At 64.0% G+C, this 44443-nt stretch carries 40 protein-coding genes; 14 read left to right on the top strand and 26 right to left on the bottom strand.

The window, feature by feature from the left end:
* Positions 1 to 13: 13 nt before the first annotated feature.
* From QOH60_RS27800 to QOH60_RS27760, 9 genes are all read right to left on the bottom strand, one after another.
* The gene (locus tag QOH60_RS27800; protein WP_526425105.1) at positions 14 to 1510 is read right to left on the bottom strand and encodes an adenylate/guanylate cyclase domain-containing protein; all 1497 of its coding nucleotides are present in this window, start codon (positions 1508 to 1510) and stop codon (positions 14 to 16) included.
* A 17-nt stretch (positions 1511 to 1527) separates the two neighbouring features.
* Positions 1528 to 2790: a cytochrome P450 gene (locus QOH60_RS27795; RefSeq protein WP_526425104.1), complete on the bottom strand. Its 1263-nt coding sequence runs from the start codon at positions 2788 to 2790 to the stop codon at positions 1528 to 1530.
* A 49-nt stretch (positions 2791 to 2839) separates the two neighbouring features.
* The gene (locus QOH60_RS27790) at positions 2840 to 4057 is read right to left on the bottom strand and encodes a cytochrome P450 (protein ID WP_526425103.1); all 1218 of its coding nucleotides are present in this window, start codon (positions 4055 to 4057) and stop codon (positions 2840 to 2842) included.
* A gap of 17 nt (positions 4058 to 4074) precedes the next feature.
* On the bottom strand, positions 4075 to 5523 hold the full coding sequence (locus QOH60_RS27785) for an aldehyde dehydrogenase family protein (RefSeq protein ID WP_526425110.1): 1449 nt from the start codon (positions 5521 to 5523) through the stop codon (positions 4075 to 4077).
* 28 nt (positions 5524 to 5551) lie between these two features.
* Positions 5552 to 6442: an SDR family oxidoreductase gene (locus QOH60_RS27780; RefSeq protein WP_526425102.1), complete on the bottom strand. Its 891-nt coding sequence runs from the start codon at positions 6440 to 6442 to the stop codon at positions 5552 to 5554.
* Between the two features lie 29 nt (positions 6443 to 6471).
* A complete protein-coding gene (locus QOH60_RS27775; protein WP_526425101.1) occupies positions 6472 to 7593 on the bottom strand; it encodes a spirocyclase AveC family protein in 1122 nt (373 codons plus the stop codon).
* A gap of 5 nt (positions 7594 to 7598) precedes the next feature.
* The gene (locus QOH60_RS27770; protein WP_526425100.1) at positions 7599 to 8711 is read right to left on the bottom strand and encodes an ABC transporter substrate-binding protein; all 1113 of its coding nucleotides are present in this window, start codon (positions 8709 to 8711) and stop codon (positions 7599 to 7601) included.
* A gap of 107 nt (positions 8712 to 8818) precedes the next feature.
* Entirely contained in the window at positions 8819 to 9631 is an 813-nt protein-coding gene (locus QOH60_RS27765; protein WP_526425099.1) for an AAA family ATPase, read from the bottom strand.
* On the bottom strand, positions 9631 to 11358 hold the full coding sequence (locus QOH60_RS27760) for a nitric oxide reductase activation protein NorD (protein ID WP_526425098.1): 1728 nt from the start codon (positions 11356 to 11358) through the stop codon (positions 9631 to 9633). Before QOH60_RS27760 ends, QOH60_RS27765 begins: the two co-directional genes overlap by 1 nt.
* 93 nt (positions 11359 to 11451) lie before the next feature.
* Here QOH60_RS27760 and QOH60_RS27755 point away from each other — a divergent pair, with 93 nt between their 5' ends.
* Positions 11452 to 12384: an SDR family NAD(P)-dependent oxidoreductase gene (locus QOH60_RS27755; RefSeq protein WP_526425097.1), complete on the top strand. Its 933-nt coding sequence runs from the start codon at positions 11452 to 11454 to the stop codon at positions 12382 to 12384.
* 131 nt (positions 12385 to 12515) lie between these two features.
* Positions 12516 to 13787: a TetR/AcrR family transcriptional regulator gene (locus QOH60_RS27750; RefSeq protein ID WP_526425096.1), complete on the top strand. Its 1272-nt coding sequence runs from the start codon at positions 12516 to 12518 to the stop codon at positions 13785 to 13787.
* Here the strand turns inward: QOH60_RS27750 and QOH60_RS27745 are convergent.
* Positions 13784 to 14989 (bottom strand): cytochrome P450, encoded by a 1206-nt coding sequence (locus QOH60_RS27745; RefSeq protein WP_526425095.1) that lies wholly within the window; start codon positions 14987 to 14989, stop codon positions 13784 to 13786. The two genes, QOH60_RS27750 and QOH60_RS27745, sit on opposite strands and share 4 nt — an antisense overlap.
* 98 nt (positions 14990 to 15087) lie before the next feature.
* Between QOH60_RS27745 and QOH60_RS27740 the strand changes: the two genes are divergently transcribed.
* A complete protein-coding gene (locus QOH60_RS27740; protein ID WP_526425094.1) occupies positions 15088 to 15939 on the top strand; it encodes an SDR family oxidoreductase in 852 nt (283 codons plus the stop codon).
* Positions 15940 to 16018: 79 nt separating this feature from the next.
* Here QOH60_RS27740 and QOH60_RS27735 read toward each other — a convergent pair whose 3' ends face one another.
* Positions 16019 to 17131, bottom strand: coding sequence for an ABC transporter substrate-binding protein (locus QOH60_RS27735; RefSeq protein WP_526425093.1), 1113 nt, complete (start codon positions 17129 to 17131; stop codon positions 16019 to 16021).
* Between the two features lie 43 nt (positions 17132 to 17174).
* Positions 17175 to 18413: a cytochrome P450 gene (locus tag QOH60_RS27730; RefSeq protein WP_526425092.1), complete on the bottom strand. Its 1239-nt coding sequence runs from the start codon at positions 18411 to 18413 to the stop codon at positions 17175 to 17177.
* Between the two features lie 244 nt (positions 18414 to 18657).
* Here QOH60_RS27730 and QOH60_RS27725 point away from each other — a divergent pair, with 244 nt between their 5' ends.
* Positions 18658 to 19908 (top strand): TetR/AcrR family transcriptional regulator, encoded by a 1251-nt coding sequence (locus QOH60_RS27725; RefSeq protein WP_526425091.1) that lies wholly within the window; start codon positions 18658 to 18660, stop codon positions 19906 to 19908.
* Between the two features lie 2 nt (positions 19909 to 19910).
* Here QOH60_RS27725 and QOH60_RS27720 read toward each other — a convergent pair whose 3' ends face one another.
* On the bottom strand, positions 19911 to 20984 hold the full coding sequence (locus tag QOH60_RS27720; RefSeq protein WP_526425109.1) for an NAD(P)H-dependent amine dehydrogenase family protein: 1074 nt from the start codon (positions 20982 to 20984) through the stop codon (positions 19911 to 19913).
* Between the two features lie 20 nt (positions 20985 to 21004).
* Positions 21005 to 21985: an LLM class flavin-dependent oxidoreductase gene (locus QOH60_RS27715; RefSeq protein ID WP_526425108.1), complete on the bottom strand. Its 981-nt coding sequence runs from the start codon at positions 21983 to 21985 to the stop codon at positions 21005 to 21007.
* A 220-nt stretch (positions 21986 to 22205) separates the two neighbouring features.
* Here QOH60_RS27715 and QOH60_RS27710 point away from each other — a divergent pair, with 220 nt between their 5' ends.
* Both QOH60_RS27710 and QOH60_RS27705 read left to right on the top strand, forming a co-directional pair.
* Entirely contained in the window at positions 22206 to 22640 is a 435-nt protein-coding gene (locus tag QOH60_RS27710) for a hypothetical protein (RefSeq protein ID WP_526425090.1), read from the top strand.
* Complete coding sequence (locus tag QOH60_RS27705) at positions 22633 to 23736, top strand: NAD(P)H-dependent amine dehydrogenase family protein (protein WP_526425089.1); 1104 nt, start codon at positions 22633 to 22635, stop codon at positions 23734 to 23736. Before QOH60_RS27710 ends, QOH60_RS27705 begins: the two co-directional genes overlap by 8 nt.
* Positions 23737 to 23809: 73 nt before the next feature.
* On the opposite strand, the gene QOH60_RS27700 is transcribed toward QOH60_RS27705, so the two are convergent.
* Both QOH60_RS27700 and QOH60_RS27695 read right to left on the bottom strand, forming a co-directional pair.
* On the bottom strand, positions 23810 to 24331 hold the full coding sequence (locus QOH60_RS27700; RefSeq protein ID WP_526425088.1) for a hypothetical protein: 522 nt from the start codon (positions 24329 to 24331) through the stop codon (positions 23810 to 23812).
* Positions 24325 to 24558 (bottom strand): hypothetical protein, encoded by a 234-nt coding sequence (locus QOH60_RS27695; RefSeq protein ID WP_526425087.1) that lies wholly within the window; start codon positions 24556 to 24558, stop codon positions 24325 to 24327. Before QOH60_RS27695 ends, QOH60_RS27700 begins: the two co-directional genes overlap by 7 nt.
* A gap of 88 nt (positions 24559 to 24646) precedes the next feature.
* Here QOH60_RS27695 and QOH60_RS27690 point away from each other — a divergent pair, with 88 nt between their 5' ends.
* Entirely contained in the window at positions 24647 to 25042 is a 396-nt protein-coding gene (locus tag QOH60_RS27690; protein ID WP_526425086.1) for a nuclear transport factor 2 family protein, read from the top strand.
* 9 nt (positions 25043 to 25051) lie between these two features.
* Here QOH60_RS27690 and QOH60_RS27685 read toward each other — a convergent pair whose 3' ends face one another.
* Positions 25052 to 25819, bottom strand: a complete 768-nt coding sequence (locus QOH60_RS27685) for a class II aldolase/adducin family protein (protein WP_526425085.1) — start codon at positions 25817 to 25819, stop codon at positions 25052 to 25054.
* A complete protein-coding gene (locus tag QOH60_RS27680; protein ID WP_526425084.1) occupies positions 25816 to 26916 on the bottom strand; it encodes an amidohydrolase family protein in 1101 nt (366 codons plus the stop codon). Before QOH60_RS27680 ends, QOH60_RS27685 begins: the two co-directional genes overlap by 4 nt.
* Positions 26917 to 26957: 41 nt before the next feature.
* Here QOH60_RS27680 and QOH60_RS27675 point away from each other — a divergent pair, with 41 nt between their 5' ends.
* Entirely contained in the window at positions 26958 to 27521 is a 564-nt protein-coding gene (locus QOH60_RS27675) for a TetR/AcrR family transcriptional regulator (RefSeq protein WP_526425107.1), read from the top strand.
* On the opposite strand, the gene QOH60_RS27670 is transcribed toward QOH60_RS27675, so the two are convergent.
* The 3 genes from QOH60_RS27670 to QOH60_RS27660 form a co-directional block, all read right to left on the bottom strand.
* Complete coding sequence (locus QOH60_RS27670) at positions 27509 to 28135, bottom strand: DUF4232 domain-containing protein (RefSeq protein ID WP_526425083.1); 627 nt, start codon at positions 28133 to 28135, stop codon at positions 27509 to 27511. The two genes, QOH60_RS27675 and QOH60_RS27670, sit on opposite strands and share 13 nt — an antisense overlap.
* A gap of 46 nt (positions 28136 to 28181) precedes the next feature.
* Complete coding sequence (locus tag QOH60_RS27665; protein WP_526425082.1) at positions 28182 to 28955, bottom strand: ion channel; 774 nt, start codon at positions 28953 to 28955, stop codon at positions 28182 to 28184.
* A 61-nt stretch (positions 28956 to 29016) separates the two neighbouring features.
* On the bottom strand, positions 29017 to 29307 hold the full coding sequence (locus tag QOH60_RS27660) for a hypothetical protein (RefSeq protein WP_526425081.1): 291 nt from the start codon (positions 29305 to 29307) through the stop codon (positions 29017 to 29019).
* A gap of 223 nt (positions 29308 to 29530) precedes the next feature.
* Here QOH60_RS27660 and QOH60_RS27655 point away from each other — a divergent pair, with 223 nt between their 5' ends.
* Positions 29531 to 31108: a DUF3060 domain-containing protein gene (locus QOH60_RS27655; protein ID WP_526425080.1), complete on the top strand. Its 1578-nt coding sequence runs from the start codon at positions 29531 to 29533 to the stop codon at positions 31106 to 31108.
* A 13-nt stretch (positions 31109 to 31121) separates the two neighbouring features.
* Here QOH60_RS27655 and QOH60_RS27650 read toward each other — a convergent pair whose 3' ends face one another.
* Entirely contained in the window at positions 31122 to 31382 is a 261-nt protein-coding gene (locus QOH60_RS27650) for a hypothetical protein (RefSeq protein ID WP_526425079.1), read from the bottom strand.
* Positions 31383 to 31702: 320 nt separating this feature from the next.
* Positions 31703 to 32188 (bottom strand): pyridoxamine 5'-phosphate oxidase family protein, encoded by a 486-nt coding sequence (locus QOH60_RS27645; protein WP_526425106.1) that lies wholly within the window; start codon positions 32186 to 32188, stop codon positions 31703 to 31705.
* Between the two features lie 96 nt (positions 32189 to 32284).
* On the opposite strand from QOH60_RS27645, the gene QOH60_RS27640 reads away from it, so the two are divergent.
* Positions 32285 to 35467 carry an ATP-binding protein gene (locus QOH60_RS27640; protein WP_526425078.1) on the top strand — a complete coding sequence of 1061 codons (3183 nt, stop codon included), beginning with the start codon at positions 32285 to 32287 and terminating at the stop codon, positions 35465 to 35467.
* Between the two features lie 292 nt (positions 35468 to 35759).
* A complete protein-coding gene (locus tag QOH60_RS27635) occupies positions 35760 to 37361 on the top strand; it encodes a long-chain-fatty-acid--CoA ligase (protein WP_526425077.1) in 1602 nt (533 codons plus the stop codon).
* A 29-nt stretch (positions 37362 to 37390) separates the two neighbouring features.
* Here QOH60_RS27635 and QOH60_RS27630 read toward each other — a convergent pair whose 3' ends face one another.
* Together QOH60_RS27630 and QOH60_RS27625 are read right to left on the bottom strand one after the other, a co-directional pair.
* Positions 37391 to 40012 (bottom strand): LuxR C-terminal-related transcriptional regulator, encoded by a 2622-nt coding sequence (locus tag QOH60_RS27630; RefSeq protein ID WP_526425076.1) that lies wholly within the window; start codon positions 40010 to 40012, stop codon positions 37391 to 37393.
* Positions 40013 to 40094: 82 nt separating this feature from the next.
* Positions 40095 to 40475: a hypothetical protein gene (locus tag QOH60_RS27625; RefSeq protein WP_526425075.1), complete on the bottom strand. Its 381-nt coding sequence runs from the start codon at positions 40473 to 40475 to the stop codon at positions 40095 to 40097.
* 626 nt (positions 40476 to 41101) lie between these two features.
* Here QOH60_RS27625 and QOH60_RS27620 point away from each other — a divergent pair.
* The 3 genes from QOH60_RS27620 (at position 41102) to QOH60_RS27610 (ending at position 43190) form a co-directional block, all read left to right on the top strand.
* The gene (locus QOH60_RS27620) at positions 41102 to 41491 is read left to right on the top strand and encodes a hypothetical protein (protein WP_526425074.1); all 390 of its coding nucleotides are present in this window, start codon (positions 41102 to 41104) and stop codon (positions 41489 to 41491) included.
* Positions 41492 to 41552: 61 nt separating this feature from the next.
* The gene (locus QOH60_RS27615) at positions 41553 to 41978 is read left to right on the top strand and encodes an alpha/beta fold hydrolase (RefSeq protein WP_526425073.1); all 426 of its coding nucleotides are present in this window, start codon (positions 41553 to 41555) and stop codon (positions 41976 to 41978) included.
* Positions 41979 to 42359: 381 nt separating this feature from the next.
* On the top strand, positions 42360 to 43190 hold the full coding sequence (locus QOH60_RS27610) for a multicopper oxidase family protein (RefSeq protein WP_526425072.1): 831 nt from the start codon (positions 42360 to 42362) through the stop codon (positions 43188 to 43190).
* A 94-nt stretch (positions 43191 to 43284) separates the two neighbouring features.
* Here QOH60_RS27610 and QOH60_RS27605 read toward each other — a convergent pair whose 3' ends face one another.
* Entirely contained in the window at positions 43285 to 44175 is an 891-nt protein-coding gene (locus QOH60_RS27605) for a phytanoyl-CoA dioxygenase family protein (protein ID WP_526425071.1), read from the bottom strand.
* Positions 44176 to 44443 lie beyond the last annotated feature (268 nt).

Below are 44443 nucleotides of genomic sequence, written 5' to 3'. Positions count from 1 at the left end.
ACGGTAGTCCCCTCTAATTCGGTGATTCGTTGCCCGCGGGCGCGGACATGTGGGTGACGTCAGAACGGCCCCGCAGAACCTCGCTGCCGTGCGAAACCCACTTGTCACGCTCGGCGGCGTCGGCCCGCTTAATAGCGGCCGCTGACGCGAGGATGCGTTTGGCAGAGCGTTTGGCGACGTCGGCAAGTCGCGCGGCCTCGTTGACGGGGTCGCCGATCACGGTGTACTCGTAGCGCTTCTCGGCGCCGATGTTGCCCGCGAAGACCTGGCCTGCGGACACGCCGATACCGAAGTCGACGTCGGGCAGTTGCCGCAAGTCCTCGCCCAGATCACGCGCGGTGGCCAGTGCCGCCGACGCGGCGTCGTCGACCCGCAGCGGGGCACCGAAGATCGCAAGCGCGGCGTCGCCCTCGAATTTGTTTATCAGGCCGTCCCTTTCGTCGACGGCCTTGACCACAATCCTGAAAAACTCGTTGAGCACATCGGCGACCTGCTCTGGTGGACGGTTCGCGGCGAATTGGGTGGATCCTACGAGATCGATGTACAGGATCGCCGCGTCGCGAACGTCACCTGACATCGAACCGCCCTCTTCGAGCGCGCGGCGGGCCACGTCCTCTCCCACATAGCGACCAAACAGTTCGTGGAGGCGTTCACGCTCTGCCAGACCGTCGACCATTCGGTTGAATCCACTTTGCAGTCTTCCGATTTCGGAACGCTCGTAGACGCCGACGGCGCTCTCGAATCGACCGCCCTCGACTTCGCGCATGGCGTCCACGACTTCTTTCACCGGACCCGAGATCGACTGTGAGGTCAGGATCATCAGCGGCAGACCCACCAGCACGGTCGCGGTGGCCACTATCACGATCGGAAGGTCGATCGACGCGGTCTTGTCGATGATCCACCCGTTGGCACGGATCAGGATAATCACCCCGATGACGCCACACGGAAGCGCGCTGAGCAAGATCCACATGCTGACCAGGCGGGCCAGCACGCTTGGCGCCGTCACCCACCCCTCCGAACCTTTCGTCGTGGCGACGAGGACGGGAGCCAGCGCGTCACGGGTGAGGAGCAGCCCGATGCATACCGCTGTCGCTGCGCCAAGCGTGACACCAAGCAGTGTCGGTACCGCGACAGCCGCGCCGCTGTCGAGGTTCAACAGGATGAAAACAGCACCGCTGACACCCCACGCCGACGCCAGTAGCGCTGACTGCCGGCCGACCATCCTCATGGCAGAGCGGCGCTGAGACTCGCTGGGCTCTCGATCGGCGTGATACCACTGATGCACCGGCGAGATGATTTTCAGCGCACCGAATGCCACCGCCGCGGTTCCGAGGACGACGACCGACGCCGCAGCGACGAAGTTCTTCTCGGTGAAGTACTCGCGCGGGCCGGTCAGCGTGAGGCCGCCGAGGGGGACGGCCAGCAGGAAAGCCACCGCGACCGCGAGCAGATGCGCCGACGCGAGTCGGGTCGCGTATCTCGTCGACAACCTGCTGGCGATAGTTGGCACACCAAAAAGGTAGCGGGCTATGGGGCCGGGTCGAACTCAAGGTGCAGTTCGGTCAGGCCGCGCAAGATGAATGTCGGCTCGTAGTCGTAACGGCGCTTGCCGTCCGATCCATGCGAGGCGTCCGAGATCCTGATGTCGGCCATCCGGTTGAGGATGCGGTTCAACGAGATTCGGCCCTCGGCGCGGGCCAGTGGTGCACCCGGGCAGGAGTGACTGCCGCGCCCGAACGCAACGTGCTCGCGGACATTCGGGCGGTCGACTCGAAACTCATGTGGCTCATCGAATTTCGACGGGTCACGGTTGCATGCCCCCGGCAGGAGCATCATCGTGGTTCCGGCGGCGATCGGGACGTCGCCGACCGTCGTCGTCTGGCGGGCCAGCCGGAAGTGGCTCTTCACCGGGCTTTCCATCCGCAGCGTTTCCTCGAGGAAGGCCGGAATGCGGCCGTGGTCCTCGCGAAGCGCAGCCTGGATCTCCGGGTGCTCGCTCAAGATCCGCATCCCCGCGCTCAGGAGCTTCGTCGTGGTCTCCTGGCCCGCCGAGAACACGAATGTCGCCAGGTGGACGACATCCATCACCTCCGGCGTCGACCCGTCGGGGTATTTCGCCAGGGCGAGAGCGCTCAGCACATCGTCACGTGGCTCGCGGCGCCGGTCGACGACGTATCCCGCGAAGGTGTCGTCGAGCCACGCGAGCGGGTTGTGGGCGGGCGAGTCGTCGTCGAGCGCGCCGACGGTCTCGTTGAGCATCGCCTTGCGGAACTCCTCGTGGTCCTTCTCGGGAACCCCGAGCAGGTCGGCGATCACAAGCGTCGAGAACGGTCTCGCGTAATCCTCCAGGAATTCGCACGATCCGCGGTCGACGAACGTGTCGAGCTGCTGATCGGCCAGCCGCCACATGAAGTCTTCGTTCTCCTTGAGCCGTTTGGGCGTGAACAGGCGGCTCATCAGTCCACGGGTGCGGGTGTGGTCCGGCGGATCCTGGGTGACGATGTGCTCGCTCATCGGGATCTTGTGCCGATGCTCAGCGATCAGCGCGCCGATGTCGTCGCTGTCCGATTCGAACGAGACTCCCGCGAACGGGCCTGCGACCGAGACACACGCCGAGAATGCCGAATCCTTGTAGACCGCGCTGGCTTCCTTGTGTCCAGTGACAGCCATGACGCCGTATGGGGTTTCGCGCGAGACCGGGCACTTCGACCGCAGGTGATCGAAGTACGGGTACGGGTTGGGGACCAATGACTGGTCCGAGAAGTAGTCGACGGAGTCGAAGTCGGTCACGAAGTCTCCTGGTGTTGGTCGAGTGAGACGTCGAAGCGTAGATCCGGCATCAGCCGCCGGGGACGTCGAAGAGAACCGGCACCGATGTCGGCGAACGGAACGCCTGACCGCGGATGTGGGGGTCGTCGCCGTCCGGATCCAACCGCAAGTTCGGCAGCCGGTCCAGCAACAGGTTCAGTGCGACCCTCATCTCCAGCCGTGCCAGATGCATACCCAGGCAGACGTGAACGCCGTGCCCCCAACCGATATTCGCCTTGGCATCGCGGAAGATGTCGAAGCGGTCCGGATCCGGGTAGCGCTCGTCCTGCCGATTGGCCGCACCGAGCACCGGCATCACAGACGAGCCTTCGGGGATCGCGACGCCGCCGAGTTCGGTGTCGCGGCTGGCCACCCGGGTGATCATGATCAACGGCGGCTCCCACCGCACCGCCTCCTCGATCGCTTGCGGCAGAAGCGAGCGATCGGCACGCACGGCGTCCAGTTGTTCTGGGTTGGAGAGCAATCCGAAGAACAGGTTGCCCATCGAGCGATAGGTGGTCTCCACACCCGCGGGAAGCAGCAGCCGAAGGAACGAGAAGATCTCCTCGTCGGAGAGCTTCTCGCCGTCGATCTCTGCGGCTGCCAGGCCGCTGATCAGGTCGTCGCGCGGCTCCGCGCGGCGGGCCGCAAGGATCGGCGCGAAGTACTCGGCCAGAGTCTGCGAAGCGGCCTTGCCGCGCTCCGGGTTGATGGTGAACGACAGCAACGAGATCGACCATTTCTGAAACTGTGGATAGTCCTCGCGCGGCAGGCCCAGCAGTCCCGCGATGATCTGCGTGGGATACGGAAAGTTGAACTCTTTCACCAGATCCGCACTGCCGCGGTCGGCGAAGCGGTCGATCAGGTCGTTGCCGACCTTCTTGACCAAGCCGTCTTCCCAGCGTGCCAATTGCTTCTGCGAGAAGGCCTTTGACACCAGCGCCCGGTGCCGTCCGTGCACCGGCTCATCCATGCCGAGCATCACATGCTGGCCGAAGACGTCGCCGAAGGCCTGGATGATGATCGCCGACGAGAACGTCTCGTTGTCACGCAACATCTGCTGAGCGTCCTCGTGGCGATACACCATGAAGATGGGTTTGCCTTCCTGGCCAGGCATTCCCGGAATGTCGATGCGCTGCACGGGTTCCTCTCGCCGCAACCGGGCGAGCTCGGTATGCGGATCCCGTACATTGCCGGACACGAAATCGTCGAAGGCCCCAAAGTCCTCCAGGTCGTCGAACAATTCCATACCGACACTCCTCTATCTCATTTGGCCGGGAAGGCCACCGTCTTGACTTCCGTGTACTGGTCGAAACCGGCGATGCCGTTCTGACGGCCGATGCCGCTGTACTTGTAGCCACCGAACGGTGCGTCCGCGCCGTAGGCGGCGGTTCCGTTCAATCCCATGAACCCGGCCCGGATTCGCCGTGCGACTGCGACCGAGTGCTCCTCCGAACCCGACATGACGTTGCCTGCGAGCCCGTACATGCTGTCGTTGGCGATGCGGATCGCGTCTTCCTCGTCCTCGAACGGGATCACGCAGAGCACGGGACCGAAGATCTCCTCCTGGGCGATCGTCATCTTGTTGTCGACGTCGGTGAAAAGCGTTGGCCGCACGTAATATCCCTTGTCGAAGCCGGTCTCGGCATCGGGTCCACCGACCAGACAGTTCGCGCCCTCGTCGACGCCCTTCTGGATGTATCCGAGCACTCGTTCTTGCTGCTTCTTGGAAATCACTGGGCCGCACAGCGTTCCAGGATCCTGCGGATCGCCGGGCATGACGCCCTCGTACATCGCCTTGAGCATTGCGACGCCCTCGTCGTACTTCGAGCGCGGCAGCAGCAGGCGGGTGGGGTTGGCGCAGCCCTGGCCCGCGTGCATGCACGGCGCGATGCCGATCACGACGGACGCGGCGAGGTCGGCGTCTTCCAGCACGATCGTCGCCGACTTGCCGCCGAGTTCCAGGAACAGCCGCTTCATGGTGGCCGCGCCCTTTTCCATGATCCGCTGACCGACGACGGTCGAGCCGGTGAACGAGATCAGGTCGACCTTCGGCGAGAGCGTCAACTCCTCACCGACGAAGTGGTCGGACGCGGTGACGACGCTGACGACACCGTCCGGGATGTCAGTCTGCTCGGCGATCAGCCGGCCGAGCCGGGTGGCGTTGTACGGCGTGTTGGGCGCCGGCTTGAGCACGACGGTGTTGCCGGTGGCCAGTGCCTGGGCGAGTTTGTTGATCGTGACCTCGAACGGGAAGTTCCACGGCACGATCGCGCCGACGACGCCGACCGGTTCGCGCCACACCCTGCGCGCCGTGTTCTGGCCCGTCAGGGAGACGAACGCGTCACCGAGGTCGGTCTCCCACGCGTAGTCGTCGATCATCCTGGCCGGATACTTGAGCCCGTCCTGAAGGGGTGCGTCGAGCTGAGGGCCGAAGGTGATCGCGCGCGGGCATCCGACCTCGAGGATCAGCTCCTCCCGCAGCTCTTCGAGTTCCTTCTCGATCGCGTCGTGGAGTTGCAGCAGGCAGCGCTTGCGCAGCTCCTTATTCGTCGACCAGTCGGTTTCGTCGAACGCGCGCCGGGCGGCGTCGATGGCTTGGTGCATCTGTTCCTTCGATGCGTCGGCCACCTCGCCCAGCGACTCTTCGGTGGCCGGGTTGATGTTCGTGAAGGTGCCGGCCTCACCGTCGACGAGCTTGCCGTCGATCATCATCTTCTGCTCGAACTTGGGAGTGGGAGTGTCAGCCATTGTCGCTCTCCTGGTGTGTCAGGCCGCCCGATCGCGGCAGCCCCATTATCAATCGCGTCCCATTGTGTAACGCCACCGAGGGGAGCATTCGGCTCATGACGAGCAACATGCGAGCGTCAGGACCGACCGGCCGACGGGCGAATGGAGCCTTGCTCTCGAGGGCTTTCGCGAGCCCGACGGCGAACCGGTACGGCGACCGTGCGGCGAGTTTCACCGCGAGCCGTCCCCGCTTGTCCATCGTCGCGTGATGACGGGCGTATGGCCCGTCGAAGTCGCGGCAGTCCGTGGTACCGGCGTCGGTGATGATCTCGGTGTCGTAGGTGCCGGTCACCAGGATCGTGACCCCGATGCCGAAGGGTGCGATCTCCCCTGCCAGCGACTCCCCCCACCGTTCCAGCGCACCCTTGACGGCCGAGTACGGCGCCGTGGCCGGCATACCGCGCACACCACCGGCGCTCGACACCATGACGATCCGGCCTCGGCCGGCCTTGCGCATTGCGGGCAGCAAAGCGTTGGTCAGCTGCACCGGGCCGAAGATCATCGTCTGGAACATCTTCTCCCACAGGGAGATCGGCGTTTCTTCGGCCATTCCGGCGGCGGAGATCCCAGCGTTGTGCACGAGAGCGTAGGGGGCACCGACGGTTTCCTCGATCATCTTGGCGGCGGCCGCGACCGATGCCGAGTCGGTCAAGTCCAGCGGGACACATATCAGCCGCGGGTCACCTTCGGGCGCGCCCGTCGCCTCCCGCAGCCGCTCCATCGCAGGCTCAGGTCCACGCATCGTCGCAACGACGCGCCAGCCCTTCTTATACAGGTGGGCGGCCGACGCGAAGCCGAGACCCCTTGAGGCGCCGGTGATGACGACGCTGCGCGGTTCAGTCATGTCTGCTGTCCGCTCTTCGCGCAAGCGGCTCATCGTTTGGGCGCACACCGATCGCTGACCGACCCGAGCTGCACGGTGGGCCTGCCGTTGGGCTGGGCGCTCTGCCACGTCGCCCACTTGCCCACAGAGTAGGGTCCGACTTGGCCGTTCTGCTCGTAGAACCCTTGCGGGTCATACACTTTGGCCTCCGGATACGGCCACGGGCACGCCACCGAGGTCGCGGTCCGCGTCCACTTGATGATCGCGAATCCGGTGCCGTACGCGAAATAGGCGAGGTTGATGATCACGAACATCACCACGAACATGCCCAGCGCCGGTCGGCTCGGGAAGATCCGTGCGCGCCGCGCCAGTTTCTCCGCCACGGTGCGGCCGGTGTCGTCGCGGTAGAGGAGCACGCCGGCCGGGATCATCACGAACGTCACCATGACCGTCTCCCAGATGAACGGGAATTGCCAAGGCTGGCCGACGAATACGGACCCGAATGGGATGACCTGCGCGTAGATGTACATGCCGGTCCGCACGAGCGTGATCTCCAGCATCGCATCGATGACGATGCCGATCGGCAGGATGATCAGCGACAGGCTGATCAGCGGGTGGCGCCAGACGAACGAGTCGACCGGGCGACGGGCCTGAATCTTCCGCAGGATCCAGATGGCTGGGAAGTACGGCCCGAGGTAGAACATGATGTAGCCGATCACCAGGAACGGTTCCACCGTGGGCGAGATGTTCGCCAGCGGCCAGTCCTCTGGCCAGTGCCAGAGCTGCGGGTTGTACACCGCGTATGGCGACCAGTTCATGATCGGGTCCTGCCACACGATCAGCGTCGTGCAGATGCCCATCAGCAAGACCGGATGCGGCCCAAGTCGCCGCCATGCCACCACGTAGGTCGTGATGAGCGCGAGCATCGCGACGATCGTGAAGATCTGGAACAAGCCGAGCCAATGCTCGTATCCGAACAGAAACGGCACCGGCCGGGGCACGCCGGTGACGTCCGGGTTCTTGATGCGGGGTGAGACTGCACCCATGCGCGCGTTGGCGGCGATGAGCGCCAGCAGGACGAGTGCGACAGAGACCCAAATCGCCGCCATCCACGAGCGCTTCTTGGATTCAGCAGGCGGGGTGGCGGCCGGATCCGTTGTCTGGGTGGTCATTTTAGTTACTCCTCACCAAAGCGGTCGACGAGATGGGAGTTGATGCCATCGGCGTCCAGCTGCCGCGCGACGAGGTAGCCGGCGCCCATCCAGGCGCGGCGCGTCCAGTTGCCGAACGAGACTCTGGTGCCCGGTGCGCCGGAAGCGGCCGGCATCATCTTCACGCGCTCGAGTGCTTCCTTGACACCGCGTGGACTCAGCGGATGCGCGTCGGCGAATGCGCGGACGAGTGTTGTTGCCACATCGCGATTTACCACCGGCACGCAGTACTCGGGTCGTCTTCCGTACACTTCCTGGTACTTGTCCAGGAACTGCTGCCCGAGGGGATTTCCTTCGTCGTATTGGTCTATGCCGGTCCATCCCAGGAAGGCGTTCCAGATGACCGAGTTGATCCAGGCGTTCTGAAACGCGGTGCTGGTGAATCTGGGCGGGTCCCAATTGAGCGACTCCAGAACCGAATTGATCATCACGCTGCCGAAGCCGAAGCCGCAGTGCACCAGTGCGTCGACCTTCGCTTCGTACACGCTGCGTACCGCGTTCGTGACATCCTGGGCCGTCTGAGCGATCGGCGCCTCGATGCTGATGCGAATGCCCTTGTGCCGACAGGCTTTCTGAAAATTCTTCAGGTACGTCTGACCTACCAGGGACTGCTCGAACAGCACGCCGACTTCCTTATGGCCGCCTTTGGCGATGAGGTCTGCCCAGAAGATCGGTTCGTCGGTCAGGGAGCCCTGGGGAAAGGAGAACGTCCACTCCCCCAGGAAGTCGTCCGATCCGGTCACGCTGAGCGCGGGCACCCGGAAGCGTTCCTCAATGGCCTCGCGGGTAGGCACAGCGTTGTCGGTGATGTGCGGACCGAACACCACCAGGCAGCCCTCCTCGACGAGCTCCTCGTACGCGTCGATGACTGCTTTGACCGTGCCTTTGGGAAGGCCTTCGACCTCCCGATAGACCATCTGTATCGGCCGGTCGATGAGCCCTTGTTCGAGGGCCTCAGCGAAGACGAGATCGAAGGTGTCGGTGAAGTCGGCGCGCATCTCCTCGGGGAAGTAGTCCGGAAGCTTGAAGTCCATGAGGTAGCCGACCTTGATCGGCTCCGCGGTGCTTTCGTAGGACATTCCACCTCCGTTGGCAGGACCGCCGACTTCGCGACCTAATATTTGTTCACACCCTAGCGTTGCCCACCGGTACCGTCAACGCCGCCGTTTTCTCTTCGCGCAAGCGCTCATCGCCGCCCCTCCTCAGCCGGGCCGGCGAGGTACGCATCGATCATCTCGACCAGCCCGTTTGTCACGATCGCGTCGTCGGTCAGCGGCCCGACAATCGCGACACGCGCTGCTTCGCGAAGGGTGAGGCCTTCGGCGACAAGCCGGCCAGCGGCAATCAAAACCCGGGTCGAGGCCACCTCCCGCAGCCCGGCGGTCTCCAGCCGACGGATCGCATTGCCGAACCGCACCAGCGCGGCGGCGATGTCGTGGTCGACGCCCGCCTCGCATGCCACGATCTTCTCCTCGACATCGGTTGTCGGAAAACCGAATTCGATTGCGACCATGCGCTGGCGCGTCGAATCCTTGAGATCCTTCAGAACGGATTGGTATCCCGGGTTGTAGGACACCACCAGGCAGAATCCGGGGGCGGCGTCGAGCGTGACGCCAAGGCGGTCGATAGGGAGCTGGCGGCGGTGATCTGACAGCGGATGCAGGACGACCGTGGTGTCCTGCCGCGCCTCGACGACCTCATCCAGATAGCAGATCGCGCCTTCGCGAACCGCCCGGGTCAACGGGCCGTCGACCCATTCCGTCTCGCCGCCACGCAGCAGGAACCGGCCGACCAGGTCGGCAGTGGTCAGATCGTCATGGCAGGCCACGGTGATCAACTGCCGTTTCAGGTCGTATGCCATCGCCTCGACGAAGCGCGTCTTTCCGCATCCCGTCGGACCCTTGAGCACGAGCGACAACCCCTGCCGGTATGCCGCCTTGAACACACGCTCCTCGTTGCCGACCGGCACGTAATACGGTCGGACATTCTCAGCAGCCATCATTTCCCCTCTGCCACAATCGGTTTTGCTCGATCATGAGTTCGCCGCCGAACCTCCGCCGATCGCAACGCTGAGCGGAACAGCGGCCCGATCATCGTGCTCAACTGATCGAGCCGGTCGACCGTCGCGTGCGCTGCACTGCCGAACACCCGTTGCAACTCGCCGGCATCGGTGTTGGCGCCGATGGTCAAGCACAGGCAGCCCGTTCCCCGCTGCCGGGCTTCGGATAGCGCGCGGCGTGCGTCAGCAGCGCCGTAGACGCGTTCGTAGCCGTGGTCGTAGGCGAGGCCGTCGGACAGCACCACAAGCAGCCGCCGCGATGTGCCGCCCTGGCGCTCCAAGACCGCCGCGCCATGACGAATGGCTGCGCCGAGCCTCGAGTACGCACCAGGGTTCAGGCTCCGTAGCCGGCGCATCACCAGCGTGTCGACGTCGTCGTCGAAGCGCTTCACCGGCATCAACTTCACCGACTTGCGGCCCTGAGAGTGAAACGCGTACAGCGCTACCCGGTCGCCGAGGTCGTGGAGCGCGATGGTGAACGCGGCCGCGGCAGCTCGCTGCTGTTCGTGGACGGTCTGACCCGGGGCGCCGGGCTCGGCGACCGATCCGGAGATATCGAGCAGCAGCAACACCGCCAGATCGCGCTTTCGACGGACGCTGTCGAGGTAGACCGCTTCATCGGGCGCGGAGCCCGCCAGTACTTCGACATGGGCTTCGACGGCCGCATCGATGTCGATGTCGTCGCCTTGGGCCTGCCGGTGGCAGCGATCCAGACCGACGCCGAGACGGGCCAGGGGGCGGCGCAATCCGTAGGCATCGGAGAGTCCCAATGCGCTGTCGTCGGACTTCGGGTGCGGGTCGACTTCCTGGACCGTGCACCAGCGCGGCCGGTAACGCCGCCGATGCACGTCCCATTCGGGGTAGCTGATCCCCTCGCCCTCGGCGTCGTCGCCGTCGACTGCACCTTCGCGGGCGTTGGAGAGAACGAAGTTCGCGCCGCGCCGCGGTCCAGAACGGGTGCGGTGGGTCGGCGAGTCTGCACCGGGCGAACCTCCTTCGCCCAGCTGGCGAACCACACCCAGCATCTTCTGGAGCAGCTTGCCGATGGCTCCCCCGCCCCCGACCGGGCTCGAGAAGAGGTCGACGACGTCGGCGCCTTCGTCCTCGTCATCGTCGAGCTCGGTGAGGGGCTTGTCCCGTTTCTGGCGCGAGATGTGTTCTGGGCCGGCTCCCGACGGATCGGCGGGCCTCTTGGCCGCCAACAGATCTCGTGCTCGAATGACACCGAACGCCGTGGGCGGCTCGTCGATTGTGACGTCGCTCTGCGCGGCGGCCAGCGAGCCCGCCGGGGAATCGCTACGCGCGGCGATCTCTCGGTCGATCAGCGACCGTACTCCCGGCGGCAGCAGATGGTCGTTGGCCGACAAAGCGCGGTGGCCCTCGATCGCGAGATACCGGCGGGCCACACCGGGCTTGTGCTTGAACTTCCCAACGATCTCAGGTGCCAGGCTGCCCGCAGCAAGCATCGATGCCTGCACCGCCAGCGCATCGAGCTGCGGCGGCCGGTCGACGACGGGGTCGAGATACACCGTTTTGCCGTCGGTCCAAGGCAATTCGCCGGAGTCCAGTGATGCCACCGACAGCGGCACCCCGGACATCGCCGACGCGAGCAAGTCCAACCTCTCGAGGCTGTTGGCCTCGGTGTCGGTGGCCTGCAGATTCGTCATCTATCCCAACGCTGGCATCAGATTGACCAAATATCTGTTCCACCGTAGAGTCCTGCGCGGCCGCAAGTCAATCGCGCGAAGGGGAGGACACGCATGATCGACCTCGAGGGGCAGGCGGTGATCGTCACCGGAGCCGGCAGGGGGCTCGGCCGGCTTTATGCGCTTGACCTCGCCCGTCGCGGCGCGCGTGTCGTCGTCAACGATCTGGGCGGATCCATGCACGGTGACGGCTCAGATTCCAGCGTCGCCGACGCAGTGGTGGATGAGATCAAGCGCGCCGGCGGAGACGCAGTCGCATCGCACGACTCGGTAGACAATCCGGAAGGTGCCGACGCGATCGTCAGCACCGCAGTCGATAGTTTCGGTCGCCTTGATGCCGTGGTGAGCAACGCGGGGATATTCAATAGTGTTGCCTTCGACGAACTTTCGGCCGAGGGCTGGCGTCGCATGCTCAGCGTTCACCTCGACGGCGGGTTCTATCTGAGCCAGCGCGCCTACCGCGTGATGAAAGAACAGCAGTACGGACGATTCGTTTTCGTCTCATCGTCCGCGGGCATGTTCGGCCAGCATATGGAGGCGCACTACGCGGCCGCGAAGGCGGGGCTCGTCGGGCTGACCAACGTCATCGCCCTCGAAGGGGCGCCGCACGGCATTCTTGCCAACACTGTACTGCCGTACGGAGTGTCGCGCATGGTGACGGAGACCGTCGAAGACACGAAGGCTCTTGAGCAGTCGGGTCTCTTGCAGGCGATCAAACCAGAGCTGGTCGTACCGATGGTCGTCTACCTCGCAAGTCGCGAGTGCCAATTCAGCCACCGCAATTACTCCGCGTTCGGCGGCCGCTTCGCGCGTGTGTTCATCGGCCTCGGCGAGGGTTGGCTCGCAGAGCCGGGCAGCAATCCCACCGCGGATGACGTTGCCGCGCATGAGACCGAAGTCTCGGCGACAGAGCCCTTCACGGTTCCCGAGTCGATTTACGAGGAGGTGTTCTCCGTCTACGAACGGCTCGGAATCACCCCCGCGTAGGCTGCGTTGAGCACTCGCACAGCCCTTCTACCGGCGCATTCGCCCATGTCGGCACCCGCATCGACCTGCGGCAGTCTGGTAGCGTGTACCAAAGATTGGTTCCTCAATCTGGGTCAACCGTTGGAGGTGTTGTGGCTCTTCAGGATTCGTCCGAGGCCGCAGATTCCGACGGCAGGCGCCGCACAGAGGTGCTCGAAACCGCCGCCGCCTTGATCGCATCATCCGGGTTGCGCACGTCACTCCAGGAGATCGCCGACGCTGCGGGAATCCTGCCCGGGAGCCTCTACCACCATTTTGAGTCGAAGGAAGCCATCCTCGTCGAGCTGGTCCGGCGCTACCACGAGGACCTCGATCGAATCGGCAAGGCCGCACTGGAGAAACTGGACGAACCCGATGCGCGGCCGCTGCCGGACAAGATCGCCGATCTGGGATCCGCGATCGCACGATGTGCAGCCAAGCACGGCGCCGCCCTCCAGATGTCGTTCTACGAGGCACCGAGCAGCAACCGGGAGCTGATGAAGTTGCTCCAAGAACGGCCGACGGGTGTCCAGCAAGCGATGCTGCAAACGCTTCGTGCCGGCAGGTGGAGCGGCTACATCAGGCCTGACATCGACCTGCCTACACTTGCCGACCGGATCTGCCAGAGCACATTGCACGCTGGGCTGGACGTCATTCGGCACAACTCGTCACCCGATCAGGTCGCGACAGTGATGTGCCGGATCATGCTGGGAGGCCTGGCAAGCCGGCCCCCGAGCGATGCCCAACTGGATCGCTCCAACGCGTTCAAGGCGGCCGAAAGCGCCATCGAGACCTGGACGGACGAGAGCTCTGCCGCCAACGACAAGGGCGCTCATGTTCGTTCGGTCGCCCGGGCCGAGTTTGGCCGCAAGGGCTATGAAGTCACCACCGTCAGGGACATTGCGTCCGCGGCGGGGTTGGGCACAGGCACGGTCTACCGGTTGATCGGATCAAAGGACGAGCTTCTCGCCTCGATCATGTTGTCCTTTGGCACAAAGATCGGTGGCGCGTACGTCAGCGTTCTGCGCGCGGATGCCACGCCGGTGGAGAAGCTCGACGCGCTCAGCTGGGTCAACATCAACGCACTCGACCAGTTCCCTGACGAATGGAAGATTCAGCTGGCCTGGATGCGGCAGTCGCCACCGGACACCCCGAACCCTGGTCTGGCATTCACTACGCGAATGCGGCAACTCAAATCGCTTCTGTCCGAAGGCATCAAGTCCAAAACGATCCGCATCGACAGCCCGTCCGTGGACATGCTCTCGCGGTGCGTCATGGACGTTCTCTGGGTGCCCGAGAACATCATCGGAGATCTGGGGACGCGTGCGGCACTCATTCTCGCCCGCGACACCGTCGTGCGCGGGGTTGCCGAACGCAACGCCTAGCCGCCGACGGCGACCGGCAGGCGGGACCACCCCCGCACGCTCGCGGTGTGGGCCTTCACGGCATTCCCGTAGTCGACTTCCCAGTCGGGCCAGCGTTTGATCACTTCTTCGAGCACCACTCGTGCTTCCACCCGCGCGAGCGCCGAACCGAGGCAGAAGTGCACTCCTTGCCCGAAGCTCAGGTGGGTGGCATTGCGGTGGATGTCGTAGGTGTCAGGATCGTTGTATTGCCGTCCGTCGCGGTTCGCAGATCCGTTGAGCAGCAACATGACCGAGCCTTCTGGCACAGTGTGGCCATAGCATTCGACGTCTCGTGCGACGTATCGCGCCTGCACCGGTGACGGTGCCTCGAAACGGAGCGTTTCCTCGATCGCTCCTGCGATCAACGACGGGTTGGCCGCTATCTGCCGTCTCTGGTCGGGATGGTCGGACAAGAGTTGCCCGAGGAAACCGATCAAGCGGGTCGTCGTCTCGTTGCCCGCGCCGGCCAGGGTGCCCGTGTAGTTGAGCACCTCGCCGCGGGTCAGATGCCGGCGTGACCCGTCCGCTTCCTCGACCTCGGCGTTGAGTAACTGTGTCATCAGGTCATCGGAGGGGTGGTCGGCCCGCCAATCGATGTAGTCGGAAAGCATCGTGAAGTTCTGTTCGATGTAGTCCGGCGGGAGCTCTTTGAGCTTGGTCCCGTCCTTCAGTTCGATGAGGCCGTCGGCGTTGTTGCGGAACGCGGCCTGATCCTCCTCCGGGATACCGAGCAGATAACCGATGGCCCGCATCGGAACCCATGCCCCAAGGTCGGTAATGAAGTCGAAGCCAGGTGAGCCGATCAGCGGATCGAGGACCTGCGCGCAGAACTGACGCGCCAGCGGCTCGATCGCTTCCATTCGCCGCGGCGTGAAAACCCTTGACAGTAAACGCCGATGCAGATCGTGCATCGGCGGGTCCTCCCACAGAATGATCCCCGGCGGAACGTCGACATTGTTGAGCAGAATGTCGAGGGTGGTTCCCCGCCCTGACTTATAGGACTCGAAATTGTGCAAGTCCCGCGCCACGTCCGCGTAGCGACTCAATGCATAGAAGCCGTACTTCTCGTTGTAGTACAGCGGAGCCTCGTCTCGCAGTCGCTGCCAGATCGGGTATGGATCGTCGTCGATCTCGAAGTCGAACGGGTCGTAGTACAGATCGATCGTGCTGGCACCTGTCACGGCTGACTCCTAGGGCTACCCTGCCTAAGACCAAACATACGTTCCCCCGTATGGTAACGGTGTTCCGCTGCAGAAAGCGGCTCTTTGGAGAGGACGAGATGACTGGTATCGAGCAGTTCAGATACGACAACAAGCGGGCGCTTGTGGTTGGCGGCGCCACCGGTATGGGGGCGGCGGCGGCCCAGCAGGCCAAGGAGCTCGGCGCCGAGGTTGTCGTCATGGACTACGCCCCTGTGAGCTATCCAGTGGACAAGGCCATCACAGTCGACCTGCGCGACCCGGCGTCGATCGACAGTGCGCTCGATGAGGTCGGTGGACCGATCGACGCCATCTTCTCGGCGGCGGGTGTGGCCGACGGCCCTGACCTGATGCGCATCAACTTCATCGGACACCGTCATCTCATCGACCGGGCGTTCGAGAAGGACCAACTCCCCCACGGCGCGGCGATCTGCTTCATCTCGTCGCTGGCCGGTCTCGGCTGGGAGAACGACCTGCCGCGAATCCAGGAGTTCCTGGCGACGCCCGACTACCAGTCCGCCGTCGATTGGGTGGCTGCCCACGAGGCCGAGGGTTTTATCCACTACGGCTTCACCAAGCAGGTCATCAACGCGTACGTGGCGATCCAGTCGTTCCCGTTCATGAAGAAGGGCGTGCGGATCAACGCGATTTGCCCCGGCCCCACCGACACGCCGCTTGCGCAGGCCAACGCCGACCTGTGGCTGTCCTTCGCGCAGGATTACCGCGACGAGACGGGGACTCAGCACCACACACCCGACGAGATGGCCAGCGCGATGGTCTTTCTCAACAGCAATGGGGCACGGGCGATCAGCGGAGTCAATCTGCTCGTCGACAACGGACACGCGATGTCCTCCATCACGGGTTCGTTCGCACCGGGCAAGATGATCCTCGACCTGATCATGGGGAAGATCTCGCTCAGCGACTTGAGCTGACCCCCCGCCGCGCTGTCGCCGAGACTGCTGTGAGATCGCGAATTCGGGCGAAATTGCGATCTCCCCGCAGTCTCGGCGGCTATTCCTCGCCAAAGCGGTCAACCAGGTGTGAATTGACGCCATCCGCGTCGAGCCGTCTGGCGACCAGGTAGCCCGACCCCATCCAGCCTCGACGGGTCCAGTTGCCGAAAGAGATGCGGGTGCCCGGCGCGCCTGACGCGGCAGGCACCGACTTGACCCTTTCGAGTGCCTCTTTGACGCCGCGCGGGCTGAGCGGATGCGCATCGCTGAGGGCACGCAGCACCGTGATTGCGACATCTCTGTTGACCACCGGGACACACCATTCGGGGCGCCGGCCGTAGGCGTCGTTGTACTCGTCGAGGAACCGCTGCCCGACGAGGTTGCCCTCGTCGTACTGGTCGACACCGACCCACCCCATGAAGGCACTCCACATCACGGGGTTCAGCCACGCGTTCTGGAATGCCGTGCCGCAGAATCGCGGCGGGTCCCAGTCAAGCTCGGCCAGCGCGGGATTGACGAAGACAACGCCGAAACCAAAGCCGGCGTGCACGATCGCTTGCGACTTCGCGTCGTATAGCGTGCGCACTGCCTGGCTGACATCCTGCGCGGTCTGCGCTATCGAAGCTTCGGCGACGATACGAATGCCGCGCTGCTGGCACGCCTTTCGGAAGTTGGCGACATAGGCCTCGCCGACCAGGGATTGCTCCATCAGCACGCCCACGTCGTTGTGGCCGCCCTTGACCAGAAGATCCGCCCAGAAGATCGGCTCGTCGAAGTGCGAGCCCATGGGAAACGCGAAGAACCATTCATCGAGCGCCTCGTCGGAGCCCGTGACGCTGATCGCCGGGACCCGGAACCGCTCGTTGAGCGCTTCCTTGATCGCGACTGCGTTGTCGCCGATGTGAGGGCCGAAAATCGCCAGGCAACCCTCGTCCACCAGTTCCCCATAGGCATCGATGACGGCCTTGACCGAGCCCTTCGGCAGCCCTTCGACTTCTCGGTAGATGATCTCGATCGGCCTATCGAACAGACCGTTGTCGGTGGCCTGCTTGAAGACCAGGTCGAAGGGTTGAGTGAGATCTTCGAAGTAGGTCTTCGGAAAGCCCTCTGGGAGAAGAAAGTCCATCAGGTAGCCGATTTTTATCGGTTCGGCGGTGCTCTCGTAGGACACAGGTCTCCTCAAGTCGTGGTGGTTGGTTGGCGCCGACGAAAGTTCAGTCCCAGATGACCTTCAGGTGTTGGGGAGACCGGAAGAAGGTGCCCGCCACGTACGGCGGCGGCGCGTCGGGATCCAGGCGCAACCCGGGTAGGCGATCGAAGAGCGTGTTGAAGATCATCGTGCTCTCCAGCCTGGCCAGGTGCATTCCCAGGCACACATGGGCCCCATGGCCGAAACCGATGTGGGGCTTGCGTTCTCGGAAGATGTCGAACTCTTCGGCGCGATCCCACCTCGCTGCGTCATGATTGGCGCTGCCAAGATTGACCGACACCGTCGATCCCGAGGGAATTTCGGTGCCGAAGAATTCTGCATCGCGTGTCGTTTCCCGCATGAAGTTGAGCAGCGGTGTCTCCCAGCGGATGCCCTCTTCGATCGCCTGCGGCAGCAGGCTGCGGTCGACCGTCACGGCGTGCAGCTGATCGGGGTGGGTGAGCAGCCCATGGGCAAGGCTCGCGGTAGATCGCGACGTAGTCTCGGCGCCGGCGGGCAACAAGTTTCGCATGAAGCCGTAGATCTGCTCGTCGGACATCCGGATTCCGTTGATGTCCGCTGCGGCCAGCTTGCTGACCATGTCGTCCTTCGGCTCTACTCTGCGATCCGCCAGGATGCCGACGAAGTATTCCTTCATCTCCGCGGACGCCTTCAGCGCCGCGTCCATGTCGGAGTAAAACCCGAGGAGATCGATGGCCAGTCGGTGGAATTCGGGGATATCGGAATCTGGCAATCCAAGTAGTGCGGCGATCACGCGCACGGGGATCGGCATGAAGACCTCCTCGACGAGGTCTGCGCTCTTCCTGTCCCGGAACCTGTCGACGGTGCGCTCCACCAGAGGCCGGACGAGTTCGGATTCCCACCGTCGCATCGACGACCGCGCGAACGCGAACTCGTGCAGTCGGCGGTACAACGCATGTTCGGGATCCTGCATCTCCAGGATGGTTGGGCCCTGTAGCGGCCGCACGATTGCCTCGTAGCACTTTGTGCTGAACGTCTCGTTGTCTGTGAACACGGCTTTCACGGCGTCGAACGTGTACGCGGTGAAGATCTGCTGTCCCGTTCCCGGCTCCACCGGCGGTATGCCCATCTCGGGCCATCCCGGGTGTACAGGCGCCTGTGCCCGGAGTTTGGCGAGCAGCGGATACGGCGACGCGTCTCCGTCGGCTCCCATGCCGGCATCGAACTTGGCCTGCGCGTCCTTCACCCCCTGCGAGAGTTCGTCGGCGATCGGCTCAGTCATGTGGTCTCCTCGTCATCCCGCACGAGGCTAACAAACCTAACGTTTGTTCGGAATGGTGAAATCGGAGTTCTGTGCGCACGTCGGCACGAGTAGCGCGAGAGGTCTTGGACGCCAACCCACCAGCAATTTTCTGCTAGCGTTGACCTAACTTTCGTTCAGATATTCGGCAAGGTTCGTCATCGAAGTAGACAGGAGCCTGATCGTGCTGGTGTCGAGGAGTGCTCCTCGATCGCCCCATGCGTTCATGGACGGCACTCGGCGTGCCGAGGTTCTGGAAACTGCAGCATCGCTCATCGCGACGTCAGGGCTTCGCACATCGATGCACGACATCGCGAGCGCGGCCGGTATCCAAACCGGTAGCCTCTACCATCATTTCGATTCGAAGGAAGCGCTCCTCGTCGAACTTCTCCGCCGGTACCACACGGACCTCGACCGAATCGCCGAGCACGCGGTTGACACGCTCGACGATCCGTCGGCGCGGCCGGGGTTCGACCGCATCGTTTCTCTCGGTACCGCCGTCGCGCGATGTGCTGTCGAGCACCGCGCGGCGATTCAGATCTCTCTCTACGAAACTCCGAGCTCGAATCGTGAGCTCGTCGAATGGACGCAACGCCGCCCAGTGGCGATCTTGGAAGCGATGTACCAGACGCTGCGGGCTACCCGGTGGGGTGGCGACCTGAAGTCCGAGATCGATCTCCGCGTGCTCGCGGACCGCGTGTGCCAATCGATGTTGCAGGTCGGAACCGATGTCATCCGACACAACGCCTCGGCAGACCATGTCGCGACGCTGCTGTGCCAAATCATGTTGCGGGGATTGGACGCGGGCCGCCGATCCGATTCTGAGTTGGACGCCTCTGCTGCATTCCTGGCTGCCGATGAGGTGATCCAGAGCTGGGCTGACGATGGGGAGCACGTCGACAAGGCAGGACACATCCGCGCGGTTGCGCGTGCCGAGTTCGGGCGTCGCGGTTATGAGGGCACGACGATCCGCGACATCGCCGCTGCGGCGGGCATCGGACACGGCACCGTGTTCCGGCTCATCGGCTCCAAAGAGGAGCTGCTCGCGTCGATCATGGGCACGTTCGGCGAAAGGACGGAGACGGGGGCAAAGGCGGTGCTGCGCTCGAGCTCGTCGCCGCTCGAAAAGCTCGATGCGCTGAGTTGGATCAATATCAACGCACTCGACAGGTGCGGCGACGAGTTCCGTATCCAGCTGGCCTGGATGCGCCAGATTCCGCCTGACGCGCCTAATCCCAGTGTCGAGTTCCCTACCCGGCTCAAGCAGACCAAAGCCCTTCTCTCGCAGGGAATTCGATCAGACGAGATCCGCATCGACGCGCCACGTGAAATGCTCGCGCGCGCGGTGATGGGACTGCAGTGGTTACCGGAGAACATACTGCGCGAAATCGGCGTCAGGGCCTCGCTGGTGCATGTCCGCGAGACGCTGCTTCGCGGGATTGCTGAACCTCACCGACGCGCGGTGACGGGCAGCTAGGTTCAGTCGAACACGTACCGCGGCAGCGTGGTCGGAAGGTCGAGCGAGCTGAGAAGCCCGGCGGGACCGTCGACGACGTACGGGATAGCGTTGACCACCCGCATGGCCGTCGCCGCCATCGCGGCATGGCCGGCGGCGTGACCCTCGGCCTCCCCCATTGTCATCGCGCAGTGGATGTTCGGATCACCCTCGATGTCGACGCGGTAGGTCGCGTCGAAATCCGATCTGGGCCAGTCGGGTGCGACGTCGCGGGCCATCCGGATGACGTGTTCGATGACGATGGCCTCACGGCCGTTCACGACACCCGCAGCACGCGTGCGTACGGCACCACAGGTGCCGGCGGGTACCGTGCCGAAAGCCACCTGGATGTCACGGTTGGTCAGTTGCCGGTCCAGTGTCCCGTTGATCTCCTCGACGGTGACGCCAAGACCGGCGGCGATCAGGTGAATCGGTGCGCCCCAAGCCATCATGATGAAGCCCGGTGACTTGAGCATCGGCTCGAAGTCCAGTGGCCGGGCGAAACCCATCCCGTCCATCATCACGTCGGCCACTGGGTAATGGTCGTTGAGCGCGACCTCTGACACCGTGATGCACCGGATCTTCTTCGACTGCGTGGCGAGCACCAAGGCCAGCTGGTCGGATGCGAACCCCGGGAAGATTCCGGAGACGTAGAGCGACGCGTTGCCCGCCTTTGCAGCAGCCGCCAGCTGGTCACGCCACTCGGCGACGATGTAGGCGGGCGGATAGATCAGGCTTGTCGACGAGGTCGCCACCACGTTGATGCCTGACTGAAGAAGACGGAGGTAGTCCGGCACCGCCGCGGCATCCCGCTCGGGTCCGCTCGCGGAGTAGACCACGCAGTCGGGCTTCAGTGCGATCAGTGCGTCGGCATCGTTGGTGGCGCGTACTCCCATGGGCTCGCCGCCCGCAAGCTCGCCGACATCCTTGCCCACCTTCTCGGTCGAATGAACCCATACGCCAACAAGTTCGAGATCGGGACGTTGGCGTACGGCATCGATGGCGATCGAGCCGACGCCACCGGTCGACCAGACGACGACCCGTATCGGCCGCGACAACTCATTGGGCAGGGACACCATCACGCTCCTTGTTGTGATCGTTGGGTCGCCAGTGCGGCGAGCTCGAGGTATGGCCACGCCACGTCCGGCGGAATACCCCCGCACAAGGGATGAAGCGGCAACGGCCGACCGCCGCGGATGTACTCAGCGGCCTCGTCGACGGTGAACATTCGGTAGGGGCCACCCGGCTGACGAAGGTCGGACACGGTACCGGCTCGAGTGATGCTCGCGACCGAGTCGTCACCGTGACGGTAGGACGCTGCCGTCACGGCGTCGTGAAGAAGATAGGGGCCCAACTCATCCCATGCTCGATCAACGTCGTCGGCGACGAACGCCGCTGTGGGTGCACCCGAGACCGGGAACTGGACCGGGCCGGGCTCGAAACCATGGGCGCGGCACTGCGCGTCGTAGAAGTCCTTCAGATCCGAGGACGCGGCCTGCGAGATGAACCCGATCCCGTGACGCGCGGCGCGCCGCGCAGCGGGTCTGCTGCCACCGGCGATCATCATCTGGGGCCCGCTCTCCGCGACGCACGACGGCGTCACGAGAACCTGTCGGCCACGGTAGGTGACGGGCTCACCGCGAAGCAGACCGCGAACGACCGCCAGATTCTCGTCGGCGAGCTTTCCGCGTGTAGCCCAATCCACCCCGAAGTGGTCGTACTCCTCCTGTCGATGGCCGATTCCGAAGGCATACGCGACTCTGCCGCGACTGATCTGATCCAGCACCGCGATCTCTTCGGCGAGCCGCACCGGGTCGCACAGCGTAATCGGCACAGCCGCAAGAAGTATCGCGAGGCTCTTCGTCCTTGCGGCGATCGCCGATGCGAGGATCAGCGGACTGGGCAGGTGTCCGTCTTCGGTCCCATGGTGCTCCGAGAGCACCGCGACGATCGCCCCGCGAGTCTCTGCCCACGAGCACATGTCGACGGCCGCGGCATACAGGTCGGCCGCCGGCGCGGCCCAACCCGGGGCGCGCATGTCGAACCGCAGTGTCAGCATCGGTGCGAGATCTCCACGACGACCCACTCTAACCTAACCTTTGTTCTGGTCTCTTGACCGCCTCGGCACGGGCTGCTAGCTTGCGGATCAAACCTTAGGTACTTGGTATCGGGGCAGCCGAAGGGATACCAGCGATGGCGCACGCCAGCTCGAGCGGTCGCGCCGGCCCCGTGTTGACCTGCCCCGCAACGCATTCAGTTCTTCTGACGGTGTTCTCGCTTTGATCGAGTTGGCGCCGCCTTCGCACCTTGACCAGGGCTCCAAGCGCTGGGGATGGCTTGGCTGGGGCGTTGCCGCAGCGGTCTACATCGCATTCGCCGCGTTCGCGCTGGCCTCGATGCAGAGCGGTCTGCACGGTGATCCCCGCACGACGAACCCGGCGCCGGAAACGCCGCGGTACCCACCATTTCTTGGCATCACCGACTGGCCGCTTGTCACGACCGTCATGTCGGCTCTGCTCACGGTCGGATTCTTCGGCGTGACGATCGTGTGGTCGGTGCGCGAGCGCCGTGCCCACTGGGCTCTGACCCTGCCGTCAAGGTCTACGACCCCTACGGCGACCTCGAGAAGGCGGGAAAGCCAGGCCCCTTCTACCGGTAATCACCAATCCGCAGAACAATATTCACGATGGACGAAGGAGGACTCTCATGGGTGAAGGCCCGAAGCGGGTAGTGGTGTGGGCGACGGGAGGCATCGGCTGCATCGCCATCCGCGCCATCGCGCGCCGCCCCGACCTCGAGCTGGTCGGAGTGTGGGTGCATTCCGACGAGAAGGTCGGCAAGGACGCAGGCGAGCTCGCGAACGGGGAGCCGATCGGCCTCGCGACTACCAACGACGCGGACGCCCTGCTCGCTCTGAAGCCCGACTGCGTGATCTACGCGGCCAGTGGGCCTGAACGCGACGCGCTGGCGATCCCCGACTACGTGAGGATCCTGAGCGCCGGCGTCAACGTGGTCACCACCAGCACGACGCGTCTGGTAAATCCCCGTGCCTACGAGCCGGCGGAGTGGCGCGACCAATTGGTCGCGGCCGCTAAGCAGGGTCAGGTGTCGCTCTATGCGTCGGGCATCGAGCCCGGATTCGCCGCCGACTACCTGCCGCTCGTACTGTCCACGCAGTCCTCGACAATCGAGAAGATTCATTGCTACGAAATGGGTCTCTACGATGACTACGGCGTCCCCGACATCATGAGCGACGCCCTGGGATTCGGCCGGCCGCTCGATTACCAGCCGTGGATCAGCTTCACGGGCGCCATCGCCGGCGAATGGCAAGGACAGCTTCGCTTGGTCGGCGATGCACTCGGCGTCGAGATCCAAGAGGTGCGCGAGTCGTTCGACCGTGCCGTGACCGACCGGACCCTAGAGGTGGCGATGGGAACCGTCGAGGCCGGCACGTGCGGAGCGCTGCGGATGAAGGCCATCGGTGTGGTCGACGGACGCGAAGCCATCATCATCGAACACGTCACCCGCCTGGCCCACGACGTCGCGCCCGACTGGCCGACAGGCATCGGTGATCTGTCGTATCGCGTGTCCATCACCGGTGACCCGGATATCGAGTGCATCCTGGCGGCAACCCTGCGCGACGCCAAGAAGGCGGGGATCGGCGGAATGACCTCGGGCGCAGGCGCAATGGTCGCGACGGCGATGCGCGTCGTGAACGCCGTGCCCTATGTGATCGCCGCCGAGCCCGGGTTGCACAGCTCGGTGGATCTTCCGCTGACCATCCCGAAAGGCGCGTTCGCCACGGGGTAGCGATCGCGAGTCTGAATCCTCTGCGAATGGCCTCAGCGTGTCGTCGCACAGGATTCACACTCGTGGAGCCTCGTTAGGCCTTTAGGCTATTGTCCTGTGCCTGGCCGTATTCGGTCACGAAATCAACTGGTGCCGGATCCTTTAACGGGCCGATGAAATTGATAGTGACGGCGTCATTGCCCTCCGTGAATTGCAGGACACTCATCGATTGAGCTCCGTCAGCTGACTTGCCCGCAGTTAGTCTTCCGCCAGCGCCGACGGCCACTGGCTGGGCCTTGCCGTTGGTTACCTGGGGGTCGGTAAGGGCGGCTGTCGCAGAACCGGGGTCGGGGAACACCAGGATCGTATTGGTGATCGTCCTCGTGCTGTCGCGGTGAGTGTAGACAGCGGTAACGCCCTGTTGCCCGTTCGGATTCCAGACCGGCCCGGGAGTCGACCACGCGGTTGAGTCGGTGATGACATTCGGGTCCACAGGCGTGGGATTGCCAGGATCGGCTGCCGCACCGCCTATTCCGACAACAGCGAGGCCGATGGTCATCGCCGTGGTTGCCGCCAGCCCGCCGCTGATGGCCCGTGAGGCTCTGATGGTCAGCATGGGTAGCAGCCCCAGCCCCGCCAGCCGTCGCGCCAGAACCACCCCGGGCCGCACCCGAAGCGCCCGGTGGTACCGACGCAATCGAGTGGCTTCACGGGCGGGGTCATCGGTTGCGAGTATGCGGGCGTTGGCTTCGGCGTGACATCGGCCGCGCCCGCGGTTTGTGCGGTCAGGAACGAACTCGCGGTCAGAGCCGGCGCAATCACCGCGATGAGAATTCTTCGCATCAGGTCTCCTCATAGATACGAACATTGAGGCGAATCACGTTACGCCGGTGCACTGGACTCCCATCGCGTAAAGCGCAAAGCTTTCTTCATGAGCGTGGTCGAGACGGACACAGTGGAGCGCTACCTGGCGTGCATGGCCGCCCACGACTGGGACGGCCTTGCGGCCACGATCTCCGATGAGGGCCTGACCCGGGACGGCCCGTTCTGCGATCGGATCGACGGCAAGCAGCGCTACGTCGAGTTCCTCAGCGGCCTCATCCCGACACTGCGGAACTATGAGTTGAAGGTTCAGCGGTTGTCTCGCATCTCGGATCGCCTGTCCTACGTCGAGCTGAGTGAGACCTTCGGCGTCAACGGCGTACTCACTGAATATCCCGAGTGCATCGTGTTCGAGCAGGGCGACGACGGGCTCATCTCCCATGTCAGCGTGTTCGTCAAACGGCCGGGAGACGACGGGCCGGTGGAGGGTGCCCGCGCCACGTGACGGGCGCGGTCAGTTCAAAACGCAGGGGTCACGACGCAACTCGCGACGTGCCATGGCCGCAAACAAGCCTGTGAACGGATGCGTGTTGAAAAACTCGCCGTAGGTGCGCGCGGCGTCACGATTCATCGGCACACCTCCCCCGGCAGCCGCGATCCGCCAGGCCTGGCGACAGCGCCATTCGAAGGACATCGCCCGCAGGTATGCCTGCTCGATGTCGGCGCCGAGAACGACGACACCGTGGTTGGCCAGCAGCCCGATGTTGGCGTTCCCGATCGCCTTGGCGACAGCGCGGGCATTGCCGGCGTCGTCGACCGTTCCCCAGTACTCGTCGTAGACAGCGACGTCGCCGTGGTACAGCGCGCCGGTCTGGTCGTAGATATCCGGAGCCCGCCCGATGTCGGCCCAGACGGTTCCCCACCGGGAGTGGTTGTGGATCGCCACGCCGACATCGCCTCTGGTGCGGTGCAATTCGACGTGAAGCGTGATCGCCGGGGTGATGGTCCACCGGCCTGATATCTCGTTGCCGTCGGCGTCCATCGTCATGATGTCACTGGCGCTGACCTCGTCCCACGTCAACCCGAACGGGTTCACCAGAAAGGTCCCGTCGGCTTGCTTGTACGTGATGTGGCCGGCGAGATGATCATCGTAGCCTTCAGCGAACAGGCACCGGCACAGCAGCGCCAGCTCTTGCGCGGCGGTGAGTTCGGGCAGCGCGGGAGCAATCGGCTTCGTCACCACCATCGCGCGCATGGCGGTCGGTTGGTTGCCCGACGTCATGCCGAGTCACCGACGATGCGGCGCAGCCGGTCACCATAGAAAGCAAGCGCGTTGGCGGCCATGACTTTTCGCTCGAGCGCATCACCGAGACCGCGGTCGTGCACACTCTTGACGGCCCCGGGGAACACCGCGTCGTGATGGGGGTAGTCGGAGGCGAACATCACGTTGTCTGCCCAACCCTGGTGAAGGGTCGACGCCAGCCCGGGCTCTTCGATCTCGAACGTCAGCCACGACCGCGTATTGATGGTGTGCTTGGGGTCTCCCCCGCGGTAATCGCCCGGCGCCAGCTCGTAGTGCTCCTCGATGCGGTCCACCCACGTGGGCGCCCAGCCGCAGCCGGCTTCGAGATATCCGACCCGCAGCGCCGGAAACCTCTCGTAGATACCGGCTAACGTCACGCTGACCATCGCCGCCATCTGCTCGAACACGTGGCTGACGATGTGGCAGCCCGCGTAGCTGGACATGCGGTCGAGTCCGACTGTGTCGAGGCCCGAGAGGTACGCCTCGTGAAACGAGAGGGGGACGTCGAGTTGTTGTGCCTTGTCCCACAACACGTCGAAATCGGGATGGTCGACGGTGCGGCCGCCAATTCTGTTGGGTCGCATGACGCCGCCGACGAAACCGTGGCCGGTGACGGCGCGTTCGAGCTCTGCCGCCGCGAGGCGCGGGTCTTGCTGGGGTAGTAGCGCCACGCCGATGAGGCGCTTGGGATCGGTGGCGCAGTACAGGGCGAGCCAGTCGTTGTACGCCCCGCACAGGGCCGCGGCGATATCGGGATGCTCGAGCAGGCCGAACATCAAGCCGACGCTGGGGTACAGCACGGCGGCGTCGATGCCCTCATCTTCGAGAACCTGGAGGCGGACGTTGGGGTCGCGGCCGCCCTCGCGCCGCTCACCGCCCGCCGACACGTGATTCTCCAGCCCGCCAGGGAACGGATACTTCGAGCGCCACAGCCGCCCTTCGATGCGGTAGGTCACGTGGCCGCCTGATTCGGCGACGAACTCCGGCGCGCTGCCTCGCATCCCCGCGGGGATGGCATCCACCAGTTCCGGAAGCGGTTCCTCGACGTGGCCGTCGGCGTCGATCACAAGTGACATGTGACCCTCTTTTCAGAGGTGGTCGGAATCTATTTCTCTAAATTAGGCAAATAGCAACCCGATGTCGAGGCCCATCACGTGGCTCTTGCGGCCGCGACCTCGCGGCACGGGCTGGCGTCAAGCCCGCGCTGGTGCACTACTACTTCCCCACGATGGACGAGCTGTATCTGGCCGTTTTCCGCCGCGGGGCCGCCGCCAACCTCGATCGTCAACAGCAGGCGCTGGCGTCGGAGCGGCCGCTGCACGCATTTTGGGAATCGGTCAGCGAACCGCGGGGCACACGGCTGCTGTTGGAGTTCATGGGGCTGGCGAACCATCGCAGGATCATCAAGGCCGAGATCGCGGCCTGGTCAAAACGGTGGCGTGAGATGCAAATCACTGCGCTGAATTTCATTGTGCGCCAACATGGTCTCGATGCGGAGGAGTTCTCGCCGGCCGCGTTGGCGGTTGTCATCGCCTCGATCGGTCGCACCCTGGTCCTCGAGAACGCACTGGGCACCACGGGCGGTCACGAGGACGCGATCGGGTTGGTCCACCGCATCATCGACCGATTCGAGATGCCTGCGCCGAAGCCGAGGCGCACGCGGGCTGACTATGGCGGGTGATCGTCCAGCGGTCCGATCTCGAGCGGGTAGATGCATGCCTCATCGGCGTAGGGGATCGCAAGCTGACCCTGTTCGTCTGGCGGGGTGACGGCGAGCGCGGTCCATTTCACGCAGGTCTTCTTCTCCGCCTCGGTGATCCAGGCGCCGTTGAAGACGATGACGGCGTAAGCGGTCATCTCCGGCTGCAGCGTGAACGGGTGAATGACCAGATCGTGCGCGAAGATCCCGCCGGGGTTCAGGCTTTTTCGCGCCGGGTAATCGATCGCTCCCCCGGAGGAAGTCAATAGGTCGATCTGAGGATATCCCTCTACAGTGCAAGGTTTGTCAGACTGGTTGGTGAGATAGATATCGACCCGCCGCTTTCCGCTCGCGGCGCTGACGAACCCGATACTTCCGGCTAGATCGCCGGCACGGCAGCGGTTGCTGGCCGGCGACGTTGTCGACGACGGTGTGCTAGTCGAGGACGGCGTGCTGGTCGACGACGGTGTGTCCGATGTGCTTGACGACGAGCTCGCGGAGTCCGGGCCGGCGTTGCATGCGACGAGCAGTGTCGGGAGCAGCAGCACGGCGACGCGGATGAGCAGCCATCGGGTCGTCGCCTCACCCCGGCTCATGGCCGAACTTTAGACCCGCGGTGTCGGGCGAACGGGCAAATGGCGGCTATTCGCCCACGGGCGATTGTCGCCGGGCATCGGCATCGTCGCGCAACTGCTCCACGAGCGAGGTCAACTGCGCTATGTCCGCGCGCAATTCGTGGACGTGTGCCGCGGTCGCCGCCTCGAGTGCGGTGTCCTTGGCGGCCACCCGTTGCACGATCCACGCGGCGACCGTCGCGGTGATCATGCCGAGCAGGCTGATGCCGCCAATCATCAACAGGACGGCGACGATCCTGCCCGTGAACGAGATCGGCTGGTAGTCGCCGTAACCGACGGTGGTGATTGTCGTTACCGACCACCAGAGCGCGTCGCCGAAATTCTTGATGTTCGCGTGTGCAACGTGTCGCTCCGCGTCGAGGACGGCAAGGGACGACGAGTACACCAACAGGACCGAGCTGAACGCGGTGTAGAGCACGATGCGTCCTCTTAGGGCGTCGCCGAACGCCTTCTCCAATACTTCGATGAGCACGACCAAGCGGAGTATCCGCAGTGGCCGTAGAAACGGCAGAGTGACAATCGCAAAGTCAAGCAAATGGCGGACAAACCAGTGCAGACGATTCTCGGCGAGAACCAATCTCGCAAAGTAGTCCACCACAAATGCGAGGTACAGAGCGAGGTCGACCCACCTGAGGAAGTTGTACACCGGTCCGGGGGGCCGTACGAGCACCTGGATGGAGTACACCACCAGGAATGCGATGGCCACCGCAGCCAGCGGCCACTCTGTACGGTGCTCCCATCGTTCTACGCGAGTCTTTTCGCCAACCGACATTGCGTTCATACGGTCATCATTTCTGCCCATGCGGGCACCGCCAATTAGCGGACATCATGAGAGGGTCACGTTATTTGCAGGGCGCGGACAGTGTCCTCTTCAGTTGGTCCATCGTCTCGGCGACCTGGGTGTCAGTCTCGACGTGGCGAATGTAAATCAGGATCCGCGCAATCGTCGTCATGCCGAGCAGGAGCTTCGTCAGCGACTCCTGGGCGTCGTCGTGCTGATCGCTGACCGCCTTGGCCACCGCACGCTCCCCTTCGCCGCTCTTGCGGTGACCTTTGACCAACAGGCTCGTGAGCAGCGGCAGGGCGTCGTTGGCGAACTGACGCTCGTCGGTCGTCAAGCTGAACTTCCCCACATCGGGATTGTCGCACGGTCGTCCGGGCTGCTGCCCTCGATCGGAAAGACGCCGTCCGAGGGGCAGCCATTATCGCAGCTGAAAGTTTGCTGTGTATTTGTTGTGCAAGGGCGATGCGGGCGGTCGGTACGTGGTCAAGCCCATTTACGACGGTGGGTGGCTTCCGCGTGTCAGGTCGCTGAGATTTGCGGCAGCTACCAGTGTGGTGTGGGAACATCGGCTCGTGGACGAAGACGATCCCGAGAAGCGCATCGCCGAGCTCGAACGTCAACTGGCCGAGGCAAAGGCTGCCGCAGCTGCTGAGACCGGATCCAATCCGGCGCCTACCCCTGCGCCGCCGCCGCCGCAATCCGGACCGCTGATCAGCTTTGGAGGTAAGTGGGTCTCTGTCGACGGGGGCGATTTTCACCAAGTCGAGGGCGCTGACGCAGCAATGTCTGCTCGAGCCCAGCAACGTGTTGTGGACTTGGCACGCCAGATGGCCGAGGCTTTTCAGGAGAACTTGCGTGCGGGCGATGTCTCACGGGATGACGTCAAGGCGCGCAGGGACGCCTTGAACCGCGCCGTGATCGAATCAGGGCTGTCGCCGGATCAGGTCCGCCACGTGTACAAACAAGCTGCCGTCAGCGCGAGTATGGCGGGGCAGGGTTTTTCGGCGACAGGGCCTATTGACACCCGGCTCTCCGAGCCGCCGCGACGAATTCCGTGGGCATTTCGATTGGCTGAGGTGTTGCCTTTTCGCTGGTGGTATATCTTCGCGTTGTTCATGGTCGGTGTCGGCCTCGGCGTCGGCGGCATAGCGATCTTTGCCCAACGGCCAAGGCTCCTCTCGATCCTCATGCTGGTCGCGCTCGTGGCGATCTATGCATTCCAGTTTGCCGGCACCGCAAAGCGATTCGCCTTGCTCAAGTGGGGCCAGGTCGCCACAGTCACGTCGTCGCATATCGCCTCACGTGCCACGTATTACAGCGGGACGACCTGGGGCATGGCCCCGCTGCCGATTGCCCACGGATGGCAGGTGCGGCGCCCGTTTTACAGCGGGCCGAACACGAAGACCAATATTCGCTACGCCCTCAACGGTGTTCAGGGCGAGTTGACGGTCAGCGGGCGCGAATACGTCGACGGCGTGGTGCTGGCCGACACGCGAAACCCTGCGCGCGCACTGTGCGTGACCTCGTTCGCCTACGACCTCGACCGCGACGAGACGGGCAATTGGATCGGCCGCATCCGCCCTCGGCTACTGCTCGGGATGGTTGTGTGGCTGATCGTGGTCATCGGGTGGGTCTCGCTGGCCACGGGCCTCGTGACCGGTCGCCTCTTCGGCTTCGATTTCGGCGGCGATGGCAGCGCTGATACATCGGCCAGTGTTCCGAAGGGTGGATCGCTGACCGTCGGGCCCACCAGTCACGTCAGGACCGTCGCGTGCGACGACGGCAGCCTGACGTTGTCTGCACCCAACGGCACCTACACCGTCACCGGCCACTGCGCCAGCCTCACGCTAACCAGCTACAACAGTCATCTGACCGCCGACAGCGCGAATACCATCACGGTGTCGGGTTACGGCAACATGGTGCAGGTCGGCGCGTGCGACAGCTGCGATGTGACGGTGTCCCAGTACGGCAATTCGCTTGAGGTCAGCGGGCACGCCGCAAACCTCGTCGTCAATGCCTACAACAACAAGGTCACCATCGACAGTGCCGAGACGATCACGGTAGGCGGGTACAGCAATACGATTACTTACCACTCAGGGGAACCGCAGAAGAAACAGCTTGGTTACTCCAACACCATCCAGCAAGGGTGACAAGCGATTTCGGTCATCGCGAGCATCCTCCGCTCGATTGCGGCGTATTGACCGTGAAGAAGCCCGGCCAGTCGGGTTCTGCCCATGCGTAGGGATTGGACGTGGCAGTGGGGGCGAATTTCTGTGGCTGACGGTCCCCGCATGAGCTGCCTTGGCTGGTTCCGCTGACCTGACCGCCGGTCGAGATCACGGGCGCAGGAGGGGCAGGCGCCGTGCTGCTGCCGCTGTCGGCGACGGCGGAGGGTGCCGTCCACATTGCCGCTGCGAACGCCATCAGAAGTAGTTTTCTCATTAATCGATCTCCAATCCAGGGCATATGCGGATGATGCCACCGCCGCCTATCGCGCGCAGCGCAACTTTCGGCGAGAAGATTCCGAATCTTCGCTGTTCGCAGCGCTTTCCAAGCCTCAACGTGGCCAACCTGCCTGAATTCTCAAAGCATCCTGTGCACGTATCAGCCTTGTCCTGCCGAAACATCGTTGCTTCCAGCGTTTTCCGAGGTTCAGCGCGCACGTGTGCCTGAGGGCATACTGTGAGCGGCTGCTGCGCCACCGGCAAAGATCGTCGGCACTCCCAGCACTTTCCGAGGCGCCGCTATCCGTCGTTGACGAGATCCGCGAGAAAGGCGGGTAGCCGGCCGGCGCCGAAGTCATAGAACCGCGCCCACTGCGGCTCGATTGAGATACGCGTCATCTGCTTGTATACCGCCCGCACGTTGCGTTCGAACTCGGCGAGTTGGGATTCGTCCATCGTCTTCGCCGCCGCGGCGAGATACTCGTCGGCGACGCCATCGACCGTTTGCAGGGTGGCCAGGCCGCGCACCAACAGAGCCTGCGCCTGCTCTGGCGTGTCGCCGGAGTCGATCGTCAACGCGACCTCCGGGCGCGCGGTGAGCGCCCGCACCTTCGGGGAGGTCGGTGCCGTGCAGACGACGATGCGGTCGCCGGTCCAGTAGAACCCAATGGGGATAACCCGCGGGAAGCCATCGTGTCCGTTGTAGGCGAGCCGCGCCATCGAGCCGGAGAGCATCCTCTGCGCGTCGGGGTGGCCAAGTTCGCCAGCTAACTCTGCTGTATTCATCACAGTCATACACGTACCCGATTCCAGCCCCAGTTGACGCTTCAGCAGGTGCATTTCTGACCGTCCGTGACCCTGGCCGTCCTACTCTTGGCCTTGATGACGGCATGTGTGGCGTGCGGGACATGCGGGACTGCGTTGCGGGAGAACGCCAAGTTCTGCCATCAGTGCGGTACTGCCACTGCGGTGTGGGCAGACGCGGCCCAATACAAGCAGGTGACGGTACTGTTCGCCGACGTGGTGCGGTCGATGGACATCGCGGCCCGGGTGGACGTGGAGCGGTTGCGCGAAATCATCGGCGATCTCGTGGAGCGGTGCGCGGTGGTTGTGCACCGCTATGACGGGACCGTGGAGTCCACGGGCGACGGGGTGATGGCGTTGTTTGGTGCCCCAGTTGCTCTGGAGGATCATGCTTTTCGAGGATGTCTTGCCGCGCTGGACATTCAAGAGGAGGCGAAGCGACTCGCCGTGGACGTCCAGAACCGCGATGGCGTCGCCTTGCGATTGCGGGTGGGTCTGAACTCGGGGCGAGTGATCGCCGGTGAGATTGGTTCGGGTGCGCTCGGTTACACCGTGACCGGTGAGCCGGTCGGGTTTGCCCAGCGGATGGAATCGGTGGCTCCGCCGGGCGGGGTGATGGTGTCGGAGTCGACGGCGCGGCTGGTCGACGGCATGGTGAAGCTGGCCGAGCCGGAGTGGGTGCGCATCAAGGGCTCGGACGAACCGGTGCGCGCGCGCCGGCTGCTGGGGATCAGCCCGCGCGATGGGGTGGTCGGGCGCGCTGAGGCGAGCCTGATCGGTCGGCGCTGGGAAATGGCGGCCCTCGACGCTCTCTTGGATCGCGTTATCAGCGGCCGCGGTGGTGTGGTGAACGTGGCAGGACCACCCGGCATCGGCAAGAGCCGGGTGGCCAGGGAGGCCGCCGCACTCGCGGCGGGTCGCGGGGTCGAAGTGATCTGGACCTTCTGCGAATCACACGCCACCGACATCTCCTTCGCCGTGGTGTCGCGGATGCTGCGCGCCGGCATTGGCGTGGCCGACCTCGATGAACACGCCGCCCGAGCCCGATTGAGAGCAGTTGTGCCCGATGCGGATCCGCAAGACCTGCTGCTGCTTGACGATCTGCTGGGCATCGCCGACCCCGACGTGCCGCTGCCCGCGATCGACCCAGATGCCCGCCGGCGCCGGCTGACTGCGTTGATCAATACTGCGTTGCTGGCGCGCACGGCGCCGGCGCTGTTCATCATCGAGGATACCCATTGGATCGACGCCGTCAGTGAGGCGATGATCGCCGACCTGCTCGCCGTCCTTGCACGCTCCCCCACATTGGTGCTGACCACCGCCCGTCCGGAATATCAGGGCAGGCTGACTCGAGTGCATGGCTCGCAAACCATAGCGCTTGCCCCACTGGACAATTCGGACAGCAACGCCCTCCTGGGCGAGCTGTTGGGCTCGGATCCTTCGGTCGGTGAGCTAGCGGCGGTCATTGCCGAGCGGGCCGCGGGGAACCCGTTTTTCACCGAGGAGATGGTGCGCGAGTTGGCCCAGCGCGGGGTGCTCGTCGGCGAGCGCGGCGCCTACATCTCCCACGTGGATGTGGCCGACGTCGCGGTGCCGGCCACAGTGCAGGCGGCCATCGAAGCGCGTATCGACCGGCTCAGCGCCGCGGCCAAGAAGACTCTCAACGCGGCCTCGGTGATCGGAGCGCGCTTTGGGCCGCAACTGCTGACGGCACTCGGGGTCGACGCGGTGTTCGACGAGCTGCTCGGCGCGGAGTTGATCGATCAGGTGCGGTTCGCCCCGAGCGCGGAGTTCGCCTTCCACCACCCGTTGATCGGCGCTGTTGCCTACGAGTCACAGCTCAAGGCCGACCGCGCCGAATTGCACCGGCGCCTGGCCACAACGATCCAACAGTCTGAGCCGGCGTCGGTAGACGAGAACGCGGCCCTGATCGCCCAACATCTCGAATCCGCCGGCGAACCGCACGCCGCATATGAATGGCACATGCGCGCCGGCGCGTGGTCGGCCAACCGCGATCTCTTCGCCGCCCGGCTCGGCTGGGACCGCGCCCGGAGGATGGCCGACCAACTACCGGACGACGACCCCGCACAATTGTCGATGCGCATCGCGCCGCGCACCATGCTGTTAGGCACCGGCTGGCGTGTCGATGCGAACATCGCCAACCATTTCGATGAGCTGAGAGAGTTGTGTGGGCTCAACGGAGACAAGATATCGCTGGCCATTGGCTTGGCCGGGCTGGTGGGGAGTCATGTGCTCCATGGGCGCATGCGGGACGCGTCGCGGCTGGCGTCCGAACAGATGGCGCTGCTGGAGTCGTTGGGCGATCCCCCTCCGACACTGGGGCTGGCGTTCATAGCATTCGCCACTTGGTTCGAGTGCGGTGATTTCGGCCAACTCGTGCGGCGGTCGCAGACGGTGATCGACCTCGTCGACGGCGATCCCCGTAGAGGCGCCGGCTTCGGTGTGGATTCGCCGCTAGCGCTGGCTTTGACGTGGCGTGGCGTCGCTCGGTGGTGGCTGGGCCGGCCCGGGTGGCGCCAAGACCTTCACGACGCGGCCGCGATGGCCCGACGCAGCAACGCGGGAACCATCGTCGCTGTTCGCGCCTGGACCTACGGTCTCGCGATTTATTACGGGGTGCTTCGGGCGGATGATTCCGCATTGCGCGCGCTCGAGGAGGCGGTGCAGACCGCCGAGAGAGGGGGCGACGAGTACATGCTTGGCGTGGGGAGGTACAACCTGGGTGTCGCGTTGCTGAATCGGGACGCAGCGGCCGACCGTGACCGCGGCCTGGAACTCGTGGTAGAGGCCCGCGATGTGTTTCTGCGTGTCCATAGTCTCTTCTTGGTCCCACTCGCTGACCTGTGGGCCGCCCGTGAGAACGCCAGACGGGGCGACCACGATGCTGCCATACCGGTGATGCGCCAAGCCGTGGACGAACTGCACCGGGCAGGACGGCTCGGTTATGGCGTTTGGGGCACCGGCGTTCTGGTGGAGACGCTGTTGGAGCGTGGCGACGAGAGCGACCTAGCCGAAGCGCAAGACGATCTCGACCGGTTGGCGAACCTGCCAGATGACGGCTCGGCGGTGCGCGAGGTCACGCTGCTACGGCTGCGCACTTTGCTAGCCCGCGCCCACGGCGACGTCATTGCTTATCGGGATTTATTGAAACGCTATCTCGCGATTGCGGAATCGCTTGATTACGAAGGACACATCGCGTGGGCCAAGGCCATGGGCCAGCTGGTGCCACCCCAGGGCTGAGGCTCTTCTTCAACTTCTCGGCGGCCACGAAGTGCCCCTTCATCGTGATCGCGGCCAGGTGACCGCCGTTGCTGTGAGCCCAGCATCGGGTGGGGTCCCTGTGAGGGCCTCAGTAGTCGGCTACTGCAAAATCTGCTCCGCCACCGCCGGGTGATTTAGAGGTGACCATCAACCTCGCTGGATATCGTGAATTAAGTGCCCTACTACTGACATCGTCCGGCTCGCTCCACGTGATATTGGGCTTAGAAGAACTGGTAGTCCCTAAATTCACGAGAGACCCGGGCGGATCGAGATGAGTGAATTCACCGACAGGGTGTTTCGGGCAAGCTCCACGGCGGGAATTGTGTGCCCCGGCGAGCCAGTGCGCCGCAGTTCGTGGAGGAGCCTCACTGACGACGCCCTACGGATCGCGGGAGGCCTGGCTGAGCGCGCAATCGGGCCCGGCGATCGGGTGGCGGTCCTTGCGGGCCGACCCGACGACGTTGCCCGAATCGCGGTGGCCTTGTGGATGCGCGACGCCACGCTGACCATGCTCCAGCAACCGACCCGCCGGTCAGACTTCCTCACCTGGATGGCTGAACAGAAGCGCGTACTCACGATGATTGACGCGAAGGCCGTGATCTTGGCTGAGCCGTTCAACGCAACGGAATTCGATGTCTCGTATCAGCTCGACGAACTGTTCGAAGGCCGGGGAATCAACCCGCTCGATCCGGCGTCGCAGTCAATCGCCCTGCTGCAGTTAACTTCCGGCTCGACCGCCGCGCCAAAGGCCATCGAGATCACCCATCGCAACCTGCACGCAAACCTCGCCGCACTGACCCAAAGAATCAGCTCGGCGCCCGCCGAGGAGGTTCTCGTCAGCTGGCTACCGCTGTATCACGACCTGGGTATGGTGGGATTCCTTCTCGCTGCCATGCACGCCCAATCTGAGGCGGTGATCGCCACCCCGGCCGACTTCGTCACCGCCCCGCTGCGCTGGATGGAATTGGTGTCAGAGCACCGGGGCACCATCACGGCGGCAACCAACTTCGCGCTCGCGGTGACGGCGAAGCATCTCGAGAATGTTGCCGACCACGCATACGACCTGTCGAGCCTGCGCGTCGTGATGAGTGGTGCAGAACAAGTCGACGCAGCTGCCGTTCGCCGGTTCGTGACGGCGGGCGAGCGCTTCGGCCTGGATCCCGGCGTGTTCGCGCCGGGGTACGGAATGGCCGAAGCGACGCTCGCAGTTACAGTGCACCCCACCGGAAATCCGCTCGCAGTCGATGTCGTGGACGCGGACCTCATCGAATCCGCAGGAGTGGCCCGGCCAGCCGATGAAGGGCGCGAGCTGGTGCGGCTCGGCCCTCCCCTCCCCGGTATCGAGGTACGGGTCGTCGACAAGTGCGGTGACTACCTGGACGAGAGACGAGTCGGCGAACTCATCATTCGGGGTCCAAGTGTGTCGTCGTTCCAGCTCAACGGCGATGGCCGAAAACCCCTCTGCGACAACGACGGATGGTTTGCCACCGGTGATATGGGATATGTCACCGAGGACGGCGACATCGTGGTGTGCGGGCGCAGCAAGGATGTGATCGTCATGTCCGAGCGCAACATCTACCCGACAGATCTCGAACGGGCGGCGGAGGCAGTGGCCGGAGTACGCCGCGGAAGCGCGGTGGCCCTGAGCCTGAGCTCCGGTCAGGCTGACGAGGCCGTGGCGATCGTCGTCGAATCACACAGTTGGCGTGTTGATTCCAGCGTGAGGAAAATCAGGGGCCAGATCGGGCACGAGGTGTACCGGCGGTTCCGGATTGCGCCGGCGATGATCCTCGTCGTGGAGCCGGGAATGGTACCCAAAACCCCATCCGGCCAGCTTCAGCGCGGTCTCGTCAGGCTTCTGCTACCCAGTTGATGCCGAGTCAATCGGCCGTGGTCGGTGTGTCAGTCGTTTCGCGCCGTGGGTCGTGTCAGCAAGGCGGCAAGTTCGTCGCGGCGGGTGGTTCCTGTCTTCAACATGGCCCGGTAGATATGGCTCTCGACGGTGCGCACCGACAGCGTCAGTCGATCGGCCACCGCGCGGTTGGACAACCCCTGGCCGATCAACATCACGATCTCTTCCTCGCGTTCGGTGAACGGTAGTGGCTCGCTGGCCTGGTGAAGACCGGGAGTGCTGGCGCCGCCGCATTGTTCGGCCAGGGCGGCAGCCCGTGTGGAGCATCCCAGCGCCGACCCTCGAAGGTCTTTGCGCCGATACGCCAGGGCGGCCTGTGCGGCTGCGTCGATGGCTGCGATGAGATCGCCGATCTGCTCGAATTCTTCTGACACCGCCGATAGTTCAGCCCCGTCGCCGTCGCGCAGAGCCTCGGCGAACCGCGCGGCAACGCCGACCCGAGGTCCTTCGACGATCGACTCCAGCTCCCGCAATCTGGATGCTTTGGTGCGATCACCAAATTGGGCAGCGGTCTGCAGACAAAGGACCTCGCCCGCGAATTGCCCTTTAGCGGCTGCCCTTTCGGCTGCGGACGAGACGAAGGCGATCGCTTCGCTGACGGCACCCTGACCCGCGGCCACCCAGGCTTGAGCCAGGCTGCGCTCGAAATCCAGCGCCCTGAAAACCCGCTGCACCTTGTCCAGCGCGGCGAGCGCCGCGGCCGCCTCGCGAACTGATCCGCGCAGGGCAAGCGCGTGGACGTACGAGATCTGATAGCGGTACCCCCAGCCCGAAGCATGGGTCAGCGAGAGGCCTTCTGCCGCTTGTTCCAACAACTGGCACGCGATATCGAGGCGGCCGGCGCCAAGCGCTGCGCTACCCGCTACCGCGGCGCCGAGTAACTGCGCGGCGCCCGGCAGATTGGCTGCCTGTTCGCGGACCCGCTGGGCCAATTCGAGCGCTTCGCTCGTGCGGCCGGCAAGCAGCAGCGCACTCACGTGCGAATCAGCGATGTTGAACCGCATATGCGGAGCATCGAAAGAGCGTGTGGCCACGGCGTATCCCGCCTCTGCGACGGCCAAGGCCTCGGTGGTTTGGCCCGCGTTCGCGCAGATGGTCGACAGCGCCCACGCGATTTCAGCGCCAACAACTGGTGGCTGGTCGGCCAATTCGAGATTCGTGGACGCCTTGGCCGCGGCATCCGGTTGGTCCATCGCGAACAGATACACCGTCCGGAAGGCGTCCATATAGCTGCGGGCCTGCGGGGGTGCGTCTTGCGACGCCTCGTCGATGACCGCCTTCGCACGGTCAGGGTCATTGAGCGCCCACAACAGATTGCTCGCACGAAGGAACGCGAAGCGCCCGCGGTCGCTGTCGGCCAATTCGTCGGTCGCGATCTCAGCAAACACGGCGTCCGCTTCGTCGCCACGTCCCAACCACGAAAGCGCGTGTGCCCGTACGAAATTCGGCTCAGGCCCGGCGCCCGCACGAATTGCTGCTTCAGCAAGTCGGTCGGCGAGCGCCAGGTCGGCCAGCCAGACGGCGCCGTGCGCCGCCCTGACGAGTAGGTCGACGTCAGGAGTGAGGTCGGACTCGAGGCTCAACGTGGCGCGTCGCACCACGACTTGGATGTCGTCGGAGGCCTTCGAGGCGGCGAGTTCGGTGGCGACCAGTCCGCGCAACCGTCGTAACCGGGTGGCCGGGGCGCGTCTGCGGCGCACCTCGCCGTAGAGCGGATGCGCCAGCCGTACTTGTACACCGCCGGTGGCGGGCTCGAGCGTGATCAGCCCGCGGTTGTCGGCCTCTTCGACAGCGGCCGGATTGGTGATCCGCTCCAGCGCGGCGATGTCGATGGGCTCCCCGACGGCCAGAGCGTCAATCGCGTCGGTGGCCGGCTCGGGCAACGCGCCGATGCGGGATTCGATTAACTCGACGAGGCTGGGAGGGACGTTCGGGTCACCGAGCCACCGCCAGGATCCGCGCTGTTTTGCGAGCCGTTGGTCAGCGACTTCCTGCTCAACGATGGTGCGAAGGTACAGAGCGTTTCCGCGCGTCAGCTCCGACAGTCGCTGAGCCGCATCGGGATCCACAGGCCCGTTGAGGGTCGCGGCCAGCAGCGCCGTGGTCTCCTCGAGCGATAGCGGCTGCACGTCGAGCCAGTCGAACTGGCCAACCTTCCATATCTCCTGCACTGCCATGGGAATAGGCTCATCGTCGCGAATGGCGAGAACCACCTTCGCGGCGCCGCGCTGCACGATCTGATGCACGACGAAGATCGACAAGTCGTCGAGTAGGTGCGCGTCATCCACGCACACGACGACCGGGACGTCCGAGGATGGGGTTGTCAACGACTCGATCACTCCGCGAAGCAGCTGGCCGGTGTCGCTGACACCCGACGGTGCCCAGACGGTGAAGGCACCAAGTGGAACCGCTCTGGCCGACGAAGTGCCAACGACCCACCGGCATTCGTATCCCTGCGACTCAGCAGCGGCCATGGCCTCGCGGACGATTCGGCTCTTGCCGACACCCGCCGCCCCGCACACCACGATTCCTGACGCGTCCGAGGCCAGGATGGCAGCCTTGATTGCTTCCAGCTGCTCGGAGCGGCCCATTAACGGCCACGACAGACGCACCCGAAAATCCTACGTGCGAGGACCGCGGAGTTTGGCGGTTACCGCAAGAGCGTCATCGCAACGCCGAGAAGTTGATGCGAATCTAACGCTGCGAGGCCTGCGCGATCCTGAGTAAGTCGAACAACTGGAGCGTCGACGACAACAGCATCGCTTCCACTTCCGGCTGTTCCTCCGGAGGCAGGTTGTGGATCCCCTGGTCAACCGTCGTGGCCTGCCGTTGCAGTCGTTTGAGCTGAGCGTTGCGCTGCTCGGGGGTGAGGCTGTCCCAGCTGTCGTGCAGTTCGGAAATCTGGCGCTGGAGCTCCTGCACCTGCGCTCTGGGGTCGAGCGCATCACTAGGGCTCGGGACCGGCTGTTGCGGGAAGGTGACTTGGGGTTGCGTCGGCACCTCGGCACGGGCGGCACTAGGCGACACCAAAACGCCGACAACCAGGCCAATCGCCGCAGCGGCAAGGACTTTCACGGAGCTCCCTTCCAGTCGTGCGGCCGCGGACGGTCGCACGTCTGGAAAGGCTGTCGCGCACGTCTTGGGGTTTTCTTGGAAGCGCTTACACGAAAGCTGCAAAACTCCCATTTTCGGCTAAATTCACTGGTGAAGTTGAGATGATCGTCATCAGCGGAGTCGACAACGTCACCGACAACGACGAAAGCGGCTCGCAGTCCATGAGGAGTGCTATGAGTGCGACACAGTTGAGGCGGAAACTTCCGGTCTATGCCGGCATTGTTGTCGTTGCGATGGGGGCTGTTACTGCGGGGTGCGGCAAGAACGATCAACCCGCTCCCAGCTCGAGCAGTACGTCGACCTCGTCTACGCAGCCATCGGTGTCGCCAACTCAAAATCAACCGAACCCAACGGACGGGAACAGTTTCACGCCCACCCCGCATCCCGTTCAGCCGAGCCATCCGCCAGGCCGCTAGTCGGCTCGTCGCTCGCAAGAGTGCATGGCTGAATCCGTCATTCAACGTGTCTTAAGGCGACTCAACGAGATTGGTGTCGACCACGCCCTCTCACCGAGATTCACGTTATGCAGCTCGTTCCTCGCAACTTCTCTGCATAACGTGAATTTCGGCGAGTCTCGCGTCTAGGGAGTGCCTGCGCAGACGGGGCCGGCGCATGCTCCCGCGCCGCCGGGGCCCGCACCCGCGCTTGCACCCGGCACACCAGCTGACGGGCCGCCGGGACCAGCTCCTGCGCTGGCACCCGGAACACCCGCTGTCGCGCCGCCCGGTCCGGCTCCTGCACTGGCTCCGGGCACGCCTGCCGTCGCGCCACCAGGTCCTGCGCTTGCGCCCGGCCCTGGCGAACCTGAAGTCCCGGGCGCCGGCGATGTTGCTGTACCGCTCGCCGATGTCGTCGCGGGGGCGCTCGACGATGTCGACGTGGACGTAGAGTCCTTCTTGTCCTTATCCGAACTGCAAGCCCCAGTCAGCGTGCTCAAGGCGAGGACAGCGGCTACGGATGCGGCCACGGCAAGGTGACGAGGTCGGTGGTCGGCGATCATGAGTTCCCCAATTTCTGTGTGTTAGCTGCGTTGCCAGTGTGTTTTGGATTTACCCGCTTAAACCGCCGGTCAATCAACGAGCCTGCGGACTGCTCCGGGTAACTGCGGCCGCCTCGAGGTTCATCACGAGACGCAAGGCGACGATCCGCCGATCGTTTATCCACGGCCTCGGTGCCACCTCGAACGCATGGCACGCGCAGCGTATGACGGTGAGCAAGTGGTCATCGTTTACGACCGCAGCGGCTGTGGTCTGTCGCCCCAACGGCTACTCGATCGATGGTTGGGCCGACGAGCCCGCTGAGCTCCTGGATCGTCTGGAAGTAGCGAGGACCGTCGTCGTCGGGCACTCGCTCGGGAGCATGATCGCCCAGCGGTTCGCCGCGAAATATAGCTCTCGAGTCCGAGCGCTCGTCCTGGCCGCCGGTGGCGAGGCCGAGCTCGGACCCAACGGCAAGAAGACCTGACCGATCCAACCAACCCGCCCGGCTCTGTCGAGGTCTGCAACTACGACTCCCACGTAGTGGCGAACCCGCTCTTGTTCCCCTTCTCGTTGCCGGTGCAGTTGAGTGGACCCACACCACGTGCCCGGTTGGCGGTACGACGGTCGGCGAACAGCGTTTCTGACCCACAGCAGTTGTGCAGCGTCTCCGCGGTTATCCCCCAGCCGATTCGACACTGCGCTGATCGCCGTCCATTCAGACGCAGACGCATTGCGATACTCCAACACCAGACGCACAGTCCTGCGCCGGTTTTCAGGGTCACACTTGCTCACCACAACGTGCACCTGCCCAAGAAGATGGAGTGCGAATCAGACGCGGGACGGTTCAAGGTGAACTCAGTTGCCCGTGCAGCGCATCACTATTGCACCGGGCGAAGTGGTTCGGTTCCGGATGCTCAACGGAGCAACCGACAACATGATGCCGATCGTCGTCGACGGTCATGACATGTACCTCACCGCAATGGACGGGGTGAATTTCCCTGAGACTCGGGTGATTCCGGCGCGTCAGGGCGGCGACACGACGGAGCAGGTGCTCGTCGCCACCGGAAACCGCGCGGACTTCCTCGTCAAAGGCAATGCCACGCCGGGCATTTACCGCATGGGCCAGCTGGCGCAAACCGAGCAGTTTCTCAAGAGCGACGAGAAAGTCATCGCCGAGATCGAGGTCACCGGTGCACCGAAGAACATGGCACTGCCAACCAAGTTGCCCATACCGAGCCGCTTCTACCCGCTGATCAAACCCGAAGAGATCAAACATGTTCGGATGATCGAGTTCATGAGTGCGACACCCGGGATGATCAATCTCGTCACCGGTGGCGACTATCTCGTCAACAACGCCATCTACAACGAGAAAGAAGTAAACATCGTCACGCACCTCAACGATGCCGAGGAGTGGTGGATCAAGGTTGGCACCGGGCATCCTGGCGGTGACGAGGGACACCCCTTCCACATCCACGTCAACAGCTTCGAAGTGATCTCTGTCGATGGAAAACCCGTGCCGCCGGGGACAATTCAAGACACCGTGTGGGTGGGCAAGGGTCAGACCGTCGTCATCCGCCAGCGTTACAAGCAACACATGGGAAAATCGGTATTCCACTGCCACATACTTCCGCACGAGGACACCGGCATGATGCAGAACTTCCTGATCCTGCCGCCCGACGATGAGATGAATCACTGACGGCAAGGCTTCTCACGGCTCGCTTCTGATTCCGGCAATGACCCCTGGGCGTTGCATCGCGGGGCCAACGTCGAGATGGAAAATGTCCGCAAATTCAACTAGTCCACGGCTGGTGAGCCCCGGGGCGATCGCTGGGCGGGTCGAGCAGGCGCAGCGGGTGCAGGCCGTCGACGGCTCCTACAAATGGGGGGTAGATGCTGTAGCCGAGCATCCGCCGGATGTCTGGTGATACGGCGCGGGCGATGTCGCGCGAGACCGACAGTGAGTAGGCCTCCTGTGGTCGCAGCCAAGGCTCGCAGTACTGGGCGGTGACGGCGAGTCGGTTTCGGTCAGAACGGTTGGCGCCGCCGCCGTGCCAGAGCGTCCCAACGAAGAACACGCATGACCCGGCCGGCATGATGATCGAAACCTCGCGATCTGCGGGGGTCGGCTTCCGCGGCCCCCACTGGTGGCTGCCAGGGATGACAACGGTGGCGCCGTTGTTGTCGCCGAATGCGTCTATGGCCCATATCGTGGCTGCCCCGAGCGGTGGACGCGGCCGGTGGATCGGATAGAAGCCGTCGTCGAAGTGCAGCAACTGACGGTTTTCGCCCGGCGCGATGTTGATGACCTGCAGCTGTGACAGCAGGTAGTTCGGTTTGAACAAACGGTCGAGTAGCGCCAGCACCCGTGGGTGATCGATTAGCCGGTCGCAGGTGCGGGTCTTATTGAGCACGCTGTAGACGCGTTGGGTGCGGTAGCCCTCAAAGGCGTTGCGGCCAAATTCATTTAGCAGCGGGTTGGCTGCCGTGCGGATTTGCGCGCATTCGTCCTCGCTGAGGAGATCCCGCCAGATGATGTATCCATCTCGTTCCAACGCTGTCATGTACTCATCGACTAGAGCGGGATCGACGGACGCTCCGCCGCTGGGGATTGTCTTGTATCGGCCCGCGAGGTCGCCTCTCAGGTCATCAACGGTGCTGACGGGTTCGCGGGTGCTGTCCATCGGCCGCCTTTCTATGGTCGGAGGCCTACGCGCAGCCCGTCCGCACAAGCAAGCTCGACTGAGGTATTTAGTATTTGACAAGCGTAACCAGCTGACCTCGATAGGACGCACATATTCAACGTTGCAGCAGTCCGTCGATCGCTGAACCGGAGGACACCGTAGCTCGTCTGATTAAGGAAAGAAGCTTAGGACGAGCGCAGGGGGACGCGATGAGGGGCGAAACCAGCAACTGGTTGAAACCGATGGTCAAGGCCCTCGATGAACGCGA

The organism is Mycobacterium sp., from assembly GCF_032159765.1.
Taxonomy (GTDB): domain Bacteria; phylum Actinomycetota; class Actinomycetes; order Mycobacteriales; family Mycobacteriaceae; genus Mycobacterium.
The sequence above is the reverse complement of the archived record's forward strand: the minus strand, read 5'-3'. Positions and strand labels throughout refer to the sequence as shown.

Coding starts and splice junctions, on each gene's coding strand:
- QOH60_RS27790 (WP_526425103.1), bottom strand. CDS start 4,057: ATGGAATTGTTCGACGACCTGGAGGACTTTGGGGCCTTCGACGATTTC.
- QOH60_RS27785 (WP_526425110.1), bottom strand. CDS start 5,523: ATGATGATCGACGGCAAGCTCGTCGACGGTGAGGCCGGCACCTTCACG.
- QOH60_RS27780 (WP_526425102.1), bottom strand. CDS start 6,442: ATGACTGAACCGCGCAGCGTCGTCATCACCGGCGCCTCAAGGGGTCTC.
- QOH60_RS27775 (WP_526425101.1), bottom strand. CDS start 7,593: ATGACCACCCAGACAACGGATCCGGCCGCCACCCCGCCTGCTGAATCC.
- QOH60_RS27770 (WP_526425100.1), bottom strand. CDS start 8,711: ATGTCCTACGAAAGCACCGCGGAGCCGATCAAGGTCGGCTACCTCATG.
- QOH60_RS27765 (WP_526425099.1), bottom strand. CDS start 9,631: ATGGCTGCTGAGAATGTCCGACCGTATTACGTGCCGGTCGGCAACGAG.
- QOH60_RS27760 (WP_526425098.1), bottom strand. CDS start 11,358: ATGACGAATCTGCAGGCCACCGACACCGAGGCCAACAGCCTCGAGAGG.
- QOH60_RS27755 (WP_526425097.1), top strand. CDS start 11,452: ATGATCGACCTCGAGGGGCAGGCGGTGATCGTCACCGGAGCCGGCAGG.
- QOH60_RS27740 (WP_526425094.1), top strand. CDS start 15,088: ATGACTGGTATCGAGCAGTTCAGATACGACAACAAGCGGGCGCTTGTG.
- QOH60_RS27730 (WP_526425092.1), bottom strand. CDS start 18,413: ATGACTGAGCCGATCGCCGACGAACTCTCGCAGGGGGTGAAGGACGCG.
- QOH60_RS27725 (WP_526425091.1), top strand. CDS start 18,658: ATGGACGGCACTCGGCGTGCCGAGGTTCTGGAAACTGCAGCATCGCTC.
- QOH60_RS27715 (WP_526425108.1), bottom strand. CDS start 21,985: ATGCTGACACTGCGGTTCGACATGCGCGCCCCGGGTTGGGCCGCGCCG.
- QOH60_RS27705 (WP_526425089.1), top strand. CDS start 22,633: ATGGGTGAAGGCCCGAAGCGGGTAGTGGTGTGGGCGACGGGAGGCATC.
- QOH60_RS27700 (WP_526425088.1), bottom strand. CDS start 24,331: ATGCTGACCATCAGAGCCTCACGGGCCATCAGCGGCGGGCTGGCGGCA.
- QOH60_RS27695 (WP_526425087.1), bottom strand. CDS start 24,558: ATGCGAAGAATTCTCATCGCGGTGATTGCGCCGGCTCTGACCGCGAGT.
- QOH60_RS27690 (WP_526425086.1), top strand. CDS start 24,647: ATGAGCGTGGTCGAGACGGACACAGTGGAGCGCTACCTGGCGTGCATG.
- QOH60_RS27685 (WP_526425085.1), bottom strand. CDS start 25,819: ATGACGTCGGGCAACCAACCGACCGCCATGCGCGCGATGGTGGTGACG.
- QOH60_RS27680 (WP_526425084.1), bottom strand. CDS start 26,916: ATGTCACTTGTGATCGACGCCGACGGCCACGTCGAGGAACCGCTTCCG.
- QOH60_RS27670 (WP_526425083.1), bottom strand. CDS start 28,135: ATGAGCCGGGGTGAGGCGACGACCCGATGGCTGCTCATCCGCGTCGCC.
- QOH60_RS27665 (WP_526425082.1), bottom strand. CDS start 28,955: ATGAACGCAATGTCGGTTGGCGAAAAGACTCGCGTAGAACGATGGGAG.
- QOH60_RS27650 (WP_526425079.1), bottom strand. CDS start 31,382: ATGGCGTTCGCAGCGGCAATGTGGACGGCACCCTCCGCCGTCGCCGAC.
- QOH60_RS27645 (WP_526425106.1), bottom strand. CDS start 32,188: ATGAATACAGCAGAGTTAGCTGGCGAACTTGGCCACCCCGACGCGCAG.
- QOH60_RS27640 (WP_526425078.1), top strand. CDS start 32,285: ATGACGGCATGTGTGGCGTGCGGGACATGCGGGACTGCGTTGCGGGAG.
- QOH60_RS27635 (WP_526425077.1), top strand. CDS start 35,760: ATGAGTGAATTCACCGACAGGGTGTTTCGGGCAAGCTCCACGGCGGGA.
- QOH60_RS27605 (WP_526425071.1), bottom strand. CDS start 44,175: ATGGACAGCACCCGCGAACCCGTCAGCACCGTTGATGACCTGAGAGGC.